This window comes from Streptomyces spirodelae (assembly GCF_017676385.1).
GTDB lineage: Bacteria > Actinomycetota > Actinomycetes > Streptomycetales > Streptomycetaceae > Streptomyces > Streptomyces spirodelae.
In genome coordinates this window covers 111041-168711 of the sequence record NZ_JAFFZN010000006.1, presented here as the reverse complement: position 1 = coordinate 168711, position 57671 = coordinate 111041, and the positions used below count along the sequence as shown (strand labels likewise).

General features: G+C 70.7%; 48 protein-coding genes and 1 tRNA gene (2 of these 49 running past the window's edge). 21 read left to right on the top strand and 28 right to left on the bottom strand.

What is annotated here, in order from left to right:
• From JW592_RS09470 to JW592_RS09460, 3 genes are all read right to left on the bottom strand, one after another.
• Nucleotides 1-206, bottom strand: partial view of a hypothetical protein gene (locus JW592_RS09470; protein ID WP_209264497.1) — the 5' portion only. It extends 337 nt beyond the left edge of the window; the window shows 206 of its 543 coding nt (coding positions 1-206); the start codon lies at nucleotides 204-206; its stop codon lies off the left edge, out of view.
• 168 nt (nucleotides 207-374) lie between these two features.
• Nucleotides 375-1280, bottom strand: a complete 906-nt coding sequence (locus tag JW592_RS09465) for a tRNA (adenine-N1)-methyltransferase (protein WP_209264496.1) — start codon at nucleotides 1278-1280, stop codon at nucleotides 375-377.
• 73 nt (nucleotides 1281-1353) lie between these two features.
• The gene (locus JW592_RS09460) at nucleotides 1354-2649 is read right to left on the bottom strand and encodes a site-2 protease family protein (RefSeq protein ID WP_209264495.1); all 1296 of its coding nucleotides are present in this window, start codon (nucleotides 2647-2649) and stop codon (nucleotides 1354-1356) included.
• Between the two features lie 142 nt (nucleotides 2650-2791).
• Here JW592_RS09460 and JW592_RS09455 point away from each other — a divergent pair, with 142 nt between their 5' ends.
• Nucleotides 2792-3790, top strand: coding sequence for a RecB family exonuclease (locus JW592_RS09455; protein WP_209264494.1), 999 nt, complete (start codon nucleotides 2792-2794; stop codon nucleotides 3788-3790).
• 42 nt (nucleotides 3791-3832) lie between these two features.
• Nucleotides 3833-4504: a response regulator gene (locus JW592_RS09450; protein ID WP_209264493.1), complete on the top strand. Its 672-nt coding sequence runs from the start codon at nucleotides 3833-3835 to the stop codon at nucleotides 4502-4504.
• Between the two features lie 129 nt (nucleotides 4505-4633).
• On the opposite strand, the gene JW592_RS09445 is transcribed toward JW592_RS09450, so the two are convergent.
• From JW592_RS09445 to metH, 3 genes are all read right to left on the bottom strand, one after another.
• On the bottom strand, nucleotides 4634-6229 hold the full coding sequence (locus tag JW592_RS09445) for an ABC transporter substrate-binding protein (protein WP_209264492.1): 1596 nt from the start codon (nucleotides 6227-6229) through the stop codon (nucleotides 4634-4636).
• A gap of 413 nt (nucleotides 6230-6642) precedes the next feature.
• Nucleotides 6643-7344, bottom strand: a complete 702-nt coding sequence (locus JW592_RS09440) for an HAD family hydrolase (RefSeq protein ID WP_209264491.1) — start codon at nucleotides 7342-7344, stop codon at nucleotides 6643-6645.
• 141 nt (nucleotides 7345-7485) lie between these two features.
• Nucleotides 7486-11007, bottom strand: a complete 3522-nt coding sequence (gene metH, locus JW592_RS09435) for a methionine synthase (protein ID WP_209264490.1) — start codon at nucleotides 11005-11007, stop codon at nucleotides 7486-7488.
• Between the two features lie 220 nt (nucleotides 11008-11227).
• On the opposite strand from metH, the gene JW592_RS09430 reads away from it, so the two are divergent.
• The 7 genes from JW592_RS09430 to JW592_RS09400 all read left to right on the top strand — a co-directional run bounded on the left by JW592_RS09430 (nucleotide 11228) and on the right by JW592_RS09400 (nucleotide 19426).
• Nucleotides 11228-11992, top strand: coding sequence for an IclR family transcriptional regulator (locus tag JW592_RS09430; RefSeq protein ID WP_209264489.1), 765 nt, complete (start codon nucleotides 11228-11230; stop codon nucleotides 11990-11992).
• Nucleotides 11993-12291: 299 nt separating this feature from the next.
• A complete protein-coding gene (locus JW592_RS09425) occupies nucleotides 12292-13056 on the top strand; it encodes an MIP/aquaporin family protein (RefSeq protein WP_209264488.1) in 765 nt (254 codons plus the stop codon).
• A gap of 53 nt (nucleotides 13057-13109) precedes the next feature.
• Nucleotides 13110-14654, top strand: coding sequence for a glycerol kinase GlpK (gene glpK, locus JW592_RS09420; RefSeq protein WP_209264487.1), 1545 nt, complete (start codon nucleotides 13110-13112; stop codon nucleotides 14652-14654).
• A gap of 5 nt (nucleotides 14655-14659) precedes the next feature.
• Nucleotides 14660-16267, top strand: coding sequence for a glycerol-3-phosphate dehydrogenase/oxidase (locus JW592_RS09415; protein ID WP_209264486.1), 1608 nt, complete (start codon nucleotides 14660-14662; stop codon nucleotides 16265-16267).
• Between the two features lie 247 nt (nucleotides 16268-16514).
• On the top strand, nucleotides 16515-17552 hold the full coding sequence (locus JW592_RS09410; RefSeq protein ID WP_229375477.1) for a glycoside hydrolase family 18 protein: 1038 nt from the start codon (nucleotides 16515-16517) through the stop codon (nucleotides 17550-17552).
• A gap of 56 nt (nucleotides 17553-17608) precedes the next feature.
• Complete coding sequence (locus JW592_RS09405) at nucleotides 17609-18352, top strand: FadR/GntR family transcriptional regulator (RefSeq protein ID WP_209264484.1); 744 nt, start codon at nucleotides 17609-17611, stop codon at nucleotides 18350-18352.
• 93 nt (nucleotides 18353-18445) lie between these two features.
• Complete coding sequence (locus JW592_RS09400; protein WP_209264483.1) at nucleotides 18446-19426, top strand: PAC2 family protein; 981 nt, start codon at nucleotides 18446-18448, stop codon at nucleotides 19424-19426.
• 36 nt (nucleotides 19427-19462) lie between these two features.
• On the opposite strand, the gene mshC is transcribed toward JW592_RS09400, so the two are convergent.
• From mshC to JW592_RS09380, 4 genes are all read right to left on the bottom strand, one after another.
• The gene (mshC, locus tag JW592_RS09395) at nucleotides 19463-20692 is read right to left on the bottom strand and encodes a cysteine--1-D-myo-inosityl 2-amino-2-deoxy-alpha-D-glucopyranoside ligase (protein ID WP_209264482.1); all 1230 of its coding nucleotides are present in this window, start codon (nucleotides 20690-20692) and stop codon (nucleotides 19463-19465) included.
• Between the two features lie 80 nt (nucleotides 20693-20772).
• Nucleotides 20773-21744 carry an SCO1664 family protein gene (locus JW592_RS09390; protein ID WP_372446473.1) on the bottom strand — a complete coding sequence of 324 codons (972 nt, stop codon included), beginning with the start codon at nucleotides 21742-21744 and terminating at the stop codon, nucleotides 20773-20775.
• Entirely contained in the window at nucleotides 21708-22298 is a 591-nt protein-coding gene (locus JW592_RS09385; protein WP_209264480.1) for a DUF3090 domain-containing protein, read from the bottom strand. Before JW592_RS09385 ends, JW592_RS09390 begins: the two co-directional genes overlap by 37 nt.
• Before the next feature lie 75 nt (nucleotides 22299-22373).
• Complete coding sequence (locus tag JW592_RS09380; protein ID WP_209264479.1) at nucleotides 22374-23090, bottom strand: histidine phosphatase family protein; 717 nt, start codon at nucleotides 23088-23090, stop codon at nucleotides 22374-22376.
• A gap of 67 nt (nucleotides 23091-23157) precedes the next feature.
• On the opposite strand from JW592_RS09380, the gene corA reads away from it, so the two are divergent.
• Nucleotides 23158-24150 (top strand): magnesium/cobalt transporter CorA, encoded by a 993-nt coding sequence (gene corA, locus JW592_RS09375; protein WP_209264560.1) that lies wholly within the window; start codon nucleotides 23158-23160, stop codon nucleotides 24148-24150.
• A 94-nt stretch (nucleotides 24151-24244) separates the two neighbouring features.
• Here the strand turns inward: corA and JW592_RS09370 are convergent, their stop codons facing one another.
• Nucleotides 24245-25036, bottom strand: a complete 792-nt coding sequence (locus JW592_RS09370; RefSeq protein WP_209264478.1) for a ferritin-like domain-containing protein — start codon at nucleotides 25034-25036, stop codon at nucleotides 24245-24247.
• Between the two features lie 323 nt (nucleotides 25037-25359).
• Nucleotides 25360-26412 carry an LLM class F420-dependent oxidoreductase gene (locus tag JW592_RS09365; RefSeq protein ID WP_209264559.1) on the bottom strand — a complete coding sequence of 351 codons (1053 nt, stop codon included), beginning with the start codon at nucleotides 26410-26412 and terminating at the stop codon, nucleotides 25360-25362.
• 86 nt (nucleotides 26413-26498) lie between these two features.
• Here JW592_RS09365 and JW592_RS09360 point away from each other — a divergent pair, with 86 nt between their 5' ends.
• Nucleotides 26499-27557 carry an aldo/keto reductase gene (locus JW592_RS09360; protein WP_209264477.1) on the top strand — a complete coding sequence of 353 codons (1059 nt, stop codon included), beginning with the start codon at nucleotides 26499-26501 and terminating at the stop codon, nucleotides 27555-27557.
• On the top strand, nucleotides 27554-29821 hold the full coding sequence (locus JW592_RS09355; protein ID WP_209264476.1) for a helix-hairpin-helix domain-containing protein: 2268 nt from the start codon (nucleotides 27554-27556) through the stop codon (nucleotides 29819-29821). Before JW592_RS09360 ends, JW592_RS09355 begins: the two co-directional genes overlap by 4 nt.
• A 149-nt stretch (nucleotides 29822-29970) precedes the next feature.
• Here JW592_RS09355 and JW592_RS09350 read toward each other — a convergent pair whose 3' ends face one another.
• Nucleotides 29971-30816 carry a hypothetical protein gene (locus JW592_RS09350; RefSeq protein ID WP_209264475.1) on the bottom strand — a complete coding sequence of 282 codons (846 nt, stop codon included), beginning with the start codon at nucleotides 30814-30816 and terminating at the stop codon, nucleotides 29971-29973.
• A gap of 47 nt (nucleotides 30817-30863) precedes the next feature.
• Here JW592_RS09350 and JW592_RS09345 point away from each other — a divergent pair, with 47 nt between their 5' ends.
• Entirely contained in the window at nucleotides 30864-31052 is a 189-nt protein-coding gene (locus tag JW592_RS09345) for a DUF5703 family protein (protein ID WP_030408284.1), read from the top strand.
• A 199-nt stretch (nucleotides 31053-31251) separates the two neighbouring features.
• Here the strand turns inward: JW592_RS09345 and JW592_RS33330 are convergent, their stop codons facing one another.
• The 3 genes from JW592_RS33330 to JW592_RS09330 form a co-directional block, all read right to left on the bottom strand.
• Nucleotides 31252-32151 (bottom strand): chaplin family protein, encoded by a 900-nt coding sequence (locus tag JW592_RS33330; RefSeq protein ID WP_209264474.1) that lies wholly within the window; start codon nucleotides 32149-32151, stop codon nucleotides 31252-31254.
• 162 nt (nucleotides 32152-32313) lie between these two features.
• The gene (gene chpH, locus JW592_RS09335) at nucleotides 32314-32547 is read right to left on the bottom strand and encodes a chaplin ChpH (protein WP_209264473.1); all 234 of its coding nucleotides are present in this window, start codon (nucleotides 32545-32547) and stop codon (nucleotides 32314-32316) included.
• 176 nt (nucleotides 32548-32723) lie between these two features.
• The gene (locus JW592_RS09330) at nucleotides 32724-34055 is read right to left on the bottom strand and encodes a M20/M25/M40 family metallo-hydrolase (protein WP_209264472.1); all 1332 of its coding nucleotides are present in this window, start codon (nucleotides 34053-34055) and stop codon (nucleotides 32724-32726) included.
• A gap of 139 nt (nucleotides 34056-34194) precedes the next feature.
• On the opposite strand from JW592_RS09330, the gene JW592_RS09325 reads away from it, so the two are divergent.
• Nucleotides 34195-34279, top strand: a tRNA-Leu gene (locus JW592_RS09325).
• Here the strand turns inward: JW592_RS09325 and JW592_RS09320 are convergent.
• The gene (locus JW592_RS09320) at nucleotides 34261-34758 is read right to left on the bottom strand and encodes a hypothetical protein (RefSeq protein ID WP_209264471.1); all 498 of its coding nucleotides are present in this window, start codon (nucleotides 34756-34758) and stop codon (nucleotides 34261-34263) included. The genes JW592_RS09325 and JW592_RS09320 overlap by 19 nt on opposite strands.
• Before the next feature lie 69 nt (nucleotides 34759-34827).
• Between JW592_RS09320 and JW592_RS09315 the strand changes: the two genes are divergently transcribed.
• Both JW592_RS09315 and JW592_RS09310 read left to right on the top strand, forming a co-directional pair.
• Nucleotides 34828-35295: a hypothetical protein gene (locus tag JW592_RS09315; RefSeq protein ID WP_209264470.1), complete on the top strand. Its 468-nt coding sequence runs from the start codon at nucleotides 34828-34830 to the stop codon at nucleotides 35293-35295.
• Nucleotides 35296-35938: 643 nt separating this feature from the next.
• Nucleotides 35939-38011 carry an ABC transporter ATP-binding protein gene (locus JW592_RS09310; protein ID WP_209264469.1) on the top strand — a complete coding sequence of 691 codons (2073 nt, stop codon included), beginning with the start codon at nucleotides 35939-35941 and terminating at the stop codon, nucleotides 38009-38011.
• Nucleotides 38012-38333: 322 nt separating this feature from the next.
• Here JW592_RS09310 and JW592_RS09305 read toward each other — a convergent pair whose 3' ends face one another.
• Nucleotides 38334-38732: a hypothetical protein gene (locus JW592_RS09305; protein WP_209264468.1), complete on the bottom strand. Its 399-nt coding sequence runs from the start codon at nucleotides 38730-38732 to the stop codon at nucleotides 38334-38336.
• Between the two features lie 303 nt (nucleotides 38733-39035).
• Complete coding sequence (locus JW592_RS09300; RefSeq protein WP_209264467.1) at nucleotides 39036-43211, bottom strand: DUF11 domain-containing protein; 4176 nt, start codon at nucleotides 43209-43211, stop codon at nucleotides 39036-39038.
• A gap of 326 nt (nucleotides 43212-43537) precedes the next feature.
• On the opposite strand from JW592_RS09300, the gene JW592_RS09295 reads away from it, so the two are divergent.
• A complete protein-coding gene (locus tag JW592_RS09295) occupies nucleotides 43538-44047 on the top strand; it encodes a hypothetical protein (protein ID WP_209264466.1) in 510 nt (169 codons plus the stop codon).
• A gap of 132 nt (nucleotides 44048-44179) precedes the next feature.
• On the opposite strand, the gene JW592_RS09290 is transcribed toward JW592_RS09295, so the two are convergent.
• Together JW592_RS09290 and JW592_RS09285 are read right to left on the bottom strand one after the other, a co-directional pair.
• Complete coding sequence (locus JW592_RS09290; RefSeq protein WP_209264465.1) at nucleotides 44180-46999, bottom strand: class III lanthionine synthetase LanKC N-terminal domain-containing protein; 2820 nt, start codon at nucleotides 46997-46999, stop codon at nucleotides 44180-44182.
• 212 nt (nucleotides 47000-47211) lie between these two features.
• The gene (locus JW592_RS09285; protein WP_209264464.1) at nucleotides 47212-47370 is read right to left on the bottom strand and encodes a hypothetical protein; all 159 of its coding nucleotides are present in this window, start codon (nucleotides 47368-47370) and stop codon (nucleotides 47212-47214) included.
• 601 nt (nucleotides 47371-47971) lie between these two features.
• Between JW592_RS09285 and JW592_RS09280 the strand changes: the two genes are divergently transcribed.
• Entirely contained in the window at nucleotides 47972-49225 is a 1254-nt protein-coding gene (locus tag JW592_RS09280) for a glycosyltransferase family 4 protein (protein ID WP_209264463.1), read from the top strand.
• Entirely contained in the window at nucleotides 49222-50220 is a 999-nt protein-coding gene (locus JW592_RS09275) for a hypothetical protein (protein WP_209264462.1), read from the top strand. The genes JW592_RS09280 and JW592_RS09275 overlap by 4 nt, the downstream gene beginning before the upstream one ends.
• Here JW592_RS09275 and JW592_RS09270 read toward each other — a convergent pair.
• The 4 genes from JW592_RS09270 to JW592_RS09255 are packed head-to-tail and all read right to left on the bottom strand — an operon-like array spanning nucleotide 50201 to nucleotide 53086.
• Complete coding sequence (locus JW592_RS09270) at nucleotides 50201-50602, bottom strand: hypothetical protein (protein ID WP_209264461.1); 402 nt, start codon at nucleotides 50600-50602, stop codon at nucleotides 50201-50203. The two genes, JW592_RS09275 and JW592_RS09270, sit on opposite strands and share 20 nt — an antisense overlap.
• Before the next feature lie 8 nt (nucleotides 50603-50610).
• Nucleotides 50611-51147: a protease inhibitor I42 family protein gene (locus JW592_RS09265; RefSeq protein WP_209264460.1), complete on the bottom strand. Its 537-nt coding sequence runs from the start codon at nucleotides 51145-51147 to the stop codon at nucleotides 50611-50613.
• Nucleotides 51148-51158: 11 nt separating this feature from the next.
• Nucleotides 51159-52724, bottom strand: a complete 1566-nt coding sequence (locus JW592_RS09260; protein WP_209264459.1) for a peptidoglycan-binding protein — start codon at nucleotides 52722-52724, stop codon at nucleotides 51159-51161.
• Nucleotides 52721-53086 (bottom strand): hypothetical protein, encoded by a 366-nt coding sequence (locus JW592_RS09255; protein WP_209264458.1) that lies wholly within the window; start codon nucleotides 53084-53086, stop codon nucleotides 52721-52723. Before JW592_RS09255 ends, JW592_RS09260 begins: the two co-directional genes overlap by 4 nt.
• Nucleotides 53087-53316: 230 nt before the next feature.
• Between JW592_RS09255 and JW592_RS09250 the strand changes: the two genes are divergently transcribed.
• On the top strand, nucleotides 53317-54195 hold the full coding sequence (locus JW592_RS09250) for an aldo/keto reductase (protein ID WP_209264457.1): 879 nt from the start codon (nucleotides 53317-53319) through the stop codon (nucleotides 54193-54195).
• Nucleotides 54196-54212: 17 nt separating this feature from the next.
• Nucleotides 54213-54392 (top strand): LysE family transporter, encoded by a 180-nt coding sequence (locus tag JW592_RS09245; RefSeq protein WP_229375475.1) that lies wholly within the window; start codon nucleotides 54213-54215, stop codon nucleotides 54390-54392.
• Nucleotides 54393-54462: 70 nt separating this feature from the next.
• Here JW592_RS09245 and dnaK read toward each other — a convergent pair whose 3' ends face one another.
• From dnaK to JW592_RS09230, 3 genes are all read right to left on the bottom strand, one after another.
• On the bottom strand, nucleotides 54463-56355 hold the full coding sequence (gene dnaK, locus JW592_RS09240; RefSeq protein WP_209264456.1) for a molecular chaperone DnaK: 1893 nt from the start codon (nucleotides 56353-56355) through the stop codon (nucleotides 54463-54465).
• A gap of 171 nt (nucleotides 56356-56526) precedes the next feature.
• Nucleotides 56527-57267 (bottom strand): L,D-transpeptidase family protein, encoded by a 741-nt coding sequence (locus JW592_RS09235; protein ID WP_209264455.1) that lies wholly within the window; start codon nucleotides 57265-57267, stop codon nucleotides 56527-56529.
• A 259-nt stretch (nucleotides 57268-57526) separates the two neighbouring features.
• On the bottom strand, nucleotides 57527-57671 hold the final stretch of the coding sequence (locus JW592_RS09230; RefSeq protein ID WP_209264454.1) for a phosphocholine-specific phospholipase C. 1916 nt of this gene lie beyond the right edge of the window; only the last 145 of its 2061 coding nucleotides appear in the window; the start codon falls outside the window, past its right edge; its stop codon occupies nucleotides 57527-57529.

The window sequence follows — 57671 nt, the reverse complement described above, 5'->3', positions numbered from 1 at the left end:
TTGTCGAGTACGTCGACCCCCGCTTCGGCGGGCCCGCAGTCCAGCGGGTAGCGGGCGCGCTCCGGGTCGGGGGCCCGGCCGGGAGCGGTGGCGGGGGTGGCGGTCGCGGGCTGGAGGAGGGCCGTACCGCCGAGCACGGCGGCGAGGGCTGCTGCGGTGGCGAGCCAGTGGAGGGCGCGGCTACGGGTGTGCGGCAGTTCCGTCACGCGGGGTGACTCCTGTGCAGGACGAGGCGGAAGCGGAGCGCTTCGCATCGTGCCACAGGTCACACTGCCGCGGAACGGTGGGGTCCTTTTGCGCCGGCCCAACGCCGCTGCTCGGCACCCGGGTTCGCCCGCGGAGCACCAAGTGGCGCCCCCTCCCGCGGGCGGTCCCTACGCCCGGCCGCCCCCGGACTGGCTGCCCGGCCCCGTGTAGTCCTCCCCGTACGCGCCCTTCGCCGGGCGCCGGCGGCGAAGCGGCGGCTCGACACCGTCGGCCAGCCGGCGTGCGGTGAGCAGGAAACCGGTGTGTCCGATCATGCGATGGTCGGGGCGGACGGCGAGGCCCTCGATGTGCCAGTTGCGCACCATCGTCTCCCATGCCTGCGGCTCGTTGAACGTCCCGAACTCGCGGATGGACTCGACCATGCGCGCCATCTGCGTGGTGGTGGCCACATAAGCGCACAGGATGCCGCCGGGCACCAGGGCCTTGGAGACGGCCTCCAGGCACTCCCAGGGGGCGAGCATGTCGAGGATGACGCGGTCCACGTCGGTGTCGCTGAGGTTGTCCTGGAGGTCACCGACGGTGAGTGTCCAGGCCGGGTGCGGGCTGCCGAAGTAGCGCTCCACGTTCTGCCGGGCGATGTCGGCGAAGTCGGCACGGCGCTCGTAGGAGTGGAGCATGCCCTGGTCGCCGATGGCGCGGAGCAGGAAGGTGCTCAGCGAGCCGGAGCCGACCCCCGCCTCGACGACGCGTGCGCCGGGGAAGATATCGGCCATGGCGAGCACCTGGCCGGCGTCCTTGGGGTAGACGACGGCGGCTCCCCGCGGCATGGACAGGACATAGTCGGGGAGCAGTGGACGCAGCGCGAGGTAGGCGACGTTTCCGGTGGTACGGACGACACTCCCCTCGGGCGCACCGATCAGCTCGTCGTGGGGGAAGGCTCCCTTGTGGGTGTGGAAGCTCTTTCCCTCTTCGAGGGTGATCGTGTAGTGGCGTCCCTTGGGGTCGGTGAGCTGGACCTGGTCCCCGACCTTGAAGGGCCCGCGACGGCGGGCGGCACCGGTCGGTTCGGACATACGCACAGCCTAGCCGGTCCGCTGGGCACGGCCGCGCGGAGGGTTGCGGGCCCGGGCAGGCAGGCCGGCCGGGTCAGCCGGAGGGCTTGACGCCGTCCTGGTCAGGACGCTTGGACATGGCCTGGACGAACGCGCGCTCGACATCGGCGGTGGACAGCACCCCGTAGATCTCGCCGGTCTCCTCCACCACCAGGTACTCGGTGGCCGGAGTGGCCCGCAGCCACTCCAGCAGGTCCTCCCCTGCCAGCTCGGCGGGCACCCGCATGCCCTCCTTCAGCTCCTGCGCCAGGGTGCTGACCGCGACCCAGGGGCGCCGGTGCTCGGGCACGGAGGCGATGGCGGCCTCCCGGACCAGCGAGAGCGGGTCGCCCCTGCCGTCGACGACGACCAGTCCGCGGGCGCCCGCCGCGTTGGCCCGGCGCAGCGCCTCGGAGAGGGGGGTGTCCGTCTCCACGGGGACGGCACGCCGGGTCAGCGTACGGGCGCGCAGCTGCGGGAGGCGTTCGCGCAGCCGGGCCATCCGCAGGCTGTTGCCTGCCCCTGTCCAGATGATCGCGGCGAGGATCGCGGCGAGCAGCGCGTCGGTGAGGGAGTCCGTGCCGCTGACGCGGTCCCGCGCGAAGCCGCCCGCGTGGGTGGCCAGCGGGAGGCCGATCAGCACCGTGACGGCCAGCGCCCGGCCGATCCAGGCGGCAGCGACGGTGCCGGTCATCGGCTTGCCGCTGATCTTCCAGATGATGGCGCGCAGCATCCGGCCGCCGTCCAGCGGGAGGCCGGGCAGCAGGTTGAAGGCGGCGACGAGGAGGTTGGAGAGCATCAGTCCGGCCAGCAGTACGCCGGGGACGCTGCGGGGCTCCACCGTGCGCATCGCCCCGTAGAAGACGCCCGCCAGGGCCAGGGAGAGCAACGGGCCGACGAAGGCGAGGACGAATTCGCGGCCGGGGGTCTCCGACTCCTTCTCGATCTCCGAGACACCGCCGAAGAACTGGAGCTGGATACGGCGCACCGGCAGCTTGAAACGGAGTGCGGCGACCGTGTGCGCGAGCTCGTGGACGAGCACGGAGGCGTAGAAGGCGACGGCGAAGAAGAGCGCGATCAGATAGCGGACGGCACCCAGCTCGGGCAGCACGCGGTCGAGCTGGCCGCCGAAGACCCAGGTGATCAGGATGGCGACCAGGAACCAGGAGGGTGCCACGTAGACGGGCACCCCGAAGGGACGGCCCATCAGGATGCCGCCGCCGGGTGGCGCGGGACGCACCGGCTTGCGGGGGACTTGCTGGCGGCGCCGCTGGGGCTCCTCGGGGCCCGGGCCGCTCCCCTGCCCTGAGCCGCCGGACCGCGGCCTCCCGTCGTTGTCCTCGTCCGCCACGGGTTCCCCTCTGCTGCTTCCCTCGCGCCCCGCCGCGCCGCGCGGCTGCCGGTCGTCTTCACGTTGGCGATCACCGATGCGAGGGGGTCTGCCGTCGATGGTAAGTGTCCGCTGTCAGTAGTGGCCCGTAGGGTCTTACCCCATGAGAACCAGCGCGGCCACACCGCCGACCTCGCTGTCGCCCTCCAGGGCAGGGGACTTCATGCAGTGCCCGCTGCTCTACCGCTTCCGGGTGATCGACAAACTGCCGGAGAAGCCTTCGGCAGCCGCCACCCGGGGGACGGTGGTGCATGCGGTACTTGAAAGACTGTTCGACGCCCCGGCGCAGGAGCGTGACGCGCGGCGGGCGCGGGCCATGGTGGCCGGGGAGTGGGAGCGGCTGCTGGCCAAGCGCCCGGAGCTGGCCGAGCTGTTCGCCGAGGACACCTCCGACGGCGCCCAGTTGGCGCAGTGGCTCGCGGAGGCCGAGGCACTGGTCGAGCGGTGGTTCACGCTGGAGGACCCCACCCGATTGGAGCCGGCGGAGCGGGAGCTGTTCGTGGAGGCGCGGCTGGATTCGGGGCTGCGGCTGCGCGGGATCATCGACCGGGTCGATGTGGCGCCCACCGGCGAGGTGCGGATCGTCGACTACAAGACCGGCAAGGCGCCCCGTCCGGAGTACACCGACGGCCCGCTGTTCCAGATGAAGTTCTACGCGCTGGTGCTGTGGCGGCTGCGCGGGGTGGTGCCCCGGCGCCTGCAGCTCGTCTTCCTGGGCAGCGGCGACGTGCTCACCTACGACCCGGACGAGCGCGATCTGCAGACCACCGAGCGCAAGCTGCTGGCCCTGTGGGACGCGATCACGCGGGCGACGGAGACGGGCGACTGGCGCCCCAGGCCGAGCAAGCTGTGCGGCTGGTGCGACCACCAGGCGCACTGTCCGGAGTTCGGCGGCACTCCCCCGCCGTATCCGCTGACGATCCAGCCACGGCTTCCCGAGCCCCGGGAGCCGGACCAGGACCCGAGCCCGGCGCCGGCTGCGGACCCGGCGTCGGCTGCCGGCCCGGCGTCGGCTGCCGGCCCGGCGGAGTCTGCCGCCGACTCGGCGTCCGACTCGGCCTCGGACTCCGAAGGGGCAGCGGGCCACAGCCTCGGGGGCTGAGTGAGAATGGGGCGACCGCTGCCGTCCCCTTGAGGAGTTCCCGTGGCAATCCGCGTTCTGCTGGTCGACGACCAGCCGCTGCTGCGCACCGGCTTCCGGATGATTCTGGAGGCCGAGCAGGACATAGCGGTGGTCGGTGAGGCGGGGGACGGCCTGCAGGCGCTCGACCAGGTGCGTGCCCTGCAGCCGGACGTGGTCCTGATGGACATCCGGATGCCCCGGATGGACGGGGTCGAGGCCACCCGCCGGATCACCGGGCCCGCGAAGGACGGACCCGCGAAGGTCCTGGTCCTGACCACCTTCGACCTGGACGAGTACGTGGTCGAGGCGCTGCGCGCCGGGGCCAGCGGGTTCCTGCTCAAGGACGCGCCCGCCGGCGAGCTGGTGCAGGCCATCCGGGTGGTGGCGGCGGGCGAGGCCATGCTGGCGCCGAGCATCACCCGCCGGCTGCTGGACAAGTACGCGGGCAAGCTGCCCTCGGGCGAGGAGCCGGTGCCGGACACGCTGCATCAGCTGACCGAGCGTGAGGTCGAGGTGCTCAAGCTGGTGGCGCGCGGGCTGTCGAACGCGGAGATCGCGGCTGACCTCTTCGTGAGCGAGACGACCGTCAAGACGCACGTCGGCCATGTGCTGACCAAGCTGGGGCTGCGCGACCGGGTGCAGGCGGCGGTGTACGCGTACGAGAGCGGACTGGTGCGGCCCGGTTCGTCCTGAGCCGGCGGCCGGACGCGGGTTGCGGCCCCCGGACCCGGAGCGCCCCCGGACCCCGGGGCTGCGGCCTGCCCCCTGCTCCCGTAGCGGGGGCGAGGCCGGGGGCCTTGCGGCCCCCTGGCCCTGGACGGTTCAGTCCGTCTGGCCCCTGCCCAGCTCCCACAGCTGGAGCACCGAGGAGGAGTTGAGGGTCCATTCGACGCCGGTGATGTCGTCGCGGGCCGCCAGGTACTGCTTGCCCTGCCAGAGCGGGAGAATGGGCACGTCCTCGGCGACGATGTCCTGGGCGCGGCCGAAGGCGCCCGTGGTGGCGGAACGTTCGGTCTGGCGTCGGGTCCGCGGGACGAGCTCGTCGCGGATCTCGCGGTTGGTGTACGGCGAGCCGAGGAAGTTGTCCTTCTCGAAGAACGGGGCGACGAAATTGTCCGCGTCGGGGAAGTCCGGGTACCAGCCGTAGCCGAATACCTGGTACTTGCCGTCGGTGGCCGCGGGGCGGAACCGGTCCCACTTGACGCCCTTGATGCGCACATCGAAGAGGCCGCTGTCGTTGAGCTGCTTCTTGAGGGCGGCGAACTCCTCGGCGGTGGCGTCGCCGTAGTGGTCCGTGGTGTAGGTGAGGGTGAGCTTGACGGGCTTGTCGATGCCCGCGGCGTGCAGGGTCCGCTCGGCCGCCGCCTTGCTGGGGTCGCCGTACTTGTTGAAGAACGAGTTGCGGTGGGCGGGCAGCCCGGCCGGCACGATGCTGTAGAGCGGCTCGGTGCTGCGGTCGTAGGCGTCCCGCACGATCTTCTTGCGGTCGACGAGCCGAGCGATGGCCTGGCGGACGGCCTTCTTGCCCACGGTCCCGTCGTCGGTGTCGAAAGCGAGGTAGCGGATCTCCTGGCCGGGCTGCTGGACCAGCTCGATGCCCTTGTCCTGGGCCTCGTCCAGCCGGCTGACCTGGTCGGGGGAGATGGTGCGGCCCATGACATCGATGTCGCCGGACTTGAGCGCCTTCTCCATGCCCTCGGCACGGTCGAAGAAGCGCAGCTCGATCCTGCTGTTGTGCAGCTTCAGGCGGCCGCTGTAGTGCGGGTTCTTGGCCAGCACCGCGGACTTGGCGTCAATGTGTTCGAGCGCGTAGGGGCCCGAGCCGGTGAGCTGGTCGCCCTTGGTGAGGGAGTCGGCCGGGTAGGTCTCGCTGTCGACGATGGCCGCGGCCGGGGTGGTCAGCTTGTACGGGAAGGTCGCGTCGGGCTTCTTGAGGCGGAAGACGACCTCGTTCTTCCCGTTGGCCCGGACGCCGGCCAGGTTGCTGAAGAGGACGGCGGGGCCGCCCTTGTGGTTGATGCGCTTGAGGCGCCGCAGGGAGAACTCGACGTCCTCGGCATCCAGCGTGTGCCCGTTGGAGAACGTCTGCCCCTTGCGCACCGTGCAGCGGTACTGCTCGTTGTTCGCGTCGAGGAAGCCGCACTCCCCGGCTGCGTCCGTTACCGGGGTGGTGCCGGTGCGGGGGAAGCGCAGGAGCGTCTGGAAGGTGTTGCGCATGACCCCCCAGGCCGCGACGTCGTACGCGGCCGCCGGATCGAACGGGGCCGGCGCGTTCTTGCCGACCGCGAAGTGGTCCGTCGTACCGACGACGATCGCATCGCCGCCGGCGCTCCCGCCCTTCTCGGACCCGCACCCGGCGAGCAGGGGCGTGAGCAGCCCGGCGGCAAGCGCGGGCAGCACCACAGTTCTACGGTTCATGGTCGACGATCTCCTCGGCCGGCCAGGGTTTGCTGCAGGGAGGAATGGCCGGTACACCGACATTAATGGTCTACTCCGGTCGCTCCCGAAGCGCGGGCCACGGAAACGGTTTCACGGACAGAAACCACGGGCTTCCCGTCCGCTATCCGGACGCTGGGACGATCTTCGCTTCATTCCACCAATAGGGACACAAGGGAAGGACAATTTCCCCACCAGCCCCAGGCGCACCACGCCTTCGCCCTGCCGTCGAGGGGCAGCGCGTGACGAACATCACTGGACCAATTTCGGCACCGGACACTCGAGTTCAGCCAATTCCACCCCGGCGCCGGGCTCGGTCCAGGCCCGCGGGGCGGGTTTCCGCAGTCCGCGAAAAGCGGTCTGCGAAATACAGGTTCCGGACGGAAGTCGTCCGCTCAGCGGACGACCATGATCCGCGAACGGAGGAATTCGAGATCGACTTCTTCGAGTGAACTCACAATGGTGCGGCCGGATTTCGGCTCGATCGGCGCGAGGGACGGCACGGCCACCACATGGCAGCCGGCGGCCTCGGCGGCGGCGACACCGGTGGCGGTGTCCTCCAGCACCGCGCAGCGCTCCGGATCGGCGCCCAGCCGGCGGGCCGCGGTCAGATACGGGTCGGGGTGCGGCTTGGTACGGGCCAGCTCGTCGCCCGCGACGGTGAAGGCGAAGTGCTCGGGGCCGATCCAGGTCAGCATCCTGTCGACGACGGTGCGGTGCGAGGCCGAGACGAGCGCGGCGGGGATACGGTGCGCGGACAGCTCCGCCAACAGGCGGCGGGCGCCGGGCATCAGCGGGACGCCCCGCTCCAGCCGCTCGACGAACTTGGCGTTCAGCAGCACGCTGAGCTCCTCGAGACCGATGTCGGCCGCTGTGGCCTCGATCAGGAAACCGGCGCTGCGCGACATCGGTCCGCCGACCACCACCGAGCGCCACTCGTCGCGCAGCTCGTGCCCCAGTTCGGCGAAGACCTCGACCTCGGCGTCCCACCAGAAGTCCTCGGTGTCCACGAGGGTGCCGTCCATGTCCAGCAGGACGGCCTGGAGCGCTGGCTCTTCACCCGTCAGAGTGGTGACGGCGGGGGATGGACCGGCCATCCGCGGCACCTCCTTGAAAGACGACTCCGAAGGGACGACAAGGCCGGCCGCCCCCTGCCCACGGGCCCGGATGGCTCCGGGGACTCCGCCGGAAAGGGACGACCGGCCTCTACCGGACCGATCAGTGTATGACCTATACCCTCATCGGGCGTTGAAATACTTCGCCTCGGGGTGGTGCAGCACGATGGCGTCGGTCGACTGTTCGGGGTGCAGCTGGAATTCCTCCGACAGCTCGACACCGATCCGCTCGGGGCGCAGCAGCTCGGCGATCTTGGCGCGGTCCTCCAGGTTGGGGCAGGCGCCGTAGCCCAGGGAGAAGCGGGCTCCCCGGTACTTCAGATCGAACATGCCCTGCATCTGGTCGGGGTCCTCACCCGCGAAGCCCAGCTCGCCACGAACCCGGGCGTGCCAGTACTCGGCCAGCGCCTCGGCGAGCTGTACGGACAGGCCGTGCAGCTCCAGGTAGTCGCGGTAGGCGTCCCCGGCGAAGAGCTCGGCGGTCTTCTCGCCGATCCTGGACCCGACGGTGACCACCTGCAGCCCGACCACGTCCGTCTCGCCCGAGTCCTCGGGGCGGAAGAAATCAGCCAGGCAGAGCCGCCGGCCCCGCCGCTGGCGGGGGAAGGTGAAGCGGGTGCGCTCGTTGCCCTGTTCGTCCAGCAGGATCAGGTCGTCACCCTTGGAGTAGCAGGGGAAGTAGCCGTAGACGACGGACGCCTCCAGCAGGTTCTCCGTCTGCAGCCGCTCCAGCCAGCCGCGCAGCCGGGGACGGCCCTCGGACTCCACCAGCTCCTGATAGGAGGGCCCGTCGCCCTTGCGGGACTCCTTGAGCCCCCACTGGCCCTTGAACAGTGCCCCCTCGTCCAGCCAGGAGGCGTAGTCCTGCTGCTGGATGCCCTTGACGACCCGGGTGCCCCAGAAGGGCGGCTGCGGGACGGGATTGTCGAGAGCCACATCGGAGCGGATGGAGCCGTCGTTGGCCTCGGGCTCGGGGATGTCGAGATCCCGCTTGGCGACCCTGCGCTGCTTGAGCTCGGGCAGCTTGGCGCCGGGCACCCCGCGCTTGACGTCCATCAGGGCGTCCATGAGGCTCAGGCCCTCGAAGGCGTCCTTGGCGTAGCGGACCTCGCCCTCGTAGATCTCGTGCAGGTCCTGCTCGACATAGGCACGGGTGAGCGCGGCGCCGCCGAGGATGACGGGGAAGTCCTGGGCCATCTTGCGCTGGTTGAGCTCCTCCAGGTTCTCCTTCATGATCACCGTGGACTTCACCAGCAGGCCCGACATGCCGATCACATCGGCGCGGTGTTCGGCCGCGGCCTCCAGGATGGCGCTCACCGGCTGCTTGATGCCGAGGTTGACGACCTGGTAGCCGTTGTTGGACAGGATGATGTCCACCAGGTTCTTGCCGATGTCGTGGACGTCGCCGCGCACGGTGGCCAGCACGATGGTGCCCTTGCCCTCCTCGTCCTCCTTCTTCTCCATGTGCGGTTCGAGGTGGGCCACGGCGGCCTTCATCACCTCGGCCGACTGGAGCACGAACGGCAGCTGCATCTGACCGGAGCCGAACAGCTCACCGACGACCTTCATACCCGCCAGCAGCGTGTCGTTGACGATGTCGAGCGCCGGCCGCTCCTGCAGGGCCTCGTCCAGGTCGGCCTCCAGGCCGTTGCGCTCACCGTCGATGATGCGGCGCTGGAGGCGCTCCTCCAGCGGGAGCGCTGCCAGCTCCTCGGCCTTGCCCGCCTTCATCGACTTGGCGGTGGCGCCCTCGAACAGCTCCATCAGCTTCTGCAGCGGGTCGTAGCCCTCGCTGCGGCGGTCGTAGACCAGGTCGCGGGCCGCGGTGACCTGCTCCTCCTCGAAGCGGGAGATCGGCAGGATCTTGCTGGCGTGCACGATCGCGGAGTCCAGCCCGGCCTTGACGCACTCGTCGAGGAAGACCGAGTTGAGCACGATGCGGGCCGCCGGGTTGAGGCCGAAGGAGATGTTCGACAGACCCAGCACCGTCTGCACGTCCGGATGCTTCTGCTTGAGCTGCCGGATGGCCTCGATGGTGTTGATGCCGTCCTTGCGGGACTCCTCCTGGCCGGTGCAGATGGTGAAGGTGAGGACGTCGATGAGGATGTCCGACTCTTGGATGCCGTAGTTGCCGGTCAGGTCCGCGATGAGCCGTTCGGCGATGGCGACCTTGTGTTCGGCGGTGCGGGCCTGGCCCTCCTCGTCGATGGTCAGCGCGATGAGGGCCGCGCCGTGCTCGGCCGCCAGCTTGGTGACCTTCGCGAAGCGCGAGTCGGGGCCGTCGCCGTCCTCGTAGTTGACGGAGTTGATGACGGCACGGCCGCCCAGCTTCTCGAGGCCGGCCTGGATGACGGCGATCTCGGTGGAGTCCAGCACGATCGGCAGCGTGGAAGCGGTGGCCAGCCGTCCGGCCAGTTCCGTCATGTCGGCGACGCCGTCCCGGCCGACGTAGTCGACGCACAGGTCGAGCATGTGGGCGCCCTCGCGGATCTGCTCGCGGGCCAGCTCGACGCAGTCGTCCCAGCGCGCGTCCAGCATCGCCTCGCGGAACTTCTTGGACCCGTTGGCGTTGGTCCGCTCCCCGATGGCCAGGTACGAGGTGTCCTGCCGGAAGGGCACGGCCTGATAGAGGGAGGCGGCCGCGGGCTCGGGCTGCGGGTTGCGCTCGGCGGGCTCACGGCCGCGCACCCGCTCCACCAGCTGCCGCAGGTGCTCGGGCGTCGTACCGCAGCAGCCGCCCACCAGGGAGAGGCCGTAGTCGTGGACGAAGGTGTCGTGCGCGTCCGCCAGCTCCTGGGGGGTGAGGGGGTAGCCGGCGCCGTCCTTGCCGAGCACCGGCAGACCGGCGTTCGGCATGCACGACAGTGGGACGCGGGCGTGCTGGGCCAGGTAGCGCAGGTGCTCGCTCATCTCGGCGGGCCCGGTCGCACAGTTCAGGCCGATCATGTCGATGCCCAGCGGCTCCAGGGCCGCGAGCGCCGCGCCGATCTCGGAGCCGAGCAGCATGGTGCCGGTCGTCTCGACGGTGACCGAGCACAGCAGCGGCAGGTCCACGCCCGCCGTCTCCATCGCACGGCGGGCGCCGATGACGGCCGCCTTGGTCTGCAGCAGGTCCTGGGTGGTCTCCACCAGCAGCGCGTCGGCGCCGCCCGCGATCATGCCTTCGGCGTTCTGCTGGTAGGCGTCCCGCAGTGTGGGGTACGGGGCGTGGCCGAGGGTCGGCAGCTTGGTGCCCGGGCCCATGGAGCCCAGCACCCAGCGCATCCGGCCGTCCCCGGATTCGAACTCCTCGGCGACGTCACGGGCGATGCGTACGCCCTTTTCGGACAGCTCGAAGATCCGGTCGGTGATGTCGTACTCCCCCAGCGCCGCGTGGTTGGCGCCGAAGGTGTTGGTCTCCACACAGTCCACGCCGGCGGCGAAGTACTCCTCGTGCACCGTGCGGATGATGTCGGGGCGGGTCACGTTCAGAATCTCGTTGCAGCCCTCCAGCTGCTCGAAATCCTCCAGCGTCGGGTCCTGCGCCTGGATCATCGTCCCCATCGCGCCATCGGCGACGACCACGCGCGAGGCCAGCGCCTGGCGGAGGGCATCGGCCCGGGTGAGGTTCGAGGATGCGGACGTGCTGCTCGGCGACGAGGCCATGGAAGAGGCTCCCTGGGTTGCGACGGCTGTCGGCTTTGCGCGCCGGTGAGGCAGCGCACCCGGTCAGCGTAGCGGGCGGACGCAAGAGTGCCGGTCGACATTCCGACCATCGGACACCCCGCTACTCGATCCCGGCTCGATCCCGACTACCGTCGCGTCGGCATCAAGCGATACCGTTCGGCATTGTCGAATTCAGAAGGCAGCAGGTCAGGGAGGACCGATGGCCCGGACCATCCAGTCGCTGGAGCGTGCGGCGGCCGTACTACGGCTGTTGGCCGGCGGCGAGCGGCGGCTCGGGCTCTCCGAGATCGCCTCGGCGCTCGACCTCGCCAAGGGTACGGCGCACGGGCTCCTGCGCACCCTCCAGCAGGAGGGCTTCGTGGAGCAGGAGCAGGTCACGGGCCGCTATCAGCTGGGAGCCGAGCTGCTGCGGCTGGGCAACAGCTATCTGGACGTCCACGAGCTGCGGGCCCGCGCCCTGGTGTGGACCGACGACCTGGCCCGCTCCAGCGGCGAGAGCGTCTATCTGGGCGTGCTGCACCAGCAGGGCGTGCTGATCGTGCACCACGTCTTCCGCCCGGACGACAGCCGCCAGGTGCTGGAGGTCGGCGCCATGCAGCCGCTGCACAGCACGGCGCTGGGCAAGGTGCTGTCCGCCTACGACCCGGTGGCGCTGAGCGAGGCGCTGGAGGGGGAGCGGCCGGCGTTCACCGAGCGCACGGTGACCGAGCCGGACCGGTTCGAGAAGCTGCTGGAGACCGTGCGGGCGCGCGGCTGGGCGGCGGACGTGGAGGAGACCTGGGACGGGCTCGCCTCGGTGGCTGCGCCGATCCACGACCGGCGCCGGATGCCGGTGGGCGCTGTGGGCATCACGGGTGCCGTTGAACGGGTCTGCGAGGGCGACGAGCTGATCCCCCGGCTGGTCGCCGCCGTCCGGGACACGGCGCGTGCGGTCTCCCGCGACCTGGGAGCACAGCGGTTCTGAGCCGGGGCGCCGAGCCCTCTTGGCAGCCGGGGTGCTGGGCCTCTTCTGAGCCGGTCGCGGCCCTGAGGAGGGAGTCGGTCACGCCGTCTGGCCGCCTGCGGGGTGCCGCATCCGCTGTGTGCCCGCAGGATGACAGCCAGGAGTCGTCTGTCACAGCCCCTTGACGGGACCCCCACGAAGGAGAAAAGTTGCCGTTCGGCGGTCGACATTGTCGAACACCGGACGAACGACCGGCCCGCCGCACCTCCCCGCCCCCGGCCGGGAGGCAGCCAGGACAAAAGGACAAAGGAGTCTCGCGGGTGTCCAGCTCCGACATTTTCACGAGTGAGGTCACCGGCACCATGGTGCTGATCCTCCTCGGTGGCGGCGTAGTGGCCGCAGTCAATCTGAAGCGTTCCAAGGCGTTCGCGGCCGGCTGGGTCGCCATCGCCTTCGGCTGGGGCTTCGCGGTCCTCACCGGCGCCTACATCGCCCAGCCGTCCGGCGCCCACCTCAACCCGGCCGTCACCCTGGCCCTCGCCATCAAGGGCGACACTCCCTGGAGCGATGTACCGCTCTACATGGGCAGTGAGCTGCTGGGTGCCATCCTCGGTGCCGTACTGGTGTGGGTCGCCTACTACAGCCAGTTCCAGGCCACACTGCACGAGCCGGACGCGGTCGAGTTGAAGGACGCGAATCCGGGGCCCGTGCACGGCGTGTTCTTCACCTCCCCCGAGGTGCGCCACAACCTGATGAACTTCCTCACGGAGGTCATCGCCACGTTCGTGCTGATCTTCGCGATCCTCACCCAGGGCCTGGTCAAGGACGCCGACGGGACCGTCGGTCTCGGCAAGCTGGGCGCCTTGATCACCGCACTGGTCGTCGTCGGTATCGGTCTCTCGCTCGGCGGCCCCACGGGCTACGCCATCAACCCGGCACGAGACCTCGGTCCCCGTATCACCCACTCGCTGCTGCCGCTGCCCAACAAGGGCGGCAGCGACTGGAGCTACGCCTGGGTGCCGGTGGTGGGCCCGCTGGCAGGCGCCGCCATCGCCGGCGGGCTCTACAACCTCGCCTGGGGATGAGCGGTCCGCCCGCACACTGAGACGAACCGATGACGCAAGGGAGCACACACACCATGAGCGAGACCCACGGCACCCACGCCTCCGCGCACGGCGGCGGCCCCTTCATAGCCGCGATCGACCAGGGCACCACCTCCAGCCGCTGCATCGTCTTCGACAAGGACGGCCGGATCGTGGCGGTCGACCAGAAGGAGCACGAGCAGATCCTGCCGAAGCCGGGCTGGGTCGAGCACGACGCCGCCGAGATCTGGACCAACGTCCAGCAGGTGGTCACGGGCGCGCTGGAGAAGGCCGGAGTCACCAAGAGTGACGTCCTGGCCCTGGGTATCACCAACCAGCGCGAGACCACCGTCCTGTGGGAGAAGGCCACCGGCAAGCCGGTGCACAACGCCATCGTCTGGCAGGACACCCGTACCGACACCCTCTGCAAGGAGCTGGGCCGCAACGTCGGCCAGGACCGGTTCCGCCGCGAGACCGGACTGCCGCTGGCGTCCTACTTCGCGGGGCCGAAGATCCGCTGGCTGCTGGACAACGTCGAGGGGCTGCGGGAGCGCGCCGAGCGGGGCGAGATCCTCTTCGGCACCATGGACTCGTGGGTCATCTGGAACCTGACCGGCGGGCCCAACGGGGGCAAGCACGTCACCGACGTCACCAACGCCTCCCGCACGCTGCTGATGAACCTGCACACCATGGCCTGGGACGAGAAGATCTGCGCCTCCATCGGCATCCCCATGGAGGTGCTGCCCGAGATCCGGTCCTCGTCCGAGGTGTACGGCGAGGCCACCGGTGAGCTGGCGGGGCTGCCCGTCGCCTCCGCGCTGGGCGACCAGCAGGCGGCGCTGTTCGGCCAGACCTGCTTCGCACAGGGCGAGGCGAAGTCCACCTACGGCACCGGCACCTTCCTGCTGATGAACACCGGCCACGAGCCGGTCAACTCCTACAACGGACTGCTCACCACGGTCGGCTACCGCATCGGCGACCAGCAGCCGGTCTTCGCGCTGGAGGGCTCCATCGCGGTCACCGGCTCGCTGGTGCAGTGGATGCGCGACCAGATGGGGCTGATCAACAGCGCTGCGGAGATCGAGACGCTGGCCAGCTCCGTCGAGGACAACGGCGGCGCCTACTTCGTCCCGGCGTTCTCCGGTCTGTTCGCACCGTACTGGCGCTCGGACGCCCGCGGTGTCATAGCGGGCCTGACCCGCTACGTCACCAAGGCGCACCTGGCCCGCGCGGTGCTGGAGGCGACCGCCTGGCAGACCAGGGAGATCGTCGACGCGATGCAGAAGGACTCCGACGTCGAGCTGGCGGCCCTGAAGGTGGACGGCGGTATGACCGCCAACAACCTGCTGATGCAGACCATCTCGGACGTGCTGGACGCGCCTGTCGTCCGTCCGATGGTTGCCGAGACCACCTGTCTCGGTGCGGCGTACGCGGCCGGTCTGGCCGTCGGTTTCTGGTCGGACACCGACGAGCTGCGGGCCAACTGGAAGCGCGCCGCTGAATGGACCCCCCGCATGGACGCGGACACGCGTGAGCGGGAATACCGGAACTGGCTCAAGGCCGTGGAGCGGACCATGGGCTGGATCGAAGAGGAGAACTGAGTCAGATGAACACCTCGCAGAGCGTCCCCACCCTCGGGACGCACCCGACTGCCGGCAGCAACCCGGGCCGCGCAGAGACCAGAGGGCTGCTCGCGAACGCGACGTACGACCTCCTGGTCATAGGCGGCGGCATCCTGGGCACCTCGGTGGCCTGGCATGCGGCGCAGTCGGGACTGCGGGTGGCCATGGTGGACGCCGGCGACTTCGCCGGCGCCACCTCCTCCGCGTCCTCCAAGCTGGTGCACGGCGGCCTGCGCTACCTGCAGACCGGCGCGGTCAAGCTCGTCGCGGAGAACCACCACGAGCGGCGCGTGCTGGCCAAGGACGTGGCCCCCCACCTGGTCAACCCGCTCACCTTCTACCTGCCCGTCTACAAGGGCGGCCCGCACGGCGCCACCAAGCTGGGCGCCGGCGTCTTCGCCTACTCGGCGCTGTCCGCCTTCGGAGACGGCGTCGGCCGGGTCATCTCCCCCGCCAAGGCCGCCGCCGACAACCCGGCGCTGCGCACCGACAACCTCAAGGCTGTCGCGGTCTACGGCGACCACCAGATGAACGACTCGCGGATGGCCGTGATGACCGTCCGCGCCGCGGTGGAGTCGGGCGCCGTGGTCCTGAACCATGCCGAGGTCACCGGGCTGCGCTTCACCCGCGGCCGGGTCACGGGCGCCGAGCTCAAGGACCGCACGGACGGCACGGAGTTCGGCGTCAACGCGCGGCTGGTGCTCAATGCGACCGGGCCCTGGGTCGACCACCTGCGCAGGATGGAGGACAGCGGCTCGGCGCCCTCCATCCGGCTGTCCAAGGGCGCCCACCTGGTACTCAAGCGCAAGTCGCCGTGGCGGGCCGCGATGGCCACCCCCATCGACAAGTACCGCATCACCTTCGCGCTGCCGTGGGAGGACCAGCTGCTGCTGGGCACCACGGACGAGGAGTACACAGGCGACCCGGCCGACGTACGCGCCACCGAGGCCGACATCCAGCAGATCCTGGACGAGGCCGCGTTCTCGGTGCGGGACACCGATCTGAACCGCGACCTGATGACCTACGCCTTCGCCGGGCTGCGGGTGCTGCCGGGCGGCCCCGGCGGCGTGGAGTCGGCCAAGCGCGAGACCGTCGTCACCGAGGGCAAGGGCGGCATGCTGTCGGTGGCCGGCGGCAAGTGGACCACCTACCGGCACATCGGCCGCACGGTGATGAACAAGCTGGAGAAGCTGCCCGGCGGCGCCTTGGCGGAGGACAGCGTTCCGGTCAAGGAGCTGGTGCGGCGCACCCCGTTGCCCGGCATCGCCAACCCCAACGCGGTCGCGCACCGGCTGCTGGTCGACCGCGAACCGGGCGTCCGCATGGACCCGCTGACCGCCCGCCAGCTGGCCACCCACTACGGCTCGCTCTCCTTCGACATCGCCCGACTGGTCAACGAGGACCCGTCGCTGGGCGAGCGCATCCACCCGGACGGGCCGGAGATCTGGGCCCAGGTCGTCTACGCCCGGGACCACGAGTGGGCCGAGACGGTCGACGACGTCGCCCGCCGCCGCACCACCCTGACCATCCGCGGCCTGGACACCGACGAGGTCCGCGGCCGCATCGAGGACGTCCTCAAGCAGCGCGGCTGACACACCGGCGGCCGAGCCGCACAGCCGGCGAAGGTGGGGGCGTACGACGGTTCCGTCGTACGCCCCCACCTCTCTTTACCGATCACCAGTTCGGCAACGTCCGTAACGACTCCGTGCCGAACCGCCCTTCCGTAGCAAACGCCATGGCACCGTCCTGGCCATGGATGGGGCGGATGGACCGGAACGACGCGGACCACGGCTGCGGATACCGAGACGGCCGCGTCCGACGCGACGGCCGTGGATACGGATGCCCGGGCGCACGCGTGCACGGCGGATACTGGGCTGGGTCGCGGTGGCGCTCGTCGTGCTCGTGGTGCTGCCGGCGGCGGGTGCGGCGACGGCGCTGCGGGTCTCCTACGCGGGTGAGTTGCGGGCGGACGCGCACACCCGGGGGCGGGACGCGATCTGGCTCGGGCACGCCTGGGTGGACGGGCGCCGGGGCGAGGACGATCTGAAGGCCCTCGAGCGGCGGTTGGCGGGAACCGGCATCCGTGATCTGTACGTCCACACCGGTCCGCTGGAGCACGACGGCACCCTCCCGGCGAAGCGGTACCCGCGCGCCAAGTGGCTGCTGGGCGCGGTCAAGAAGCAGCTTCCGGGGATACGTGTCCAGGCGTGGCTCGGCGACCGGCTCGTCTACGACGAGGGCGAGCGCGGCGGGCTCCGGCTCGCCGACGGCGCTGCGCGACGGGCGGTGGTGGCGAGCGCGCGGCAGGTGCTGAAGGCCGGCTTCGACGGGGTGCACTTCGATCTGGAGCCGCTCCGCTCGGACGACCGCGACTATCTGCGGCTGCTGGAGAGGCTGCACCCGGCCGTGCGGGCGCGGGGCGGGCTGCTGTCCGTCGCCGCGCACCAGATCGATCCGCTGCCGGGCCTGCACCACGTCTCCGGCACCCTGGCCGGGCACGGCAAGTGGTGGTCGCAGGAGTTCTTCGGCAAGGTGGCGCGCCGGGTCGACCAGATCGCGGTGATGTCCTACGACACCGCGCTGCCGGCGGAGAGTCTGTACGGCGGCTACGTGGCCCAGCAGACCGCGCTGGCCCTGGAGGCGGCACCCGCGCGGGTGGACGTGCTGATGGGGCTGCCCTTCTACCACACCGACGACATGGGTCACCACGCCTCGGCGGAGACCGCCGCGGCCGCGGTGCGCGGGGTACGGCTGGGCCTGGGACGCGAGGACCCGGGGCGCCGCCGGTTCGGCGTCGCTCTCTATGTCGACTTCGCGGCGACGGAGCAGGACTGGAAGGACTACCGGCGCGGTTGGTGCGCGCCGGCGGAATCGTAAGCGAGCACAGCTCGACCGGCACACAAGCGTCGGACGTCCGGGGGGGGGGAGACGACATGGCCGTCACCGATGAGGCGATCGGAAAGATCAAGGAGATGATCGTCACAGGGGCGCTCGGCCCCGGTGACCGGCTGCCCAAGGAGAGCGAGCTGGCCACCGAACTGGGCCTGTCCCGCAACTCGCTGCGCGAGGCGGTGCGCGCGCTGGCGCTGATCCGCGTACTCGACGTACGCCAGGGCGACGGCACCTATGTGACCAGCCTGGACCCGCAGGTCATGGTGGAGGCCATGCGCTTCGTGCTGGACTTCCAGCGCGGCGACACCGCCGGGGAGCTCTGGACCGTACGCCGCATCCTGGAGCCCACGGCGACAGCGCTGGCGGGAACCCGGATCGCGGTGGCGGAGCTGGACGCGCTGGAGTCCCGGCTGGACGCGCTGGAGCTCCGGCTGGACGCGCCCGCGCTGGGGCTCTCGGCGGAAGAACTGGTCGCCGCCGACCTGGAGTTCCACCACCGCATCGCGGCCGCCTCCGGCAACTCCGCGCTGTGCGCACTGCTGGACGGCCTGGCCGAAGCCACCACACCGGACCTGTCCCGGCAAGGGCCCGGCCCGGCGGACGCCGCCGGCCGCACCCTGCACGAGCACCGGCAGATCCTCTCGGCACTGCGCGCCGGCGACACCGAGGCCGCACGCGCCTGGGCAACCGTGCACCTCGTCGGCGTCGAGGAGTCGCTGCGCCAGGTGCCGGGTTCCAGATGCGGAGTGTCCGGGGGCTGCGGTGCGAGTGTCGGCACGCCGTAGGCTGGGCCCCGCACGAAACGACCGGCAGCCGTCCGTGGGCGGGGCCGACGGCGGGGTCGGCGGCAGGCGACAGCAAGGTTAAGGAGGAGCTGGGTGATCGAGCTGGAGGGGGTTCCCGAGCTGGTCGACCCAGTCATGGTGGCCGCGTTCGAAGGGTGGAACGACGCCGGAGACGCTGCCTCCACCGCGGTCGCGCACCTGGAGCGGGAGTGGAAGGGCGAGGTGTTCGCCGCGCTGGACGCGGAGGACTACTACGACTTCCAGGTGAACCGGCCGCAGGTCTTCATGGACGGCGGGGTCCGCAAGGTGACCTGGCCGACCACACGGCTGTCCGTCGTCCGGGTGGAGGACGCCGACGGCAAGGGGAAGCGGCGCGATCTGGTGCTGGTCCGCGGGATCGAGCCCAGCATGCGGTGGCGCTCGTTCTGCAACGAGATCCTGGGCTTCGCGCACGAGTTGGGCGTCGAGCTGGTGGTCGTGCTGGGCGCGCTGCTCGGCGACACCCCGCACACCAGGCCGGTTCCGGTCACCGGCGTGACCTCCGATTCCGATCTGGCCCGCACGATGAACCTGGAGGAGTCCCGGTACGAGGGCCCCACCGGCATCGTCGGAATCCTCCAGGAGGCATGCACCCACGCGGGCGTCCCGGCGGCCAGCCTGTGGGCGGCCGTACCGCACTACGTCTCCCAGCCGCCCAACCCGAAGGCGACGCTCGCACTCCTCAACCGCCTGGAGGACCTGCTGGGCATCCGGATTCCGATGGGTGAGCTGCCCGAGGACGCCCGCGCGTGGCAGATCGGTGTCGATCAGCTCGCGGCGGAGGACAGCGAGGTCGCCGAATACGTGCAGTCGCTGGAGGAGGCGCGGGACACCGCTGAGCTGCCTGAGGCGTCGGGGGAAGCGATCGCCAAGGAGTTCGAGCGCTATCTGCGCCGCCGCGACGGCAGCGGCTCCGCAGAGGGGGGCTCCGCGCCTGGTGCTCCCCCCTATCTGCGGGACCCGGGACAACAGCCACCGCCCCCGCCGAAGCCCGGCGGTGAGCCGCCGCGGCCTGACGACTCCGACGAGGAGTAGGGCTCGCCCCCCTTCGGAGGGGCAAGCCCTCAGGCGTTACAGGGCCACGCCCAGCAGCGCGTCCACCGTGCGGGAGGCCAGGCCAGGGGCTCCCTCGTCGGTGCCGCCCCGGGTCGCCTGCTCCTCCACCCAGGCGTCGACCGCCGCCAGCGCGGCAGGCGTGTCCAGGTCGTCGGCGAGAGCGACCCGTACCGACTCCAGCATGGACTCGGCGGGCGGCCCGTCAGGCCGTGAGACCGCCGAACGCCAGCGGGCCAGCCGCTCCTTGGCCTGAGCCAGCACCGCGTCGGTGTACTCCCAGTCGGCCCGGTAGTGGTGCGCCAGCAGGGCGAGCCTGATGGCTGCCGGGTCGACGCCGTCCTTCCGCAGCTGGGAGACGAAGACGAGATTGCCCTTGGACTTGGACATCTTCTCGCCGTCCAGACCGACCATTCCGGCGTGCACATAGGTCCGTGCGAAGGGGAACTCACCGGTCAGCGCCTGCGCGTGCGAGGCGCCCATCTCATGGTGCGGGAAGGCGAGGTCGGAGCCGCCGCCCTGGATGTCGAAGCCCATGCCCAGGTGTTCGAGTGCGATGGCCACGCACTCGATGTGCCAGCCGGGGCGCCCTGGGCCGAGAGTGCCGCCGTCCCAGTGCGGCTCGCCCTCGCGGGCCGCCGTCCACAGCATCGGGTCGAGCGGGTTCTTCTTGCCGGGCCGCTCGGGGTCGCCGCCGCGCTCGGCGGACAGCAGCCGCATCGTCTCGGCGTCGTAGCGCGACACCTCGCCGAAGTGGGCGTCGGATTCGACGGAGAAGTAGATGTCGCCCTCGAGTTCGTAGGCCGCGCCCATGTCGCGCAGCCGTTCGACCAGCGGGACGATCTTCGGGATGGACTCGACGGCACCGATGTAGTGCTTGGGCGGCAGCATCCGAAGGGCCGTCATGTCCTCGCGGAAGAGCGCGGTTTCACGCTCGGCGAGCGCCGTCCAGTCCATGTTCGTCGCGGTGGCCCGCTCCAGAAGTGGATCATCCACATCGGTGACGTTCTGTATGTAGTGAACCTGGCGCTTGGTGTCGAGCCACACGCGCTGCACGAGGTCGAACGCGTTGTAGGTCGCCGCGTGTCCCAGGTGCGTGGCGTCGTAGGGGGTGATCCCACACACATAGAGACGGGCGACAGGGCCGGGGGTGAGGGTCACTCGACCACCGGTCGCGGTGTCGTGGATGTCGAGGTCGCGGCCCTGCCCAGGCAGGACGGGGACCTCGGTAGCGGGCCAGGCATGCATGCCTTGAGCCTAACCCGGACTGGTGTTCCGTATCCGGCCGGATGGGCGCCGATCGGGGCGCCCGGCCTGGCCGTCCGGGGCTAGACGGGTGGCCAGGGGATCGCGGGCCACGCACCGCTCGGCAGCGGGTGCCGTCCCGAGCTGAGCAGCGCCTCCACCCGCTTGCGTACGGCGTCCACCTCGGCGCCGGTCAGCAGCACGGAGAGCCGCTCGGCCAGCGGTACGTCCTGGGACAGCGCGGCCGACAGCGCCCGCAGGACCTCGACTGCCTCGCCGGTCAGCTCCTCGCCCGCCCAGCCCCACAGCAGAGTGCGCAGCTTGTCGTCCACATGGAAGGTCACGCCGTGGTCGATGGCGTAGAGCGCGCCGTCCGCGCGTGGCAGCAGGTGGCCGCCTTTGCGGTCGCCGTTGTTGATCACCGCGTCGAGTACGGCCAGGCGGCGCAGCCGGGGGTCGTCGGCGTGTACGAGCAGTGCCGTGCGTCCCTCCCCCACCTCAGCGAAGCCGACCGCCTTCCAGCCCTCACCGGGTTCGTCGCCGTCGACCAGCGCGAGCAGCGGCGCAGGCTCGTCCGCCGCCGGGTCGTCCCCGGCCGCAGCGGCCGGAGCGGCCCCAGCCGCTTCCTCGTCGTCCGCCTCCGGGTCCGCCTCGCCGTCCGCCTCCGCGTCCGGTGGCTCGCCGATCCACGCCTGGCACATGCCGAGCCCGTACGGGCCGTCGCGCAGCACGGTGGCCGGTATCAGGTCCCAGCCGGTGGCGCGGGAGATCTCGTAGGCGGCGACCTCCCGTTGGGCGAGGTTGCCGTCGGGGAAGTCCCACAGCGGACGCTCGCCCGCCACGGGCTTGTAGACGCACGGGAGGCTGCGCCCCTCGTGTTCGACGGTGCCGAACAGAACGGCGTTGGAGGCCGCCCTGATCTGCCCGCGCACCGTCAGGGTGCCTTGTGCGAGCAGCTCGCGGGTGGCCTCAGCCGCGGGAGCCGCGGCGATACCGGGCGCGGGTGGTGGTGTGCCGTTCATTCGCCCCGGCGGTATCCGTTCTGGCGCGGACATACGTGTCCCTCCGGGTCGAGCGGCAGGCTGCACAGGGGGCACGGTGGGCGGCCCGCGTTCACGACCTCCATCGCCCGTTTGGCGAAGGCCCGGGCCATGCTCCCGCTGATCCGGACCCGCAGCATCGGGGGGCCGTTCTCGTCGTCCTGGAGCAGCCGTTCCTCGGCCTCGGCCAGGTCCTCGTCCTCGCCGGGTTCCAGCTCGACGATGGCCTGGGCCTCGACGACCATCCGCTCGCCCTCGCCGTCCCAGGCCAGTGCCATGGTGCCGACCCGGAACTCCTCCTCGACCGGCGTCTCCAGCGGCGCGGTGTCATCGACCTCGGAGGGAGCGACGGCGGGAACGGGCGCGCTGCCGCCCGAGCGGCGCACCACCTCGTCCAGCAGCTCGTCGATCCGTTCGGCGAGCGCTTCCACCTGTGCCTTCTCCAGGGCCACGCTGGTGGTGCGGCCTCCTGCGGTGGCCTGGAGAAAGAAGGTGCGGCGGCCAGGCAGACCGACGGTGCCGGCGACGAACCGGTCCGGCGGGTCGTACAGAAATACCTGACGGGACACGTTCTGCTCCGTTGGGTTCGACAGCTTGAGTGGCTTCGGACATCCGCACCCTACTGTGCGTTCCGATCATCGTGCTCAGGCGCTTCCGCCCACGGTCGCGTCGCCCTCCCCGGCACTCCCCCCGGCACTTCCAGTGTCGCCCTCCCCGCCGGTGCGATCCGGTGGCGCGAGGGAGGCCAGCTCCCCGGTGTCCCCGAGCCGCAGCAGGAAGGGGCGCAGTGGCGTATAGGCGATCGCGGTCGCCGAGCAGGGGGCCACGGATATCCGCTGGAAGAGATCGAGGTGCATGCCGAGCGCGTCCGCGACGATCGACTTGACGATGTCACCGTGCGAACACATCAGGTAGACGGCGTCGGCCCCGTGCTCGGCCTCGATGCGCGCGTTCCAGTCGCGTACCGCGTCCACGGCGCGCGCCTGCATGGCGCGCATCGACTCGCCGCCCGGGAACGCGGCGGCCGAGGGGTGCCGCTGGACCGTGGTCATGAGGGGTTCGTCGTTGAGCTCGGCCAGCTTGCGGCCCGACCAGTCGCCGTAGTCGCACTCGGTGATGCGCTCCTCGGTGTGCAGCGGCAGCTCGGGGCGGGCCTCGGTCAGCGGTGCGAGGGTCTCCTGACAGCGGCGCATCGGGCTGCTGACGGCTGCCGCCAGCGGGAGGTCACGGAGCCGGCCGGGCAGCGCGGCCGCCTGCCGCCGGCCCTGCTCGTCCAGGGTGACCCCGGGGGTGCGGCCGGCCAGCAGCCCTTCGGTGTTCGCTGTGGACCTGCCGTGGCGTACGAGGATCAGCGTGGGCATGCGGCAACCCTAAGCGAGGCGCGGCCGGGAGCGCTCTCCGGTTGTGGTGCCGCGCTGGGGCGGGAGAATTCGAGGAGTGATCGTCGATTGTGCGCTCTACCGGCAAGGGCGCCGAGCGGAGCGCCCGCAGGACTTCTCGGCGGCGCTGCGCGAGGCCCGGTCGTCGTCCGACACCTTCTTGTGGCTCGGTATGCACGAGCCGACCGAGGCCGAGTTCGACAAGGTGACCAGGGCCTTCGGGCTCCATCCACTGGCCGTGGAGGACTCGCTCCACGCCCACCAGCGGCCCAAGCTGGAGGTGTACGCGGACTCGCTGTTCCTGGTGCTCAAGCCGGTGGGGTACGACGAGGCCAGTGGCAGGCTGAGCACGGGTGAGCTGATGCTGTTCGTGGGCGACTCCTTCGTGCTGACGGTGCGGCACGGCGAGGCCAATCCGCTGGGCTCGGTGCGGGGGCGGCTGGAGAAGGAGCCCGAGGTGCTGCGGCACGGCCCGACAGCGGTGATGTACGCCGTCAGCGACACCGTGGTCGACCACTACCTGGAGGTCGCGGCAGCGCTGCACACGGACCTCGACGAGCTGGAGGCAGCGGTCTTCGCCAAGGACGCCCGGCTGGGCAAGGGCACGGCGACCCGGATCTACGAGTTCAAGCGGCGCGCGCTGGAGTTCCGCCGGGCGACGATGCCGCTGACGGACCCGGTGACCCGGCTGACGGGCGCGAGCTTGCCGTTCGTGCACAAGGACGCGCGGCTGTTCTTCCGGGACGTCGCGGACCATCTGTCACGGGTGAACGAACAGGTGGAGTCCATCGACCGGCTGCTGACGGACATTCTCTCGGCGTACCTGGCGCAGATGGGTGTGCGGCAGAACGACGACATGCGCAAGATCTCGGCGTGGGCGGCGATGTTCGCCGTGCCGACCGCCATCGCGGGCGTGTACGGCATGAACTTCGACCACATGCCGGAGCTGCACTGGGTGTGGGGCTATCCGGCCACGCTGCTGCTGATGGTGACAGTCTGCGTGGTGCTGTTCCGGGTCTTCAAGCGCCGCGACTGGTTCTGACGGCCGTGGCCTTCGTCCGTGGGCGGTCGGGCGTACCCGGGCTCCGCCGCCCCAGGCCGGTCGGGCGTACCCGGGCTCTGCCGCCCGGGACCGGTCAGGCGTACTCGGGCTCCGCGTCCGCCCGCCCGGTGCCCAGCGCGTCTCGGCGCTCGGGCATCCGGAGGCTGACCATCCGCCGCCAGCCGCCCAGCCGCTCCCAGACGTACCGCGCGTGGATTCCCAGTGCGACGAGCCCGTACTTGGCGCCCGACCAGCCCAGAATGCGCGCCATACAGCTCATGACGGCCAGGCTGACGTCGCGGTAGACCTTGATCTCGGCGAGCGCGCTCTCGCGCAGCAGCGCCCGAATGGCGCGGGAGTGCCCGGCCTCGGCCAGGCGCAGCAGTTCCTCGTGGCAGTAGGCGAGGTGGTTGTCCTCGTCCTTGGAGATCATCTTCACCGCGCGGCCGAGCTCCGGATGGTCCCCGGCCACCTTCTTGAGCAGGATCATCTCCTCGGCGGCACGCTGCTCGGTGACCCGGCTGTGGGCGAGATAGGTGAGGATGTCGTGTTCGGTCAGCGGCTCGTCGTGGCGGAGCTTCTCGTGCGCGAGGCCGATGCCCAGGCCCTCCAGGATCATCGTGTAGTCGGTGTCGTCCGGGATCTCGGCCACTTCCAGACCGCGCTTGTTCAGCAGTGCCATGAAGATCCGGCCGTGTTTGTCCTCATCGGCGCCGTGCCGGACGATCTTGGGGGCGAGGTGGCGCTGGGACTCGGGGACGAGGGCGGCGATCCGGCCGTTCTCCCAGCCGCCCTGCGCCTCACCGCTGGCGGCGATGGAGCAGAAGAGCCGGAACGACTCGTCGTTGTCGAGGATTTCCTGGAACAGACTCCTGGCCGAGAGCATCTCTGCCACCTCCGTGCGCGAGTTCCCGTACAGCACGACATCCGCAAAGAACGAGTCAAATACCGCCTACGCGAACGGGCAACAGGTGAGCGGCCGGTCTGCGCCGAATGTGGGAGGAGCGCCGCCAACCCGCGTAACCGGGCGGGCGACGCCGCGTTGTGCTCCGTGACGGCCGTGGCGGGGTAGACCCCGAGCCCCCACCACGGCCGCGGACCTCTCCGGCGCTCGGCGCCGTACGGACCGGCCCCCGCCTTCCGCGGGGCCGGTCCCGTTGTCCGGGAGGCCCTCGCCTCCTGGGGGCCGGGTTCCGGCAGGTCCTCGCCTCAGGAGGCGAGCCCGGCCCGCTCCAGGGCCTCGATGCCGGCACGCAGGCTGGTCAGCCGCTCCTCGCGGGAGAACCCTGCGGGTGCCAGCGACAGCGTCGTCACCCCGGCGTCGGCGTAGGCCCGCATCCGGTCGGCGATCCGGTCGACGGGGCCGATTAGGGTGGTGGAGTCGATCAGCTCGCGGGGAACCGCCGCCGCCGCGCCCTCCTTGTCGCCGGCCAGGTACTTCTCCTGGATCTCGGCGGCCTCCTTCTCGTAGCCCATGCGCTGGGCCAGCTTGTTGTAGAAGTTCTGCTTGCGGCTGCCCATACCGCCGACGTAGAGCGCGGTGTAGGGGCGGAAGAGGTCGGCGAGCGTGTCGATGTCCTCACCGACGGCCATCGGGACGGTGGGGCACACATCGAAGCCGTCCATCGTCCTGCCCGCCGCCTCCCGGCCCGCGCGCAGGTACTGCAGGGTCGTCTCCTCGGCGTGTTCCGGGGAGAAGAAGACCAGCAGCACACCGTTGGCGATCTCGCCGGTCTGCTCCAGGTTCTTCGGGCCGATGGCGGCGATGTAGAGCGGGATCTCCTCGCGCTCCGGGTGGACCGTCAGCTTGATCGGCTTGCCCGGGCCGCCGGGCAGCGGCAGCGTCCAGTGCTGTCCTTCGTAGGACAGGCGCTCGCGGGACATGGCGCGCCGGATGATCTCGACGTACTCGCGGGTGCGGGCGAGTGGCTTGTCGAACTTCACCCCGTACCAGCCCTCGGACACCTGCGGGCCCGAGACACCGAGGCCCAGCCGGAAGCGCCCGCCCGAGAGGGAGTCGAGGGTGGCGGCCGTCATGGCGGTCATCGCGGGGGCCCGGGCCGGGATCTGGAAGATCCCGGAGGCCACGTCGATCCGCTCGGTGTGCGCCGCGACCCAGGTGAGCACGGTGGCCGCGTCCGAGCCGTACGCCTCCGCCGCCCAGCACACGTCGTAGCCGAGCCTGTCCGCCTCCTGTGCGACGGCGAGGTTGTCCGCATCCATCCCGGCGCCCCAGTAGCCGAGGTTGATGCCCAGTCGCATCCCCATCCCGCACCCACTTTCCCTACTGATCAGTAATGTCCCTGACCCCCGGACTCTAACGCCTGCCACAACTACGCTCAACGCCCATGGAGCGAAGGCACCTGGGCCGCACTGGCCTGCGCGTATCCCGGATCGGACTGGGCACTCTCAGCTGGGCGCGCGGCGGCGGCACAGGTGGCGCACCCGATCGCGCGGGGCGCGGCGGGCAGCACGACACCTGCCAGCAGCACGACCAGCACTTCCAGCTCGCGGCCGACCAGCTCAGGACGTTCTGGGAAGCCGGCGGCACGCTGGTGGACACCGCCGATGTGTACGGCGACGGCGAGGCCGAGTACCTGCTGGGCCGGCTGATGCGGGACTTCGTACCGCGCCGGGACCTGGTCATCGCCACCAAGGCGGGCAGCGTCCCCGAACCCGACCGCCGCTTCGACTGCTCGCGCGGCCACCTCCTCGCCGCACTGGACGCCTCCCTCGGCCGGCTCGGCACCGACCATGTGGATCTGTGGCAGGTGCACGCCTGGGACCCGTACACACCGCTGGAGGAGACCCTCCAGGCGCTGGACGAGGCCGTCAGCAGCGGGCGCGCCCGCTACGCCGGGGTGTCCAACTTCTCCGGCTGGCAGCTGGCCAAGGCCGGCGCCTGGCAGCGCGCGGCCCCGGGCGCACGGCATCCGCTGGCCAGTACCCAGATGGAGTACTCGCTGCTCCAGCGCGGCATCGAGCGGGAGGTGCTGCCCGCCGCGCTGGACCTGGGCATCGGACTGCTGCCGTCCTCACCGCTGGGCCGCGGCGTGCTCACCGGCAAATACCGGCAGCCGGGCCCGCCGCCCGCCGGCTCCCGGGGTGCCGACGAGCGGCTGGCGGCGTTCGTCGAGCCGTATCTGGACGAGACAGCGGGGCGGATCGTGGACGCCGTGGCCATAGCGGCCGACGGGCTCGCCCTGCCCCCGCTCCAGGTGGCACTGGCATGGGTGCGCGACAGGCCGGGGGTGGTGGCGCCGATCGTCGGCGCGCGGACATCGGAGCAGCTCGCGGAGGCTCTGTCAGTGGAGGGCCTTAGTCTTCCAGACGAAATCCGCGCGGCGCTGGACGATGTCTCGGCTCCCGTGCACCGCTACCCCGACCATGACTGGAGCGAGCTGTGAGCAACGACAAGGCAGCCGAACTCCTCGCGGCCGTCCGCGCGGTGGAGAGCGGCGAACGCTCCGCCGCCTCCTTCTTCAACGAACCCGCGCCCGCCGAGCGGGCACGGGCGGGCCACGGGCAGGCCACAGGGCCGGGCCGGGAACAGCCACGGAGGGCCGCAGCACCGCCGCGCCAGGGTGCCGACGCGGCCTCCGGCCGTCCCGGGACCGGGGGGCCGACGGGAGGCGGGGAGCGGCCGGTCGCGGTGCCGGACGAGATCAGGGCGCTCCTTGCGCAGGGCGGGGCTCCCGACTCCCTGGCGCGGCCCGTGGCCGAGACGTTCGGCGAGGGCGCGGCCGAGCTGCTGCGAGCCGACCCCTGGCAGCTCCTCGCACTCCCCGGAGTGCGCCCCGAACAGGCGGACGGCTTCGCGCGCGCACTGCTCGACGGCGAGGCGGGGCCCGGGGACCCACGCCGCGCTGTCGCATTGGCCGGCCATCTGCTGGAGCGCGCGGCGCTGCGGGGCGACACGGTGCTGGCGCCCGGAGCGCTGGCCAAGGGCCTGGCCCAGCACGCGGTGCCGGACCCCGAGCAGGCGGTGCGCGAAGCCATGGACGCGGGAGCCGTGCTGGTCTTCGAGGACGCGCTGGACGCAGGCCCGTCCGCCTCGGCCGCCGCCCGGTCGGCGGCCGGAGGGGAAACCGACGAAGAGGGGGAAGAAGAGCGCCCGGTCAACGTCCTGGTGGGGCTGGACCGGTACGCGCTCGCGGAGGAGAGCCTGGCCGACGGGCTGGCCCGGATCGCGGGCACGTTCGGCTCCGGCTCCGCTGAGGCGGTGGCAGAGGGATCGACGGCCGGGCGTGCGACGCCCGGGGGGACAGCGGCCGAGGGGACGGCAGCCGAGGGCGCAGCGGCCGAGGGGACGACGGCTGAGGGGACGACGGCTGAAGGCCCGGCGGGCGGCTGGGCGGCGGCGGCCGGGGACGCCCCCTCGCCCTCCGCCCGCGAGCTGATCCGGGCCGTGGCCGGGAACGGCCTGGTCACCCACGCGGGCGGTGATGCCTCCCGCGCCGAGATCGCTGCCCTCGCCGCCGCGGCCCGGGGACTCGGCCTCCGCTCCTGGGTCCTCACCCATACGGACGACGGCAGCGCCCGGATGGCACACCTCCTCGCCGAGCAGCCGGCCTTCGGTCCGTACGGGGCGGGGGACGCGGCGGCAGAGCACCCGGCCGATGAGGCGGAGGCGAGCTCCCGCCCGGACGCTGCCCCTGACCCGGGCTGTGCCACGGTTGCGGGCCTCCTGGCGGGGACCGAGGGGCCCGGCAGGGACGAGGAAGGGGCGCTCGCCGTCGACCTGCTGGCCGTCTGCGACGCACCGCAGCTCGACGCGGAGACCGCCGCAGCGCTGCTGGAATCGCTGCCGGACGGGGTGCGGCTGGTGCTCAGCGGGGACCCCGGAGTGCTGGGCGCCGCCGGCCCAGGACAGGTGTTCCGGGACCTTATGGCGGCCAAATTCTGCCCGCACATCGCCTCGCGCACCCCGGACCCCGGCCCGGTGGGCGAACTGGTCTCGGGCATCGGCATCGGGGAGCTGAACCAGGTCGAGGCGCCGGGCAAGGAGGTCGTGATCGTCCCGGTGACCGACCCGAGTGAGGCCGTGCACCGCACGGTGCAGCTCGTCGCGGACTCGGTGCCCAGGGCGCTCTCGGTCCCGTCAGCCGAGACCCAGGTGATCACCCCGGGGCACGGCGGCTCGGCGGGTACGCGCGCGCTGAACGCGGCCCTCAAGGAACGGCTCAACCCCGGCCCCGGCCGCTTCGGCGGCTTCGACCCCGGCGACCGGGTCGCCTACTCCCCCGCACCCGGCCGCACCACCATCTGCACCGTGGCCTCAGCCGACGACCGGGGCCTCCACCTGACGCACGGTGAAGGCGGTCTGACGGTCCCGCCCGAGCGGGTCCCCGAAACGGTGCGGCACGGCTGGGCAGTCACGGCCCACCAGGCAGCGGGCATCCGCTGGCCCGCCGCCGTCGTGGTGCTCCCCGGGGACGCGACGGGGGCACTGAGCCGGGAGTGGGTCTACACCGCGTTCAGCCGCGGCGAGCGCCATCTGTCGGTCGTACACGGCGCGGGCGATGCGCTCCCCCGCGCCGTCGCCTCGGTGGTCGGCCGGGAGCGCACCACGCGGCTGCGCACCCTCCTGACGGAGTCCGCCCGCGCGGCCGAGGCAGCGCGGGCGGCGGAGTCCGGTGGACAGGACGGGGAGGGAGGGCAGGCCCCGTAAGGGGCCGGGGGCGCCTCCAGGCCGAAGACCGGGGGCGCCCCCGGGCCGCAAGCCGGGGGCGACTCGCAGCCCGGGCGCTCCGGACACGGGCACTCCCCCACCCCGGGACGGTCACCAGGCGCGGCCGGGACGGCCGAAGCGCCGCCTCGTCACCTGCCTCGCCGGCCGGTGGGAGCGGTCCCGGTCCCGTCGGGACCGTCAACGTCCTCCGGCTCCTCCTCGTCGTCCTCGTCCTCCCCCTCGTACCCCTCCTCGTCCTCGTCTTCTTCCTCGTCCTCGTCTTCGCCACGGGCCTCCAGTACCAGGTCCTCCTCGTCCTCGTCGAAGACGGAGCTGACGTCGAAGCGGCAGATCACCCGCTGGGGGTCGGCCTGATCGAACGGCGAGGAGAGCCACTCGCCGGGCTCGGCGGGTTCGTCGGCTGCCGTGACCCACAGCGTGGAGTCGCCTTCTTCCAGGCCGAACTCCTTGTGGCGGGTGGCGATCTCATCCGGCTCGTACTCGCCGAAGAGCACCCCGAGCGCCGCGTGCACGCTGTTGCCCGGCGCGGCGCTGTCGACCCGTTCGTCCTCCGCCGCCTCCGGGTCCAGCTCGGTGACGCGCTCGGCCTGAGCCTGCAGCCGCTGGGGCTCGGAGATGACGTAATCCCGCCGGATCAGGACGCTCAGCGCATGGGGCACCTCGGGCCCGGTGTATGTGGGCAGGCCGTCGCTGCTGGGGATCTCGAACGGGGTGACCTCGTCGTAGACCTCGTACAGCATCTCGTCGTAGTGCTCCCCCGCGGCGGCCAGCGCGTCGAAGGCGGCGTAGACGGCGGAATCGAGTTCGGCGGCGTACTGCTCCGCCGAGGAAGCGTCCCGCTCAGCCGCACCGGCGGGCGCCCGGGAGTCCCCCGCACGGCGCTCGACGGCCTCGAGGTGCCGGTCCAGCGCGGCTTTGACCGCCTCGGCAGCGGCGCGTACGTCGGCAGCGGTGGGCTGCGCAGCATCAGACATAGTGCAGACGCTATCGGCAGACGGGGTCCATACGCACAATAGAGAGGATGCCGGAATACGAATTTCGCGATGTGTACGTCCCTCGGGGCGTGTCCCGCAAGGCTGCGACCCAACTGCTGACCGACCACGCCGAGTACGGGCACTGGGAACTGGCCCGGATGCGCCTGTACCCGGACGGGAGCCGCCGGGTGCGGCTCCGCCGCCGCATCATCCGTCAACTGCGCCCCACCTGGTGATCACCCACCACGGGTGAACGGGGGGGCGGCCGGGTCTCCGAGGCCGGGTGAGTGGCCGGACCGAGGCGCCGAGAGACCGGGGGGCGGGAGACCGGGCCGAGAGGCCGGGGCTCATGGCCTGAGCCGGAGGGAGCGGTCCGCTGGATGCGGGACCGCTCCCTTTGCTGTGCCCGGTTGCCGAACCCCGACCCAGGGCCCGTCAGCGACGGGTGGCCGCCCTGGAGCGCCGGTAGAGCACGTAGCCGCCCGCGAGCATCCCCACGCTGAGTGGCGCTGCCAGGCCGAGCTGGGAGCCCGCACCCGTGTGCGCCAGCGAGCCGCCGGAGTCCGGCTCGGTCGCGCCGGACTTGTCGGACGCCGCTACGGCCTCCGGCTCGGACGGAGCGTGCACCTCACCGGTGCTGCCGGGCTCGTTGGGCGCACTCGGCTCCGAGGGCTGCCCGGGCTCACCCGGCTGCCCAGGCTTTCCGGGCTCTCCCGGATTCCCCGGCTCACCCGGCTCACCGGGCTGCTCCGGCTCACCCGGCTCACCGGGCTGCTCCGGCTGTCCAGGCTCCCCGGGCTCTTCCGGGTTCCCCGGCTCGCCTGGCTCGCCCGGCTCACCGGGATTTCCCGGCTCCTCGGGGTACCCCGGGTCGACCGGCCCGGGGTTCGACGGCTTCGACTCATTGGCGCAGCCGTTGCCGTGGGCCGGGTTGAGCGCTCCTACGACGTCAACGGTGTTGCCGCAGGCGTTCACCGGCACATCGACCGGAACCTGCGCGGTGTTGCCAGAGCCGACGCCCGGCGAACCGTGCGCGGAGCCCCCCGCATGGGCCCCGTGCCCGCCCTGCGGGCTGGGGCCGTCACCGCCGCGGCTTCCATTGCCGCAGCCGTTGCCGGACGCGGGGTTGAGTACCCCGACGACGTTGACGGTGTTGCCGCAGACGTTGACCGTGACGTTCACCGGCGCCTGCACGGTGTTGCCGGAGAGCACGCCCGGCGAGTTCGCGCTGCCGCCGTGGGCGCCCGAGTCGGCGAACGCGGTCCCCCCTGACATCGCGAGGAGGCCGCCCGCGGCGGCCATGGTCATCAGGCCCTTTCTGGTGCCCTGTCGCATGCTGTGGATTCCCCTGCCTTTACTGGCTGTCGTTGACCGGCCAGGGAGGCGCCCTGCGCGCCGTCCCGCCCCCTCAGAACCCGAGGACCCCGGAGCGCGTGGCGCGTGCTCCGGGGGCACTCAGATGAATTGCTCACCGATCAGGTCGGATGAGGCTCGGCGTCAGTCGTTGACGCAGGTGTTGCCGAACGCCGGGTTCAGCAGCCCGACCACGGAGATGGTGTTGCCGCAGACGTTCACCGGAACGTGGACCGGGGCCTGCACGACGTTGCCGGAAACGACACCCGGGGAGTGCACGGCGGCACCCTGCGCACCGGAGTCGGCGACGGCCATACCCGCACCAGCCAGCACAAGACCGCTGGTGGCAGCCGCGGCGGCGATGACCTTCTTGAACATTGATCCTCCTTGTTGGCAATACGGTCCCGGCCGGGGACCGCACTCCCTGTAACGAGGATGGCGGAATCGGGCTACGAACTGACTAGATCATTCACTCGTCTCAGTCGGCTCCGTACAGGTGACCGATTAACCGATTACCGCCCCGAGTGGTCAACGCGGCGCGACGGCAGCCGCTCTCATGCCTGATCCAGGAACCGGTCCAGTACCCGGACCCCGAACTGGAGTCCGTCGACCGGAACCCGCTCGTCCACCCCGTGGAACATCCCGGCGAAGTCCAGCTCCGGCGGCAGCTTCAGCGGCGCGAAGCCGAAGCAGCGGATACCCAGATCGTCGAAGGACTTGGCGTCGGTACCGCCGGAGAGCATGTACGGCACGGCACGCGCGACGGGGTCCTCGGCGCGCAGCGACGACTGCATGGCCTCCACCAGCGCGCCGTCGAACGTCGTCTCCAGCGCCTTGTCGGCGTGCACGTCCTCGCGCCGTACCCGCGGCCCCAGCAGCCGGTCCAGGTCGGCCAGGAACTCCTCCTCGTGCCCCGGCAGGAACCTTCCGTCCACGTGCGCTGTCGCCTGCCCGGGGATGACGTTGACCTTGTAGCCGGCCCCGAGCTGGGTGGGCGCCGCGGTGTTCTGCAGGGTGGCGCCGATGATCTTCGCGATGCCGCCGAGCCTGGCGAGGGTCTCGTCCATGTCCTCGGGGTCGAGCTCGACGCCGAGCGCGTCGGAGAGCTCGTCCAGGAACGAGCGGACCGTCTTGGTCACCCGCACCGGGAACTTGTGCCGGCCCAGCCGCCCCACGGCCTCGCACAGCTCGGTGATCGCGTTGTCGTTGTTGGTCATCGACCCGTGCCCGGCGGTGCCGTCCACGGTCAGCCGCATCCAGTGCATGCCCTTCTGGGCCGTCTCGATCAGATACAGCCGCAGATCCTCGTTGACCGTGAAGGAGAACCCACCGACCTCGCCGATGGCCTCCGTGACCCCTTCGAAGAGGTCGGCGTGGTTGTCGACCAGGTGCCGCGCCCCGTAGACGCCGCCGGCCTCCTCGTCCGCCAGGAAGGCCAGCACGATGTCGCGGGGAGGCTTACGGCCCGTACGCATCCGGTCCCGTACGACCGCCAGCGTCATGGCGTCCATGTCCTTCATGTCGACGGCGCCGCGCCCCCACACGCAGCCGTCGGCGATCTCCCCGGAGAACGGATGATGCGTCCAGTCGTCGGCGTTCGCCGGCACCACGTCGGTGTGTCCGTGAATGAGCAGGGCAGGGCGCGAAGGGTCCTCACCTGTGATCCGCGCCACGGTCGAGGCCCGCCCCGGACTGGACTCGATGATCTGCGGCTCGAGCCCGACCTCGGCCAGCTTCTCGGCGACGTACTCCGCCGCCGCCCGCTCCCCGGGGCCCTCGTTGTTGCCGTAATTGCTGGTGTCGATCCGGATCAGCTCGCGGCAGAGATCGACGACCTCGCTCTCGGCGCTAGCGGCACTCGCGGTCGCGGCACTATCGGCACTCACGCTGCCTCCTCTTCTCGCAGGTAGGCCCCCATCCTCCCGCCCACACCCCGGCACCCCAAGAGCCGGGTGATCGCAGTCCTCATCGGGTGCTAAGGTTTAACCCGTCGCAAGGCCGCCCACCGGCCGTGCGGCACACCCGGTCGGGGTGGCGGAATGGCAGACGCGCTAGCTTGAGGTGCTAGTGCCCTTTACAGGGCGTGGGGGTTCAAGTCCCCCTCCCGACACGTACTGGTACCCCACGGGAACCGCCTAGGTCCTGGTCGAGATGGCTCTCGACCAGGACTTTTTGCTGCCCGGGGTCATAGCGCAGACGGATGCCCAGCTTTTTGTAGAGCTCGGCTTTGTGGGTGGGGTCGGCCTGGTGGATGGCCGTGGTGAGGTTCCCGGCTGCTCGGAGGAGTGCGGCGATCTCATGCCGCGACAGCGGTGTGCCGGGCTGCGGCTGTGGTTGCGGCGTGGTAACTCGGAGTTCTCCTTCGGCCTGTTTGCGGCGGGCCTGGGTGCCGGCGATCCATTGCCGGTTGCGATCGCCCTTGGACATGCCGCCGAAGACGGACAGGATCAGGTCGTGGGCTTCGTTGTCGGCGTCGATGGCACCGCCGACCTCGGGCACCCACAGAGGGACCTCGTAGTGCACGAAGAGCAGGAAGCTGTCCCCGAACTGGTTGCCGGAGAAGGCCCGCCGCGGTTCGCCGGTAACCACGGCGTCGAAGCCGCGATCGGGCTGGATTTGCCGTCACTGACACGCCACCCGTCCAGCACGATGTACGACGTGAACGGAGTCACTGGAAGCACAGTTCTTGCCCTGGTCGGCGTCCTTCTCGGCACCGCAGGGACTCTCCTGGGACAGCACCTGGCAGCCCGGGTCGAGATACGCCGTGATCAGCAACAGCGCGCGGACGCGGAGCGCGCTGAGCGCAAGGAGGCCATCCTGGGCTTCCTCGCCGCCGCGCAGAGCGCTGAGTTGATATTGGACCGCAGAGACCGCGGTCTGCCGGCGCCCGAAGACCCCGAGGACGAGAAGCTGCACGACCTGTGGCTGGCGAAGAAGGCCGTCGAGCTGGTCTGCTCGCATGAGACGGCCCAGGCCGCCCATGACTACACCGACGCGCTGCACAAGCACATGCGGAGCAGCTCCCCACAGAGCGGGCGGCCACCCGCAAAACGGGAGCGGCGCTACGCCTTCATGGAGGCGGCACGCGATGCGCTGGAGGGAGGACGCCCGCGACTACGACGATGATTTGTTTCAGGTGGTGGCAACACGATCGAGTGGGCCGAGGCGACCTGCAACACGAGCAGACCAGCCACTCCTCGCTCGTCCAGATCCCTGATGCGTTGAACTGAGAACGAGGCTACTGATGGTCGAGGAGGCTCTCGTGCGCCGGTGGCCGTACGAGGGCGGCGACGGACTCCCGTGACCTTCCGGCGACGGAAGCCGAAGCATGAGGTGTCAGCTCAGACCGCTGGGCCGGCAAGGCTGGGTGGCGGTGCCGCAGGGCAGCATCCCCTGCAAGTCGGCGACGAGATCGATGACCGGTGTGCCGAACACGGCGAATCACGACTGGCAAGTCCCCGTACGGGGGACCTCACCCCGTTCGAATGATGCTGCGCTCCCACGGGCCCGTTCTGACGCCTCGATGGCTGCAATTCCGAACATTTGATCACTAGGTACCCGTAACGGCTGCCTCTCCGCGCCCGTTTTTAGAGCACCAGTACCCCTCGTGCGCCCAACCGGAGGATGCCATGACCTTTGTGCTTGTCCCTGTGTACGCTCCGGCAGTATTCGAACATTGCCGACTTGCGGCCCCGCACACCGAGTCCTCCGGGCAGCGCGTTGACGCGGCTGCACGCAACACCACTCGCCCCGAGACGGGGTGGAGGGCATGAGGAAATCCGCGAACTCAGGCAACCCCAGGCCATCCTGGGCAGGAGTGAGGCGTCCGAAGCTGCGTAAGAAGTCCGCGCGGACAGCGAGCGGGATCTCCCAGGCGGAGCGGGAACTCTACGGCGGCCGGTTGCGCTGGGACAGGTCGTTCGTGCATCACGAGGGCGCACTGATCCGGATGGGGTTCGGGCAGATGGCCGCGGCCCTGCCGCGTATGGCGGGGACGGTGTTGCGCACTGGGTGGAGCGTGGATCGGCGGGCGTTGGCCGGTGTCGTGGCGGCGCAGGTCGGGCAAGGTGTGACGGCTGCGTGGGGCCTGGTTGCGGTCAACGGCATCCTGACTCAGCTGTTCGCCGACGGTCCGACCGCTGACAAGCTGCGTGACGCTCTCCCCGCTCTCGTGGTGCTGGCGGTGGTGTCGGTGGGTGCGGCGCTGCTGTCGGCCTGGTCGACGGCGATGTCGGGCCGGCTGGAGCCGCAGGTCGAGCGGGCCGTCTCCGCCCGCTACTACGAGGCCGTCACCCGCGTCGAGGTGGAGGCCACCGAGCGGCCGGAGGTGCAGCGCACCCTGGAGGCAGGGAAGTTCGGCACCGACTCCGCGCGGAACATGCTGCGGCTGTCGGTGGGTGTGGGCAACGTGCTCATCGGGATGGTCGCCGCAGCGGTCGTCCTGGCGTCCCTGCACTGGGCGCTGCTGCCGATGCTGCTGGCCATCGCCCTTCCGCGAGGGTGGGGTGCGGTGCGCTCAGCCCGCCGTGAGTACGTCTCGCGGCTGCACTGGGTCGATCACCGCCGCGCCATCGCTTCCCTGCTGGCCTACCTGACCAGGCCACATGCCGCCGGTGAGATCCGTGCCCACGGTGCCGGGGTGAAGCTGCTGGGCGGCTATGAGGAGATGTCCCGGCAGATGGAGGCCGAGCAGCGGCGGCTTGCTCGGGCCCAGGCGCACACCGATCTGGTCGCCGGGGCGGGCTCCGGGCTGGCGTCGCTGGGCTGCTACGGGGTGCTGTGGTGGCTGCTGACCAGCGGCGGGCTGCCACTGGCGGTCGGGGGCACGGCGGTGGTCGCCATCCGCAACTCAACCGCGCGACTCACCTCCCTCATCCAGCAGGTCAACCGACTGTATGAGGAGATGCTGTTCCTCACTGATACGAAGAACGCGACCGAACTGGCCGCCCAGCACGCCATCCCGCAGACCGGCACGCCCCTGCCGTCTCCCGTGCGAACCGTCCACGTGGAAAACGTGTCCTACACCTACCCCGGCGCCTCTTCGCCGTCCCTGAAGGACGTGAGCGTGTCGGTGCGGCGGGGACAGGTGACCGCACTGGTCGGCGCGAACGGCTCGGGCAAGACGACCTTGACCAAGATCCTCGCCGGTCTGCTGCTGCCCACCGCCGGAGAGGTGTGGTGGGAGGGGGAGCACGGCGAGAGCGAGCGGGTCGAGGTGCGCGCCGCCGACCGGTCGGAGGTGTTCGCGTCCATCGGGCTGCTCGCTCAGGACTTCCCGCACTGGGAGATGACCGCCGCCACCAATGTGGCCATCGGCGCCGGCGACCGCCCTCGGGACATGGCACGGGTCAAACACGCCGCGCAGGCCGCCGACATCCACACACTGATCGAAGGGCTGCCGCACAGCTGGGACTCGATCTGCTTCAAGGGATACGAGCGCGGCGTCCAACTGTCCGGCGGGCAGTGGCAGAAGCTGGGCAACGCCCGCAGCCGGTACCGGAACGCCCCCTTCTTCCTCGTCGACGAGCCCACCTCCGCACTCGACCCACGTGCGGAAATCGAAGCCTTCGAGGGCCTGTGGTCCCTGGCCGACAGCGGCCACGCCGTCGTTCTCGTCACACACCGGCTCGCCGCCACCGCGAAGGCCGACCACATCTACGTCCTCGACCAGGGCCGCATCGTCGAAAAAGGCACCCACGACCAACTGATGTCCCGCAACGATGGCCTCTACCGGGAGATGTTCCAGGCTCAGGCCGCCCAATACGGGCTCGTCCCGCCGCCCTCCGACAGCCTCCCTGCACAACGGGCCAGTGACGCCCCCCAGCACAAGGGGGCCCGGTGAACACCGATAGCGAGTTCAAGGACGCACTGCCACTGCCACTGCCACAGAACGCCTCGGCGCTGATCTACAACGACGCCGGCAGCAGCACCCAGTCCGCGACCACCTCGGTAGGTGCTGTTGGCGAGCGGAAGTGCCCCGCTGGCATTTCACCGACCCCGGCTACTGGGCTGCAGGCAGCAACTCCCCCGTCAACGCCGCAACCCGTGGAGCAACAGCCCGCTCCCCCGCCCACAGTACCCATACGCACACGCGGCGGCAGGCCGTGACTCGCGGGCGGGTGGCGGGACCTGGCGTTGGGTACCGTCACCCGCCCGTCCGTTTCTTACCTGGTGTAGTCCTTGATCCAGTAGGAGCAGTCGATCCACCCCGGGAGCCCGCCGCTGAAGTCCTTCGCGCAGGCCTTGAACTTGACCTCGGTGTTGCGCGGGATGTTGCTGATCCTGCAGTACTCGAACCCGTTGTTCGAACCGTTCCGGTCGTCGCACGACGTGATCTCGGAGCGGCCGGGGAGCTTGATGCGGAGCACCATGCCGTAGCCGTCCTTCTTGGTGTCCGCGATCCGGAACTTGTTGTTGTCGATGCTGTTGAATCCCCCGGTTCCGCGGCCGTTCGACGCGTCCGCGATGTGCCAGGACCCGACGGCGTTCGCCGGGGCCTGTGCCAGGGCGACACAGGCGGCGGCGCCGACCGCCACGGTCAGAACACGCTTGATACGGGACATACGCCCCCCACACTCCTTCTCACAGCTCCCCGAGCGGCCAACCCGTCGGGTGGTCAAGAGGATCATGCCCCGGACAAACGCGATTTGCCAGCGTTGCATGGGTACTTCTTTGCCGACGCGCTGTGTGCGGTATGTCGAATAGGTGAGTTCGCAGAGGCACCCATGTGAAACGCCCAGCCGCGGACGTGTCCGGGGGTTCGGCGGGCGGGCGGCGGAGCCCTCGCGCTCTGCACCGCCGCCTGCCCTCCGCACGGCCCCGCCGCGCCGCCGTTCCCCGGTGGACCGGCACCGGCCGGGAGCCGGCTAAGGGTTCGCGGGCGGCGGGGTGACCTTCGTGTAGAAGGCGTCGGGCCGTGTGACCGGTTGCTGGTTCACGGTGAGCTGGGTGGTGACGACAAGCTGGCCGGTGGTGGAGTCGGTCTGGGCGATGAAGGGGAGCGGCTTGGAGTCGTGGGGCTCCAGGGGCGTGGTGAGCGTCCAGGTGAGTTCGGTGGCTGCGGGGCTGGTGGTGACGGTGGCGCCGCCCGCCTGCGCGGGCGGGATGGTGACCTTGGTCTTCTCGCCGCGGACGGTCACGGTGAAGACCACCGAGGCGATCGAGGGGCCGTCGTTTTCCAGGGTCCAGACGTAGGGCACCTGGTCGCCGGCTCTGCACGAGGCGGGAACGCTGGTCGGGGTCGCTGTGACCTGGGCCATCCGCTTGACGACGAGGGGGCCCCGAGCGCCGCTGGAAACCGCCGGGTCCTTTCCGCTGAGGGCGGCGGTGACCGAACGGTGGCCGGCGGCGGCGTCGGCCGCCACGGCGATCTTGGCTGCCACCTGGGTGCGCTCGCCGGAGCCGAGCGCACCCACCTCGATCGTCCACGCCTTCGGCTCGCTGTTGAGCGCCCCCTTCTCCGCCTCCTCCTGGGGCGGGTGGCATACGGCAGGGCGCGTGCCGACGGTGGCGCTCAGCAGGTGGCATCCGTCGACGGCGGGAAGGGTGAGCACCAGGTCGGAAGAGCTCGACGGGCCGATGTTCTCGACCTCCCAGACCAGTTGGGTGTCCCGCCCCGCGATGGCCGGGTCCGGGATGGAGGGCTGCACCCGGAGGTCGACCACGGCGGTGCGGACGACGGTCACCGTCACCGGTGCCGTGGACACCCTGGCGGGTGCTCCCTCCCACACCGGAGTGGCCGTGAAGGAGACGGGCCCTTCGCGGAGGTCGTCGGCGGTCTCCACGGAGATCAGGACGGTGACGGGCTCGGTCGACTCGGGGTCGATGGGGGCCACTTGCCTGCCGTGGCGTATCGGTACCGCGTGGCCGTCCACGACGACGGCCGTGACCTCGATCTTGTCGGGGACGTCGATCACGACGTAGGTGCTCTGCAGCGGCCCACGGCCGGCCCGGGAGACCGTCCATCGCAGGATGGCCGACGAGCCCGCTTCCACGGTGGCCGGGTTGCGCTTCGCCGCGGTCACGGTCAGGCTCGCATCGGAGATCGCCATGCGGGTGCAGGCGACGCTGGAGACGGCCCTGCCCTGGTATGTCACCTCGGCGTGGGCCGTGCAGGCTCCCGGCCGGGGCGCGTCGAGCGTGCCGGTGAGCCGGATCTCGCACTCCTCGCCGGACCTCACCCGGGCGTACTTCACGGTGTCTCCGTCAACCGTGCCGTCGACGCCGCCCCCGAGAGCGACCCTGGCCCCGGTCAACTCCGCGGGCGGACGGACCGTGACCGTGACGTCGGTGGCGTCCGCCCCTTCGTTCCGCAGGCTCCAAGTGAAGTCCGCCGCCTCTCCGATACCGACCGCGACCTGACCGTAGTCGAGGGGCCGCACGATCAGTGTCGCGTTCTCCGCGATGTCGGCCCGGGGCTCGTCCTTGACGGAGACCTCATCCGCGTTGGCGGCTTCGACCCTGGCTGCGGTGGGGCCCAGTTGCCTGCCGCTCTGGTCGGGGGAGATCAGGAAGCAGGCGATCGCGTGAGTGGACGACTTGCCCTGCACGGTACCCAGTTCCCAGGACACCCACCCGTCCGTCGAGGTGGCGGGCGGCGCGGAGGTTTCGAGCCGCGCCTGACCCGAGGGTGGCGCCGCCATCCGCAGCCGGACGTCGGTGGCCGCTACGTCGGTGGCGTTGCGGACCGTCCACATGTAGGTGGCGTACGCGCCGGCGGCAGCCTTGCCGACGACCTTTCCCGCCACCTCCAGGACGGTCTGCAGCGCAGCGGTGACGCTGTCCCGTACACCGTTACCGGCGTCGTCGGCGGTGATCTCGACGGCGGTGGTGAGGTCACTGGTCGCGTTCTTGCTCGTCCTGCCCTTCACGGCCAGCTCGACGGTGGCGTCCTTCTTCAGGTCGGACACCTTCGCGACCAGCTGGTTGTTGTTCTCCTCTGTGATCGTCAGCGGCTCGCCGTCCGCGGTGACGGTGACGTTTCCCAAGCCCTTCGGCACGGTCACCCTCAGTTCGGTGTTCCGCGCGACGGAGGGGCCGTGGTTGGTGAGTGACCACGCGAAGGAGATGTCCTTGCCGGGCTGGACCTTCCAGGGCGTGGCTTTGCCCTGGGGCAGGTGCAGCGCCACCTTGCGGCGGGGCGTGACCGTGAGTGTGTGACCGGTCGGGGCGGCGTTGTACGCGGCCGCAGTGCCGACTGCCTTTACGGATGCCGGCGGGTCATCCGCCACCCTGGCGGTGATCTCGACCTCGACTTCCTTGCCGGTACCCAGCGACCCGGGGCGGAAGAGGACACTCCGTTTGCCGAGTACCTTGGCCGCTCCCCTGGCCCCTCCCTCAGCGGTTCCCTTGACCGTTCCCTTTGCCGGCTCGGCGTTGGTGACCGTCAGCCCGGTGGGCACGGTGATGGTCACGGACGGCGACTCGGCCTCGTTCTTCCGGCCGGTGTTCTTGAGAGTCCAGGTCATCACCAAGTCGGTACCGGCGGCCGGTTCGGACACGTTCGCACTCGCGTCGAGCTGGAGGGTGGTGAGCTTGTTCTTCTTGTCCTTCTTGTTCTTGTTGCGTTCGGGCTTGCTGTTGCTCGGCTGCGACGAGGGGCCGCCGCCGGGCAGGCCGAGGAAGACCAGCAGGGCGGGCAGTTGGCCGATCAGTTTCCACAGGTCGGAGTCGTCGGAGGAGTCCCACTTGTCGCCTTCGGCCATGACGTCCGCGGAGATGCTCAGGGGCGGCGCAGGGTCGGAGATGTTGCCCGCCGTGACGTCGGCGGTGGCGGTGATCCTGCCCGCGGCGCCGGCGGCCACCTTGGTCATCAGCGGGACGGTCCAGCCGTCCTCCTCGGGTTCCAGGTCGTCCGTGCGGAACCTGTACGTGCCGCCGCCGAGATCGGTGATCGCGCCCCGGTGCACCGCATCCTGGTGCTTGGGGTGCAGGGTCACCTCGGGCGGCAGATGCACCGTCACCTGGATGCCGGTGGCTCTGGCCGGGCCGCCGTTGTCCACCCGCCACTGGAAGCCCAGGTCGCTGCCCCGCTGGACCGCGGCGGGGAAGGCGTACGCCTCTTGGAGCGTGAGCTCCGCGTCCGTCGCCGGGGCGAGCGCCAGCACGGAGGGGGACCCGCCGCCGGACAGCCGTAGCACCGGAGTCCCGAAGCCGACCCTCTTCAGGACGTACGGCTTGCCGGTGACCACGGAGGCGCCGGGGAAGACCGCGTTCACATCGTCGGGGTCACCGCCCGGCGTGTCCCCGGCCAGGCACAGCGGGGAATCCGCTTTCTCAAGGAACGCGTAGTGCCCGGCTGCGATCGCTGAAACCTTGGGCTCGCTGATGCAGAGTGGCCGGTTCCGGACAGTGGAAATGCCGAAGCCCCAGGAGTACGCGTGGCCGCCCTCGGTCAGGGCCATGCCGAGCCGCCCGAACGCCGAGACCGCGCTCACCTTGGCCGCGAGGACCTCCTGCGGCGGTCGCAACACCGCGTCGCCGGCGTCCTTCTGCCAGCTCACCAGGCGGTTCTTCGACGTTCGGACCAGCGTGTGGTCCTGGCCCGTCGCGACCTCGACGGCGGCTTCGCCCTCGGTCGCCGCGAACACAACATGGACTCTGCCTTGGCTTTCCCAGTCGCCCCACCGGTACACGGAGCCCGCGACGATGGCCACCAGGTGGTCAGGACCGGCCGCGATCGCCGACGCTTTGCCGTTCCTCACGCCCTGCGGCATGGACGAGTCGACCATCTCGGGAAGCCCTGCCCGCCCCCACGCGATCACCTCGCCGGTGCTGCTCAGCGCGGCGGCCAGATCCGAACCGCCTGCTGTGACCGCCACGATGCTCCCCTGGTGCTCGTCAGGGAACCAGTGGATGACCTTGCTCGTGTCCCACTCGACGACCCGTCCGTGCCGTACCGCGATGTTCCAGTTCTCGTCGGCAGAGGCGAGGCAGGTGACCCCGCCGCGAATGATCTCCGGCGGAACCCACGTATGGGAGCCGCGCATCACCACCCTTCCAGCACGCAGGGGCGCCTCGCCGGTTGTCTCGCCTGTGGCCACAGAGAATCCTCACCTACGCCGTTGGGGAGTTGTCGGGTTCGGGTGCTCGGGTCACGCACCGTAGTTCGGGACACGCGGAGCGTGCGGGAGATCAGGATGGCCCGAGCCCGCGGCCGAGCGGTAGAGGGCCCCACCGTTCCCGTTGTCACCCGATCGAGGTGTTTGACCTCGACCCCGGTTTGCGGAGTGTGTGCCTGCCGAGGATGACGGTGCGATCAGATGACCGGCGGCAAGAGCGCCACCTGCCAGCACTCCGCCGGACGGGGCCGGTTCACCCGCCCCGTCGAGTCCTCGTACAGCTTCCTGTCCGTGCAGAAAGGATCACCATGGGCCCGACCCCCGAACAGATCCGCGCCGCGCTGCCCGAACGCTGGCACAAGGAGTACGACAGAAGCATCTCGGGACTGACCGGCTCGCCACTGGAGTTGACCCTCGACTTCTGGGACCACCACTCCAGGACGCTGACCGCCCTCGGCCCCGTCACCGAGCAGGAGCGCCACACCGGAGAGCTGTTGCGTCAGCGCGACGCCGTCCTTCAGCGCAGTCCGGATGCGCGTGAGGCATTGCGACTCGACGGCGAAGCCGGCAGCGGCTACCGCATCCGCTTCACCGAGACGGCCCAGGAACAGGTGCGGGAGCGGTATCACGAGGAATACGACATGCGCCAAGTCATCTCCGAGAGGCTGCCCGATCCACGCGCTGAGAGCACCGTCGTCCGCCCAGGCGCCGGATCGGACGACTTCCGTGAAGCACTGATCTACAAGTGGGCCATCGCCTACATCGCGGGCAGCGACGGCACGAAGCCGCTCGTCATGGTGACGACGTTCAACTGCTGACCGCACGCACGGCCCCGCTCTCTCCCCGACCCGGGGGGGGAGGGCGGCGCTCGCTGCCGCACAACCCGTGGCCGGTCGCGGCGGAGCCGGGCGGCTCGGCCGAGGTGCTCACTCGGCGCGCCGGCGGCAGAGTCAGCCGGTGACGGCCATCTCGTGCGGTGCCGCCGTCCGTGCTGTGGGCTCCGGCAGCAGGTCGCGGCTGCCCGGCTCGCGCAACCGCCGCAGGAAGGTCAGGATGCCGGCGTAGCCCTGTGCCCAGGAGTAGGGGGCCTCCTTGGTGAGGTTGTTGGCGACAAGGGCAGGCGCGTCGTCGGGGCCGTGGCTACGGCGGAGCAGATGGCGGGCCGCCTCGTGGGCGGCGTCGAGGTACTGGTCGTCCCCGCAGTCCACGGCCAGGTCCAGCAGCGCCGAGCCCAGACCGGCCGTGCCGCAGCACTGGCCGAGTGTGCTGAGCCTGGTGCTCCAGGTCAGGCAGCCCCTGGTGGCGGTCTCGGCGGCTCGCCGGAATGCGGGCTCGTCGAAGATCAGCCAGGCGTGGCGCAGCACCCGCGCGAGGCCGCCGAGACCACGGCACCAGGAGACCGCCATTTGGGAGGCGGTGGGCGCGTTGGCGGCAGCCACCAGGTCGGGGACGAGACCGGCCAGTTGGTCGGCCCGCCGCCTGCCGGTCCGCAGCAGCTCCTGGTCCGCGGTGCGGGCGGCGAGCAGGAGGAGGAAGTCGGTGATGCCCAGATACCCGTGCGCGTAGCCGAAGGCGGTCTCCTTCCCCAAATCGTCGGCCAGACGGGCGGGCAGGACGGCCAATTCCTCCCGCGCCAGCAACGGTTCGGCAAGCGAGGCCGCGTCCCCCAGGGCCCCCGTCTCACCTAGGTCGGCCAGGAGAAGCCTGCCCATTCCGACGCCCGCGTGACCGGAGACGACGTCGAAGTCGACGGCTTTCAGTACCTCCGGGGCCTCCGCCGAGGGAGGCGCCGGGCTGCGGGTGACGGCGGGCAGCACGGGCTCGGGCGGGACCTCGACTCCGGCGCGGCGGGCGGCGGCGAGGAACACCTCGGTGCCGGTGCGCCCGGAGAAGAGGCCGTCGGCGGTGGGAACCGTGGCCAGGCTGTGGTGTGCGTGCCGCGCCAGCCGCCGCAGCAGGTCCGGGACGCCCGGCCGGTGGCGGTGGTGCAGCAGCTCCAGGCCGATGCCCGCGCTGCCGGTGTAGAGACTGGCGTCGACGGCGGGGAAGTCGGATGCCTCTCCCCCGAGGTGGTACTCCCCCGCTTCCACCAGCAGCACCTCCAGCACCCGGTCTGCCAGGTCGGCGACCTGGTCCGCGGTGGCGGCCGGTGGTGGCGCGACACGGTGCACGGTCACCGCCCGGGTGCGCCACGCCCCGGAGGCGAGATCGGCAAGCGCCCGGGTGGAGCGTTCCGGCTCGCGTGAGAGGAGGTCGCCGACCACGGCGAGCAGACCCGGCCGATGCCCGGCGTGGACGGCATCGAGGCACTGGAGCGCCCGGGTCCGGGCGAGGGCGGTCGACGCCTCTCCGGTGACGGGCGGCAGTCCGGTGGCGGCGAAGACGAGGACCATGCCGAGCGCGTAGTGGTCGTCGACCACCGACGGCTCCTGGCTGCGGTCGAGCTGTTCCCTGGGGGCGTAGCCCGGCGTACCGCCCGGCAGGTGGAGGCCGTCGAGCGCCGAGATGCCGAAGTCGATGAGGTGGGCGCGCCCTGTGCTGTCCAGGACGATGTTGCGCGGCGTCACGTCCCGCATGACCACACCCCTGGTGTGCAGCGCCCTGAGCGTGGTGGCGAGTTCCCTTGCCAGGCGGGCGAGGGCCTCGTCGTCGCCCGGCGCTGTCGCGGAACCGGCCGGGAGCAGTGCGCCGTTGCGCCCCACGTGCTCCAGAAGGTTCAGGTCGCCGACATCGCTGGTGACGAGGTATTCGTCGGTGTCGTGGGCGAAGTGGTCGAGGAAGACGGGGATGCCCGGCGTACCGGCGCAGGCCGTCAGGACGCGGCGTTCGTTGCGCAGTCTGACCCGTACGTCGTTGCCGTCACGGTCCTCACTGACGTGAGCGCGGGCGGTCTTGACGATGACGGTGCTCGCTCGTGGAGCGTTCTCCCGCCCGTCGACCGGTTGCCCGTCACGTTCGCGTGCGGAGTCCTCTTGTGCGGGGCCTTCTCGTGCGGGGTCTTCGGCGCGGAGCGCGGTGTCCACAGCACGGTAGACGTTGCCACGGGCCGACTCGTACACCCCTTCGACGGCGCGGTACCGTCCGCCCAGCAGCTCCTCGGCGCCGGACCGCGGGGCACCCTCGTCCGGACGCGAGCGGTGCGCCGTGGGCGTCGCGGCGGTGTGCGGTGGTTCGCTCTCCCGAAGCGGTGGTTCACCCTCACGAAAGGGGTCGCTCACCCAGGAGGGCTGGCGGTAGCCGAGGGACGCGGCAGCCTCGAACTCCTCGCCGTCCGGTCCGTCGATGACGGCCACCAAGGTGCCGTAGGGGCCGCTGCGCCAGTGGGTACGGAAGGGGCCGTAGCGGTAGTACACGGGGGCGTCATCCGCCACCCGCCGGTCGCTGGGCACCACCGGGCCGGGATGCCCGCGCAGCAACTCGGCGAGGGACCGGCCGAGGTCGCGTACGCGCTCAGGTCGCGGATAGACGGTGACGGCCTTCCCCACGGCACCGGAGCCGACTTCCGCGCCGTTGAGCCGGCGCAGCACACGGTCCGAGCGCGCCACCTTGAACGAACAGCCCTCGGCGAGCAGGTACGGGAAGAGCGCCTCGGCCAGTCTCGGGAGTCCGTCGACCCGGGAAGAGACATGGAGCTTCCAGCCGTGGTCGGGAAGGCGGGGCGCCGGCTCGCATCTCACGCGGGTCCACGTGGCCCCCGTGGCCAGCGAGTGCGACGTCCGATGGTCCTCGATCAGCCGGCGGAGTACGTCCGCCGCGTTCCAGTCGGCCACGCTGCTGCTCCTCGATCGTTACGACCCGGGCTGTCCCGGTCCCGCGCAGACGTGCGCCCCGTACGCCGGCGCTCGCCGTGGACAGACCGACGGCCCGAGGCGGCACCGGCCGCGAACGCCGTGGCGTTCGGGACGGGGTTCTCCTCGGGCCGTCGTGAGGTGCGTCGGCCACCGCGCGCGGGGGCCGACGCAATCAGTGGTGACGCGCCGGGTCAGCCAGTGTTCCCGGTACCCATGCAGGTGTAGTCGCAGTAGGTGATCGGACAGCGGTCGGTGGCTCCGGCAGCGAGGTCGTTCTCGTGGAACGACACCTCGGGCTCTTGGTTCAGCACCCCGGCTTCCCTGGGGGTGAACTGGGACAGGAATTCCATGGCGTCTCCCGGGTTGGGGAATCTATGAAATCCGTTCTGTGCCACGGCACTTGAGGTTCCAGGGCCGTGTGATGCGAACGAGCCTAAAGTACCGGTTGAGCGTGCGGCAATACCTGCGCCGTGCATCGACAGCAGCCTCATACGGGTGGCGTGTGTCCGCCCCGGCTGCCCCACGCCCCCACCCCACCCGGTGGTGCCCGGCTGCCTCTTGTGCCGCTTCGTAGCGCCGGCCCCGGCCCCGGCCCCAGCGATCGGCCCCGGCACCCAGCCCTGCGCCCGTCGCCAGAAAGTCGGGGCATGTCGTGAACTTTTGGCGGGGACTCGGCATCGAACATCCCGTAGACCGACGCACCAGCACCAGGGGGGACATTCCGATGCGTTCACGTCTTGCCACCCGGCCCGTCCGAGCCGTTCCGGCCGCCGGCGCGGCAGCGGCCCTCACCGCACACACGAGGGCCCTCACCACGGGCACGGCGCCCTTCACCGACTGACAGGCCCGCGCGCCGAGGACGGAGCGCGGCGCACGGCGCGGCCCCTCGCTGCGGTGACGCGGCGCCCGGGGGCACATCTTTTCCAAGCCACAGCACGAGAATGAGGGTAGATGCACATCTCGTTTCTCATCTTCAGCGCGTACGGGATGGGCGGAACCGTCCGCACCACGTTCAACCTGGCACAGGCGCTCGCCGAGCAGCACGACGTGGAGGTCGTATCGGTCTTCCGCTACCGGGACAGGCCGTTCTTCGAGCCGGGCAACGGCGTACGGCTGAGATCGCTGGTCGACATGCGGCGGCACCAGCCGACCTACGAAGGCGACGATCCCGAACACGCCCGTCCTGCCCGGGTCTTCCCGTCGGCCGACGGCCAGTTCTCCCAGCACAGCGAGTTGACCGACCGGCGGATCGGTGAGTACCTCGCGCACACCGAGGCGGATGTCGTGATCGGTACACGGCCCGGGCTCAACGTACACGTGGCCCGGCAGACGCGCCGTGGCCCCGTGCGGCTGGGGCAGGAGCACCTCACGCTCGCCACGCACTCCACACGGTTGAAGCTGCTGCTGCGTCGCACCTATCCCCGGCTGGACGCGGTCACCACGGTGACCGAGGCCGACGCCCGTGACTACCGCAGCACTCTGCGCCTGCCGGGCGTGCGCGTCGAAGGGCTTCCCAACAGCGTGCCCGAACCGGAGGTCGCCCCGACCGACGGCAGCGGCAAATGGGTCGTCGCCGCCGGCCGGCTCGCCCCCGCCAAGCGTTACGACATGCTGATACGCGCCTTCGGCAAGGTCGTGCGCGAGCGTCCCGACTGGGGCCTGCGCATCTACGGCCACGGCCGCGAGCACGACAAACTGCGGGCCCTCGTCGACGAACTCGGCCTCTACAACCACGTCTTCCTGATGGGCTCGGCACATCCCATCGAGGCCGAATGGGTGAAGGGCTCGGTCTGCGCGGTCACTTCGAGTCTCGAGTCCTTCGGCATGACCATCGTCGAGGCGATGCGGTGCGGTCTTCCGGTCGTGGCCACCGACTGTCCGCACGGCCCCAGGGAGATCATCCGCGACGGCGAGGACGGACTTCTCGTTCCCACAGGGGATGTGAGCGCGATGTCCGGGGCGCTGCTCCGCCTCATCAACGACGAGCAGCTCCGAGCACGGATGGGACGAGCCGCTCTCGCCGCGTCGGCCCGGTTCGATCCGGCGCAGGTGGCCGCCCGCTACGAGGATCTGCTCACCTCGTTGGTCAACCGCCCGTCCGGGACGCTGCACCGAGCACGCGGCACCGTTCTCGGCGGAGCGTACGCGGCCCGGGAGAGGGTCCGCCTGGGACTGGGACACGCCCTGGCGGGGGCGCGGGCATGAGCCGGCGTAGCCACGACACGTCACCGGACGGCGCGGCGGCGAGCGTCCCGGCAAGTGGCGCTTCTTCCGCCGGCGGACCCCACCACGCGCGCGCGGACTGCACGGCCGACGGCGCCGGAGGGCTCACCTTCGACGTACGGTTCTTCGACCGGAACGACGCTCAGACCGCTGCTCCGAATCCGCCGGAGCGCGCGGCCGTGCTCCTGCGCCCGCGCCAGCACAGCGGCGGCCCGGATGACGGCCTCAGGCTGCCGCTCAGCCGTTCAGGGGAGGGTGGCAGGCTGCGCGCCACGCTGCCCGGCACCGCCGGGCTGCGGGAGGGGCGTTGGGACGCCTATCTCGCCTGGGCCGACGAAGAGCCACAGCGACTGCTGCCCGGAGTGATCGACCTGCGCTCCCTCGTCGACCGGGTGCCGGTCGATACGCACACCGGGCTCGTCGCCCGCATCCCCTACACCACCAAGTACGGCAACCTCACCGTCCGCGCGTGGCATCGCCGGCCGCACGCCGAGGCCGGGGCGCTGCACGTGGAGGACGGTGCGATGGCGCTGGAGGGCAGGCTCTACGGCGCGCGGCTCTCCCCGGCCGCTCAGCTGGAGGCGCGTTCCCGCGACGCGGCGGTGCCGCCGGTCTGTGTACCGGTGCGCCGGAAGAGTGCGGAGGAAGCCGGAGTGAGTGCGGCACCCCGCGACGGCGAGGGCGACGGGGACGGGGGAGGCGACGGCCATCCGGGCAGCGGGTTCACCGCCGAACTGCCCTTCGGCCCCCTCGTCCCCGGAGATCAGGTCTGGGATCTGTGGGTGCGTCCTTCCCACGACGAGAAGCCGGTCCGTCTCGCCCGGATACTCGACGACGTTCCGGACAAGAAGCGGATCTTCCGCTACCCGTCGCGGCGAGTGGCAGACCCCGGCGGCGCCGTCCACTCGGTGCGGCCGTACTACACGGTCAACAACAACCTGTCCGTGCAGGTGAGTCCTAAGGAGCCGGAGGAGTAGCCGTGCTGGTCTGGCGGAGCGCCAGGATGGTGGCTGCCGAATCGAGCCAGCGGGCGAACTGTTCCTCGGCGTCCAGGTCGGTGGGCTCGAGTACGGAGGAGGCGGTGGCCAGCCACTCCTTGGCGGTCCGGGCCGCCTCCGCGCCCGGCAGGGGCTCCGGGAGTCCGACTGCGGCCCGCAGGCCGTCGCGGCGTACCACCTCGGCGAGGAACGCCAGCGCGCGGGGCAGCACGCCGAGTTCCTCCGCTGTCAGCGCGGCCGCCACGGCGCCGTCACCGAAGAGGGCGGTGCGGTGGGGGCCGCCCAGGGTCAGTCCGTAGCGGAGCAGCAGGGGGATGTCGAGGGCGCGCAGTTCGGCGTCGGTCGTCCGCTCCTGTGACATGTGGGGTGTCACTCCTTCACCGTGATATGGAAGACGACCTCGGGGCCCTTCTTGTCGGGCTCCGGGGACTTCTCGGCCTCGTCGTCGCACCGGAAGCAGTTCTTGCGCAGCCGCACTTGAGCGCTGCCCTCGGCCTTGGCGCGGTAGTCGAGGAAGAGGGAGCCCGGGGAGCCCATCCGGTCCGGGGAATCCGCCTTCTCGCGCTGGCCGGTCTTGACCACCACAGCGGTGTCGGGCTCCGGGTCCACGGGTTGCCAGTCGTATCCGGCACTGGGATTGATGCGCATTGTCAGTGTGAAGGTGTCGCCGGGAGCGACTCGCACGTCGGTGTGCTTCTTGTCGAAGACCTTGTCGGGGGTTGGCGACGCCGTGGGCGTTGCGGAAGCCGAGCCGGAGGAGGCCGGAGCGGGCGACGCGGTGGCCGGTTCGCCGTCGCTGCGTTCCCCGCCGGTGCCGTCCGCCCCGCCGCAGGCGGAGAGGGCCAGCAGCAGTGCGACGGCGGCGCCGGTGGCCGGGCCGGTGCGCCGGATGCGGGAACGTGTCATGAGCGCGGGACCTACTTCGGGTGGGGGAGCCGGATGTCGGTGGGGGTGGGGTACTGCTCGTTCGACGCGCCGTCCATGGTGCCGTTGACGAAGTCGTCCTCGCTGACCCAGGTGGTGAAGCCCCAGGGGTTGTAGATCTGGAGCTGGTCCCCCTCCTGGCCGATGATCATCATCTGGTGGCCGAACTCGTCGCCCCGGCGGGCGCCGAACGGCACCGGCTGTCCGCTGTTGACCGCGTCGCGGATCTTGGGCAGCACATCCTCGCGGGACTCCTTGCTCTCGACGACCAAGGCGTCGTAGTCGCTCCCGGTGTGGGCTCCGATCTCGTCATCGGCGACCATCTCGCTCTCCCGGCCGTTCATGCCCACCTTGCCCTCGGCACGCCGGTCGTAGACCCTGGTCTCCTCGTCGCGCAGCCGCTCCTCGAACGCCTCAGCGTTGTCGTGGTCCGGGTCCCCGGGGTGCCCGCCAGTGGTCAGCTGCAAGGCATACAGCGGGTCGCTCTGCGCATGCATGGTGACGGTGGAGAGCGCCACGCAGGTGTCGCCCTCCTGATCCCACATCTGGCCGTCGAAGGCCACCTTGTTCGACTGGTCGCCCTCCCGCCGCGAGTCGTCGGAGCGGGTGACGATGGGCGTCAGATGCTTCTGGAGCCAGGCGGGCTTGTCGCCGTACGGGTGGATCTTGTGGGCGAAGTCCTGGATGCGGGACATCGGGTAGCCGGCGGCCAGCGCCTTGACCAGATAGGCTCGTTCCTGCGGTGACTTGGCGCCGTCGAGCAGCTTGTCGTAGGCCGCCCGGTCGTGGGCGCTGAGGCTGTTGAGACGTACGCCGGAGCGTTCCAGGTCCCGATTGGTGAGGATCTCGTTCTCGTCGGGGTCCCCGCCGGGTGCGGCCGCGTCAGTGAGCACCACGCGGTCGGCGTCCGACAGGTGCCGGGTGTCCAGCCTGCCGGAGCGGGCCTCGGACGCCAGCTTGTCCAGCTCCCGTTCGGCCCGCTTGCCCGCCTCCTCGGCGGCCTCCACTCCCGACTCCAGATATCCGATGCCGTCGAGCGCCGCCTTGCGGGCCCGTTTGGCGTCCTCGGCGTTGGCGAAGAACGCGTTGTCGCCCTCGGGCAGCATGTTCCGTGCGGCGCGCAGCGCGTCCAGGCCGAAGTCGTGTCTGCTCTGCGCGGTGCCGATTCCCTCGGCCAGCCTGACCAGCTCACGGGCGGCCGTGCCGAACGTCTCCGACATGCGCTCCGCCGACCGCGCGGCGGCCTTGGTCACCTCGCTCGCCTTGGAACCGGCCTCGCCCACCCAGGTGTTCGGGAGCCCCGCGGTGGCCACGGCGCGCACGCCGCTGCGGACCTCGTCGGCCAGCGTGGCGGCCCTGCGGTAGTCGGCGGCCTTGCCCGCGACCGTGTCCGGGGAGCCGTCGGGGGCGGGAAAGCCGAGCGCCTCGTCGATGAGGTGGGCGAGCTTGATGTTGTCCGTGTCACCGTCGAATCCGCCCTTGCCGTCGAAATGGAGGGCTTCGAGCTTTCCGCGCAGTTTCTCCAGCGCTCCCTTGCGCCGCCGGCCCAGCGCGGTCACCGCTCTTTCTCTTTCGACACCGAGATGGAGTGCAGCTTGCTGCGGATGCCGTGGTCGGTGTTCACGTTCAGTTTGACGCCGTCCCCGATCTTGCGGTGGATCTCCCGCAGCGCCCCGGCGAGCACCTCCATCTCCTCGTGCCACGCATGGGCGAAGGAAGTGAACGCCTGCTGCCCGCCGTACTCACCGAAATCCGCGCCGCCGAAAGGATTCAGGACCCACGTCGGGAACGCGGGCCACGGCGCGCCGCCGCCCAGGGACTTCCCCATCCCGTCGAGCGTCCGGGCTGCCTCGTCCAGCCGGTCGCCCTGGCTGAGCGTGGGTTTGCGCTGCAGCCCCAGCTCCGCCCTTCCCTCCCCCATCGCCTTCTCCGCCTTCCGCGACATTCGGCGCCCCGGCCCCGGCCCACGACACCCGGGGCCTATCAGGCCCACGTCAAATGGCGGTCATCATAACGAGTCCCGGGCGGCCGGCCACCGACGGCCCACCCCTCCGCTGTGCGAGTGACAGGCCGCTGACCAGCGAACTCTCCCATAGGTGCGCAACTGCGGTGTTAACGTCGCCATTTGCGACGAGAGGGAAGAGTGAACCGATGGCAGCAGACACGTTCCGCATCGGCGGAACGCTCGAGGTAGGGCGGCTCGGTTTCGGAGCGATGCACTTGCCGACCGGAACCGGCCCCGAGCGCGACGCCGCCCGCGCGGTCGCCCGGCGGGCGGTTGAGCTGGGCGTCACGCTCATCGACACGGCCCACCTGTACGGCGGAGGAGCCAACGAGGAACTCCTCGCCGAAGCCCTGCACCCCTACCCGGACGACTTGCTGATCACGACCAAGGTCGGTGTCGCACGCACCGGCCCAGGGGGCGAGTGGAAGCTCGACGCCCGTCCGGCCGTCCTGCGCGAGCAGGTCGACCAGGCGCTGCGCCGGCTCCGCGTCGAACGGCTGGAACTGCTGCAACTGCACCGCATCGACCCGGACACGCCGATGGCCGACCAGCTCGGGACGCTGCGGGAACTGCAGGACGAGGGCAAGGTCGGGATGATCGGTCTGTCCGAGGTCGATGTCCATGAACTCGGCCGCGCCCGGGAGCTCGTGGAGGTCGCGAGCGTACAGAACCGCTACAACCTGCTCGACCGCGCGCACGAGCCCGTCCTGGCGGCCTGTGAGGCGGCGGGGATCGCGTTTCTGCCGTGGCGGCCCGTGGCGTCGGGGTCCTCGGAGACACGGGAGGAGGTTGCCGCAGTGGCGGCCGAACTCGGCGCCACCGGCAGCCAGGTCGCCCTCGCCTGGCTTCTCGGCCGCTCTCCGGTCATGCTGCCCATCCCCGGCACCGGACGGGTCGAGCACCTGGAGGAGAACCTCGCCGCGGCGGACCTGCAGCTGACACCGGCACAGCGCGAGCGGCTCGACGGGATCGGTGCCACCGGCCACCTCGACGCGCGGGCCCCGCGACACCGGCCCGGCAGCTGAGGGTGGCGGTCCTGGCGATGCTGCTCGCTTTCTCGGTGATCTGGGTGGTGGCCGATCTGATCTGGTACGTGCCGCTGGTCGCCCTGGCCGGGCGGGTCGGCGGCGTGCTGCGACGACCGTCCGTCCGCCGCCGGATGGAACAGGTCTCGGGTGCGGTGTTGGTGGGACTCGGCGTCAGGCTTGCCGTCGACTCGTAAGCGTGCCCGGCGTGGGGAACTGCTCTCCCAGTCCGCAAACAGTGCCCAGGGGCACCCCCTCACCGGCAGGTCAGCTGGAGCCGCCCTTCTCGTCCTTTTCGTCGTCGACGATCTCGGCGTCCACGACGTCATCCTCCGCACCGGGGGCGCCGGAGGCACCTGCGGCGGCGGAGTCCGAACCGTCCGGGCCAGGCGCGCCATGCGCACCCGCGTACATGGCCTGCCCCAGCTTCTGGCTGACCGTGCTGACGCGCTCAGCGGCGGCACGGATCGCGGCGGTGCTGTCGCTGTCGGCCGACTCCGCCTTCAGCTTCTCCTTCAGCTCGCCGACCGCCTCCTCGACCTCGGACCTGGTGTCGGCGGGGACCTTTTCCGCGTTCTCGGCCAGGAACTTCTCGGTCTGGTGGACGAGAGCTTCGGCCTGGTTGCGGGTCTCGGCGGCCTCGCGCCGCCGACGGTCCTCGTCAGCGTGCTGCTCGGCCTCCCGCATCATCCGGTCGATATCTTCCTTGGGCAGGCTGGAGCCGCCGGTGACCTGCATCTTCTGTTCCTTGCCCGTCCCCTGGTCCTTGGCGGAGACGTGCATGATCCCGTTGGCGTCGATGTCGAAGGCGACCTCGATCTGCGGCACACCCCGCGGGGCGGGCGGCAGCCCGGTCAGCTCGAACATGCCCAGCTTCTTGTTGTACGCCGCGATCTCCCGCTCGCCCTGGAACACCTGCACGTTCACCGAGGGCTGGTTGTCCTCGGCGGTGGTGAAGATCTCCGAACGCCGGGTGGGGATGGTGGTGTTGCGCTCGATCAGCTTGGTCATCACGCCGCCCTTGGTCTCGATACCGAGGGACAGCGGAGTGACGTCCAGCAGCAGGACGTCCTTGACCTCACCCTTGAGCACACCGGCCTGCAGGGAGGCGCCGATGGCGACCACCTCGTCCGGGTTCACGCCCTTGTGCGGATCCTTACCGGTGAGGTTCTTGACCAGTTCCGTCACCGCGGGCATCCGGGTGGAGCCGCCGACCAGGATCACATGGTCGACGTCGGAGACATCGATACCCGCGTCGCGCACCGCGCTGTGGAACGGCCCCTCGCAGCGTTCGAGCAGATCCGCGGTCAACTGCTCGAACTGGGCCCTGGTGAGCTTCTCGTCCAGGTGGAGCGGGCCCTCGGCGGACGCGGTGATGTAGGGCAGGTTGATCGTCGTCTCGGTCGTCGCCGACAGCTCGATCTTCGCCTTCTCGGCGGCCTCGCGCAGCCGCTGCACGGCCATCTTGTCCTTGGCCAGGTCGACGCCGTAGCCGTTCTTGAACTGCTTGACCAGATGGTCGACGATCCGCTGGTCCCAGTCGTCACCGCCGAGGTGGGTGTCGCCGGAGGTGGACTTCACCTCGACCACGCCCTCGCCGATCTCCAGCAGCGAGACGTCGAAGGTCCCGCCGCCCAGGTCGAAGACGAGGACCGTCTGGTCGTTCTCCTTGTCCAGCCCGTAGGCGAGCGCGGCTGAGGTGGGCTCGTTGATGATCCGCAGGACGTCGAGCCCGGCGATCTCGCCCGCCTCCTTGGTCGCGGTGCGCTGCGAGTCGTTGAAGTAGGCGGGCACGGTGATGACCGCGTCCGTCACCTCGTCGCCGAGGAACGCCTCCGCGTCCCGCTTGAGCTTCTGCAGCACCCGAGCGGAGATCTCCTGCGCGGTGTACTGCTTGCCGTCGATGGTGCCGGACGCCGGGAAGCGCCATTGCGACTCGCCCACGTGCCGCTTCACGGAGCGGGCCGTGCGCTCCACGTTGGTGACGGCCTGCCGCTTGGCGACCTCCCCCACGAGCACCTCGCCGCCCTTGGCGAACGCCACCACGGACGGTGTCGTACGGGCTCCTTCCGCGTTGGTGACGACCGTGGGCTCGCCGCCCTCCAGCACGGAGACCACGGAGTTCGTCGTACCGAGATCGATACCGACTGCGCGTGCCACCTCGACTCTCCTCTCCTGCGTTGCCGCCGTACACAGTGATCGCAGCGAGCGGCGAGCACGGAACTGCCGCAGAGACAGACCTCTGCCTCTCTATCCTGCATAAAAGTTGAGTCGCCTCTTGTCAAGAGAGCGTCGTGCTCGCCGCCCGCGAATGCTCGTACAGCGCCGGGCTCACTCCGCCGGTTTGCGGCCCCAGATACGGACGGCGTCGCCGACCCTCATCCAGTTCCACAGGCGCTCCGCGTCCTCGTAGCGCATATTGACGCAGCCGTGCGAACCGGGCGGGTCGTAGATGTTCACCCGCGTCCCGTGGAATGCCTGGCCGCCGCTGAAGTACTGGCTGAACGGCATGGGCTGGTGGTAGAGGGTCGAATAGTCGTCCCGTACCCGGCGCTGGATCTTGAAGCGTCCGGTGCGCGTCTCGTACCCCGGCGCGCCACTGCGGATGGGCACCGCACGGATGACGACCTTGTGATTCTTGACCAGCCACATCACCTGGTGCGTCAGATCGAGGCAGGCCAGCCGCGCGCGCGTCGGCGGGCAGTGCTTGTCCGCGAGCAGCACCTCGGGATGGCCCGCCGCCCAGCGCGCGTACAGGGCCCGGTAGGTGGCCGGGGACGCGTAGCCGTCGGCGGGCAGCACACCTTCCTCTTCCTGGAAGTGCTGGATCGCCGCGCAGTCCTCCGGCGACTGCCGGCCGTCGACCGGGAGCCCCAGATACTTCTCGACCTCCCGCTGTTGCGGGCCGGTCCGTGTGGAGCACGCCGCCGCTGAGGCGTCCGGCCCCTGCCCCGCCGGGTGCGGGGCGTGCGCCTGGGAGGGTGCGGCCTCGGCGAGGCCGAGCAGCAACAGCAGCGCCAGGACGGGCAGCTGTGCTGTGCGGCTGGGGAGAGGGAAATTCTTCGCTGGCATGCCCGGGCATCTGCCCAGGCTGCTGCGAACGCAGTACGGAACCGCGCGGATTCACCCGACCGCCGCACTCGGGTTGCTCCTTCCCCGGGTCGGTGCCCCGGCCCGCCCGGGGAGCCTTCCCACCCAGGGCCTTCCCACCTGGGGAGCCTTCCCACCCAGGGGTCTTCTCGCCCGGACCCCCGGGCCCACCGGCCCCGTGCGGGCCGGGGCCGGGGCTGGTGGGTCCGGGCGGTCGAGGGGTCAGGCCGTCGCCAAGGTGTCAGGCCGTCAGTGTGGCCGGGTCGCTGACGCCGGTCTCGCCGGTCTCGACATGGCCCGCGAGACGGCGCTGCCAGTCGGTGCCGGTGTCGGAGGTGACCGTCAGGTCGTACCAGCGCTTGCTCGCGCGCAGGCTCACCGTGCGC

Coding starts and splice junctions, on each gene's coding strand:
- JW592_RS33330 (WP_209264474.1), bottom strand. CDS start 32,151: ATGCGACAGGGCACCAGAAAGGGCCTGATGACCATGGCCGCCGCGGGC.
- JW592_RS09305 (WP_209264468.1), bottom strand. CDS start 38,732: ATGTCCCGTATCAAGCGTGTTCTGACCGTGGCGGTCGGCGCCGCCGCC.
- JW592_RS09365 (WP_209264559.1), bottom strand. CDS start 26,412: ATGCGACTGGGCATCAACCTCGGCTACTGGGGCGCCGGGATGGATGCG.
- chpH (WP_209264473.1), bottom strand. CDS start 32,547: ATGTTCAAGAAGGTCATCGCCGCCGCGGCTGCCACCAGCGGTCTTGTG.
- JW592_RS09250 (WP_209264457.1), top strand. CDS start 53,317: ATGGCAGCAGACACGTTCCGCATCGGCGGAACGCTCGAGGTAGGGCGG.
- JW592_RS09405 (WP_209264484.1), top strand. CDS start 17,609: ATGGCCGTCACCGATGAGGCGATCGGAAAGATCAAGGAGATGATCGTC.
- JW592_RS09360 (WP_209264477.1), top strand. CDS start 26,499: ATGGAGCGAAGGCACCTGGGCCGCACTGGCCTGCGCGTATCCCGGATC.
- JW592_RS09345 (WP_030408284.1), top strand. CDS start 30,864: ATGCCGGAATACGAATTTCGCGATGTGTACGTCCCTCGGGGCGTGTCC.
- JW592_RS09350 (WP_209264475.1), bottom strand. CDS start 30,816: ATGTCTGATGCTGCGCAGCCCACCGCTGCCGACGTACGCGCCGCTGCC.
- JW592_RS09285 (WP_209264464.1), bottom strand. CDS start 47,370: ATGGAATTCCTGTCCCAGTTCACCCCCAGGGAAGCCGGGGTGCTGAAC.
- glpK (WP_209264487.1), top strand. CDS start 13,110: ATGAGCGAGACCCACGGCACCCACGCCTCCGCGCACGGCGGCGGCCCC.
- JW592_RS09440 (WP_209264491.1), bottom strand. CDS start 7,344: ATGGCCGGTCCATCCCCCGCCGTCACCACTCTGACGGGTGAAGAGCCA.
- JW592_RS09370 (WP_209264478.1), bottom strand. CDS start 25,036: ATGCTCTCGGCCAGGAGTCTGTTCCAGGAAATCCTCGACAACGACGAG.
- JW592_RS09455 (WP_209264494.1), top strand. CDS start 2,792: ATGAGAACCAGCGCGGCCACACCGCCGACCTCGCTGTCGCCCTCCAGG.
- mshC (WP_209264482.1), bottom strand. CDS start 20,692: ATGCATGCCTGGCCCGCTACCGAGGTCCCCGTCCTGCCTGGGCAGGGC.
- JW592_RS09265 (WP_209264460.1), bottom strand. CDS start 51,147: ATGACACGTTCCCGCATCCGGCGCACCGGCCCGGCCACCGGCGCCGCC.
- JW592_RS09310 (WP_209264469.1), top strand. CDS start 35,939: ATGAGGAAATCCGCGAACTCAGGCAACCCCAGGCCATCCTGGGCAGGA.
- JW592_RS09295 (WP_209264466.1), top strand. CDS start 43,538: ATGGGCCCGACCCCCGAACAGATCCGCGCCGCGCTGCCCGAACGCTGG.
- JW592_RS09390 (WP_372446473.1), bottom strand. CDS start 21,744: ATGTCCGCGCCAGAACGGATACCGCCGGGGCGAATGAACGGCACACCA.
- JW592_RS09245 (WP_229375475.1), top strand. CDS start 54,213: ATGCTGCTCGCTTTCTCGGTGATCTGGGTGGTGGCCGATCTGATCTGG.
- JW592_RS09465 (WP_209264496.1), bottom strand. CDS start 1,280: ATGTCCGAACCGACCGGTGCCGCCCGCCGTCGCGGGCCCTTCAAGGTC.
- JW592_RS09270 (WP_209264461.1), bottom strand. CDS start 50,602: ATGTCACAGGAGCGGACGACCGACGCCGAACTGCGCGCCCTCGACATC.
- JW592_RS09235 (WP_209264455.1), bottom strand. CDS start 57,267: ATGCCAGCGAAGAATTTCCCTCTCCCCAGCCGCACAGCACAGCTGCCC.
- JW592_RS09445 (WP_209264492.1), bottom strand. CDS start 6,229: ATGAACCGTAGAACTGTGGTGCTGCCCGCGCTTGCCGCCGGGCTGCTC.
- metH (WP_209264490.1), bottom strand. CDS start 11,007: ATGGCCTCGTCGCCGAGCAGCACGTCCGCATCCTCGAACCTCACCCGG.
- JW592_RS09275 (WP_209264462.1), top strand. CDS start 49,222: ATGAGCCGGCGTAGCCACGACACGTCACCGGACGGCGCGGCGGCGAGC.
- JW592_RS09415 (WP_209264486.1), top strand. CDS start 14,660: ATGAACACCTCGCAGAGCGTCCCCACCCTCGGGACGCACCCGACTGCC.
- JW592_RS09410 (WP_229375477.1), top strand. CDS start 16,515: ATGCCCGGGCGCACGCGTGCACGGCGGATACTGGGCTGGGTCGCGGTG.
- JW592_RS09430 (WP_209264489.1), top strand. CDS start 11,228: ATGGCCCGGACCATCCAGTCGCTGGAGCGTGCGGCGGCCGTACTACGG.
- JW592_RS09380 (WP_209264479.1), bottom strand. CDS start 23,090: ATGCCCACGCTGATCCTCGTACGCCACGGCAGGTCCACAGCGAACACC.
- JW592_RS09255 (WP_209264458.1), bottom strand. CDS start 53,086: ATGGGGGAGGGAAGGGCGGAGCTGGGGCTGCAGCGCAAACCCACGCTC.
- JW592_RS09280 (WP_209264463.1), top strand. CDS start 47,972: ATGCACATCTCGTTTCTCATCTTCAGCGCGTACGGGATGGGCGGAACC.